The 56291-nt window shown below is 28.9% G+C and carries 65 protein-coding genes and 1 pseudogene (2 of these 66 only partly in view); 41 read left to right on the forward strand and 25 right to left on the reverse strand.

Annotation, left to right across the window (positions count from 1 at the left end; genetic code table 11):
* From CVOLT_RS00675 to moaC, 7 genes and pseudogenes are all read right to left on the reverse strand, one after another.
* A protein-coding gene (locus CVOLT_RS00675) for an aspartate ammonia-lyase (RefSeq protein WP_039664986.1) crosses the window boundary here: on the reverse strand, positions 1-233 show its 5' end (the start). 1162 nt of this gene lie to the left of the window's left edge; 233 of the gene's 1395 nt are visible here — the first part of the coding sequence; the start codon lies at positions 231-233; its stop codon lies beyond the left edge, outside the window.
* Between the two features lie 666 nt (positions 234-899).
* The gene (locus CVOLT_RS00680; RefSeq protein ID WP_132038064.1) at positions 900-2876 is read right to left on the reverse strand and encodes a methyl-accepting chemotaxis protein; all 1977 of its coding nucleotides are present in this window, start codon (positions 2874-2876) and stop codon (positions 900-902) included.
* Between the two features lie 113 nt (positions 2877-2989).
* Complete coding sequence (locus CVOLT_RS08185; protein WP_417903407.1) at positions 2990-4186, reverse strand: methyl-accepting chemotaxis protein; 1197 nt, start codon at positions 4184-4186, stop codon at positions 2990-2992.
* A gap of 195 nt (positions 4187-4381) precedes the next feature.
* Positions 4382-4960: pseudogene (locus CVOLT_RS08190) on the reverse strand (cache domain-containing protein); the annotation flags it as partial.
* A 50-nt stretch (positions 4961-5010) separates the two neighbouring features.
* Entirely contained in the window at positions 5011-6132 is a 1122-nt protein-coding gene (locus CVOLT_RS00690) for a hypothetical protein (RefSeq protein WP_039664988.1), read from the reverse strand.
* Between the two features lie 8 nt (positions 6133-6140).
* A complete protein-coding gene (locus CVOLT_RS00695; RefSeq protein ID WP_039664989.1) occupies positions 6141-6404 on the reverse strand; it encodes an HP0495 family protein in 264 nt (87 codons plus the stop codon).
* The gene (gene moaC / locus CVOLT_RS00700) at positions 6379-6855 is read right to left on the reverse strand and encodes a cyclic pyranopterin monophosphate synthase MoaC (protein ID WP_039664990.1); all 477 of its coding nucleotides are present in this window, start codon (positions 6853-6855) and stop codon (positions 6379-6381) included. The genes CVOLT_RS00695 and moaC overlap by 26 nt, the downstream gene beginning before the upstream one ends.
* A 94-nt stretch (positions 6856-6949) precedes the next feature.
* On the opposite strand from moaC, the gene CVOLT_RS00705 reads away from it, so the two are divergent.
* Positions 6950-7108, forward strand: coding sequence for a highly acidic protein (locus CVOLT_RS00705; RefSeq protein ID WP_039664991.1), 159 nt, complete (start codon positions 6950-6952; stop codon positions 7106-7108).
* Positions 7109-7111: 3 nt separating this feature from the next.
* Here CVOLT_RS00705 and cheQ read toward each other — a convergent pair whose 3' ends face one another.
* Positions 7112-7588, reverse strand: a complete 477-nt coding sequence (gene cheQ, locus CVOLT_RS00710; RefSeq protein WP_039664992.1) for a cheVAW transcriptional regulator CheQ — start codon at positions 7586-7588, stop codon at positions 7112-7114.
* A gap of 105 nt (positions 7589-7693) precedes the next feature.
* Between cheQ and CVOLT_RS00715 the strand changes: the two genes are divergently transcribed.
* Complete coding sequence (locus CVOLT_RS00715; protein WP_039664993.1) at positions 7694-8077, forward strand: group III truncated hemoglobin; 384 nt, start codon at positions 7694-7696, stop codon at positions 8075-8077.
* 8 nt (positions 8078-8085) lie between these two features.
* Here the strand turns inward: CVOLT_RS00715 and CVOLT_RS00720 are convergent, their stop codons facing one another.
* The 4 genes from CVOLT_RS00720 to recA form a co-directional block, all read right to left on the reverse strand.
* Positions 8086-8763, reverse strand: coding sequence for an AMIN domain-containing protein (locus CVOLT_RS00720; RefSeq protein ID WP_229238122.1), 678 nt, complete (start codon positions 8761-8763; stop codon positions 8086-8088).
* Positions 8750-8953, reverse strand: a complete 204-nt coding sequence (locus tag CVOLT_RS00725) for a hypothetical protein (RefSeq protein ID WP_052243140.1) — start codon at positions 8951-8953, stop codon at positions 8750-8752. The genes CVOLT_RS00720 and CVOLT_RS00725 overlap by 14 nt, the downstream gene beginning before the upstream one ends.
* A gap of 71 nt (positions 8954-9024) precedes the next feature.
* Positions 9025-10269, reverse strand: a complete 1245-nt coding sequence (gene eno, locus CVOLT_RS00730; RefSeq protein WP_039664995.1) for a phosphopyruvate hydratase — start codon at positions 10267-10269, stop codon at positions 9025-9027.
* A complete protein-coding gene (recA, locus tag CVOLT_RS00735; protein WP_039664996.1) occupies positions 10269-11303 on the reverse strand; it encodes a recombinase RecA in 1035 nt (344 codons plus the stop codon). The genes eno and recA overlap by 1 nt, the downstream gene beginning before the upstream one ends.
* A gap of 111 nt (positions 11304-11414) precedes the next feature.
* Here recA and CVOLT_RS00740 point away from each other — a divergent pair, with 111 nt between their 5' ends.
* The 3 genes from CVOLT_RS00740 to CVOLT_RS00750 are packed head-to-tail and all read left to right on the forward strand — an operon-like array spanning position 11415 to position 13357.
* Positions 11415-12275, forward strand: coding sequence for a menaquinone biosynthesis family protein (locus CVOLT_RS00740; protein WP_039664997.1), 861 nt, complete (start codon positions 11415-11417; stop codon positions 12273-12275).
* 39 nt (positions 12276-12314) lie between these two features.
* Entirely contained in the window at positions 12315-12584 is a 270-nt protein-coding gene (gene fliQ, locus CVOLT_RS00745) for a flagellar biosynthesis protein FliQ (RefSeq protein ID WP_132038062.1), read from the forward strand.
* Positions 12581-13357 carry a UDP-N-acetylmuramate dehydrogenase gene (locus CVOLT_RS00750; RefSeq protein ID WP_039664999.1) on the forward strand — a complete coding sequence of 259 codons (777 nt, stop codon included), beginning with the start codon at positions 12581-12583 and terminating at the stop codon, positions 13355-13357. The genes fliQ and CVOLT_RS00750 overlap by 4 nt, the downstream gene beginning before the upstream one ends.
* Here the strand turns inward: CVOLT_RS00750 and CVOLT_RS00755 are convergent.
* The 5 genes from CVOLT_RS00755 to topA are packed head-to-tail and all read right to left on the reverse strand — an operon-like array spanning position 13350 to position 18865.
* Positions 13350-14000, reverse strand: coding sequence for a hypothetical protein (locus CVOLT_RS00755; RefSeq protein ID WP_039665000.1), 651 nt, complete (start codon positions 13998-14000; stop codon positions 13350-13352). The two genes, CVOLT_RS00750 and CVOLT_RS00755, sit on opposite strands and share 8 nt — an antisense overlap.
* A complete protein-coding gene (locus CVOLT_RS00760) occupies positions 14000-14758 on the reverse strand; it encodes a 3'(2'),5'-bisphosphate nucleotidase CysQ family protein (RefSeq protein WP_039666218.1) in 759 nt (252 codons plus the stop codon). The genes CVOLT_RS00755 and CVOLT_RS00760 overlap by 1 nt, the downstream gene beginning before the upstream one ends.
* 33 nt (positions 14759-14791) lie before the next feature.
* On the reverse strand, positions 14792-15970 hold the full coding sequence (locus CVOLT_RS00765; protein ID WP_052243141.1) for a sodium/hydrogen exchanger family protein: 1179 nt from the start codon (positions 15968-15970) through the stop codon (positions 14792-14794).
* Positions 15951-16787, reverse strand: a complete 837-nt coding sequence (locus CVOLT_RS00770; protein ID WP_039665001.1) for a biotin synthase — start codon at positions 16785-16787, stop codon at positions 15951-15953. The genes CVOLT_RS00765 and CVOLT_RS00770 overlap by 20 nt, the downstream gene beginning before the upstream one ends.
* Entirely contained in the window at positions 16778-18865 is a 2088-nt protein-coding gene (gene topA, locus CVOLT_RS00775) for a type I DNA topoisomerase (protein WP_039665002.1), read from the reverse strand. Before topA ends, CVOLT_RS00770 begins: the two co-directional genes overlap by 10 nt.
* 134 nt (positions 18866-18999) lie before the next feature.
* Between topA and CVOLT_RS08100 the strand changes: the two genes are divergently transcribed.
* From CVOLT_RS08100 to CVOLT_RS00790, 4 genes are all read left to right on the forward strand, one after another.
* Complete coding sequence (locus CVOLT_RS08100) at positions 19000-19131, forward strand: hypothetical protein (protein ID WP_256375842.1); 132 nt, start codon at positions 19000-19002, stop codon at positions 19129-19131.
* Between the two features lie 174 nt (positions 19132-19305).
* Positions 19306-19560, forward strand: coding sequence for a hypothetical protein (locus tag CVOLT_RS00780; protein ID WP_039665003.1), 255 nt, complete (start codon positions 19306-19308; stop codon positions 19558-19560).
* Positions 19561-19635: 75 nt separating this feature from the next.
* Entirely contained in the window at positions 19636-21339 is a 1704-nt protein-coding gene (locus CVOLT_RS00785) for a flagellin A (protein WP_039665004.1), read from the forward strand.
* Positions 21340-21450: 111 nt separating this feature from the next.
* A complete protein-coding gene (locus CVOLT_RS00790; RefSeq protein ID WP_039665005.1) occupies positions 21451-23154 on the forward strand; it encodes a flagellin A in 1704 nt (567 codons plus the stop codon).
* A 24-nt stretch (positions 23155-23178) separates the two neighbouring features.
* Here the strand turns inward: CVOLT_RS00790 and CVOLT_RS00795 are convergent, their stop codons facing one another.
* The 3 genes from CVOLT_RS00795 to pseI form a co-directional block, all read right to left on the reverse strand.
* Entirely contained in the window at positions 23179-25059 is a 1881-nt protein-coding gene (locus CVOLT_RS00795; RefSeq protein ID WP_039665006.1) for a motility associated factor glycosyltransferase family protein, read from the reverse strand.
* A gap of 57 nt (positions 25060-25116) precedes the next feature.
* Entirely contained in the window at positions 25117-26853 is a 1737-nt protein-coding gene (locus tag CVOLT_RS00800; protein ID WP_039665007.1) for a motility associated factor glycosyltransferase family protein, read from the reverse strand.
* Between the two features lie 66 nt (positions 26854-26919).
* Positions 26920-27951 (reverse strand): pseudaminic acid synthase, encoded by a 1032-nt coding sequence (gene pseI, locus CVOLT_RS00805; protein WP_039665008.1) that lies wholly within the window; start codon positions 27949-27951, stop codon positions 26920-26922.
* Positions 27952-28068: 117 nt separating this feature from the next.
* Between pseI and CVOLT_RS00810 the strand changes: the two genes are divergently transcribed.
* Genes CVOLT_RS00810 through CVOLT_RS00820 form a run of 3 tightly spaced genes read left to right on the forward strand, consistent with a single transcriptional unit; the run spans position 28069 to position 29548 of the window.
* Positions 28069-28491: a chemotaxis protein CheX gene (locus CVOLT_RS00810; protein WP_039665009.1), complete on the forward strand. Its 423-nt coding sequence runs from the start codon at positions 28069-28071 to the stop codon at positions 28489-28491.
* On the forward strand, positions 28488-28784 hold the full coding sequence (gene fliN, locus CVOLT_RS00815) for a flagellar motor switch protein FliN (protein WP_039665010.1): 297 nt from the start codon (positions 28488-28490) through the stop codon (positions 28782-28784). The genes CVOLT_RS00810 and fliN overlap by 4 nt, the downstream gene beginning before the upstream one ends.
* A complete protein-coding gene (locus tag CVOLT_RS00820) occupies positions 28781-29548 on the forward strand; it encodes a hypothetical protein (RefSeq protein WP_039665011.1) in 768 nt (255 codons plus the stop codon). The genes fliN and CVOLT_RS00820 overlap by 4 nt, the downstream gene beginning before the upstream one ends.
* Here the strand turns inward: CVOLT_RS00820 and CVOLT_RS00825 are convergent, their stop codons facing one another.
* From CVOLT_RS00825 to plsY, 5 genes are all read right to left on the reverse strand, one after another.
* The gene (locus CVOLT_RS00825; protein WP_039665012.1) at positions 29549-31048 is read right to left on the reverse strand and encodes a Ppx/GppA phosphatase family protein; all 1500 of its coding nucleotides are present in this window, start codon (positions 31046-31048) and stop codon (positions 29549-29551) included. It lies immediately after the preceding gene.
* A complete protein-coding gene (locus CVOLT_RS00830) occupies positions 31048-31293 on the reverse strand; it encodes a YfhL family 4Fe-4S dicluster ferredoxin (protein ID WP_039665013.1) in 246 nt (81 codons plus the stop codon). The genes CVOLT_RS00825 and CVOLT_RS00830 overlap by 1 nt, the downstream gene beginning before the upstream one ends.
* Positions 31294-31397: 104 nt before the next feature.
* A complete protein-coding gene (gene hsrA / locus CVOLT_RS00835) occupies positions 31398-32072 on the reverse strand; it encodes a homeostatic response regulator transcription factor HsrA (protein ID WP_039665014.1) in 675 nt (224 codons plus the stop codon).
* A 77-nt stretch (positions 32073-32149) separates the two neighbouring features.
* Positions 32150-32467: a dihydroneopterin aldolase gene (locus CVOLT_RS00840; RefSeq protein ID WP_039665015.1), complete on the reverse strand. Its 318-nt coding sequence runs from the start codon at positions 32465-32467 to the stop codon at positions 32150-32152.
* Positions 32452-33063: a glycerol-3-phosphate 1-O-acyltransferase PlsY gene (plsY, locus tag CVOLT_RS00845; protein WP_039665016.1), complete on the reverse strand. Its 612-nt coding sequence runs from the start codon at positions 33061-33063 to the stop codon at positions 32452-32454. The genes CVOLT_RS00840 and plsY overlap by 16 nt, the downstream gene beginning before the upstream one ends.
* Positions 33064-33271: 208 nt before the next feature.
* On the opposite strand from plsY, the gene CVOLT_RS00850 reads away from it, so the two are divergent.
* The 29 genes from CVOLT_RS00850 to fabD all read left to right on the forward strand — a co-directional run.
* Positions 33272-34303, forward strand: coding sequence for a cytochrome c551 peroxidase (locus tag CVOLT_RS00850; protein WP_039665017.1), 1032 nt, complete (start codon positions 33272-33274; stop codon positions 34301-34303).
* 110 nt (positions 34304-34413) lie between these two features.
* Positions 34414-35760: a COG3014 family protein gene (locus CVOLT_RS00855; protein ID WP_039665018.1), complete on the forward strand. Its 1347-nt coding sequence runs from the start codon at positions 34414-34416 to the stop codon at positions 35758-35760.
* Positions 35757-36077, forward strand: coding sequence for a putative periplasmic lipoprotein (locus CVOLT_RS00860; protein ID WP_039665019.1), 321 nt, complete (start codon positions 35757-35759; stop codon positions 36075-36077). Before CVOLT_RS00855 ends, CVOLT_RS00860 begins: the two co-directional genes overlap by 4 nt.
* A gap of 9 nt (positions 36078-36086) precedes the next feature.
* The gene (gene lpoB, locus CVOLT_RS00865) at positions 36087-36716 is read left to right on the forward strand and encodes a penicillin-binding protein activator LpoB (RefSeq protein WP_039665020.1); all 630 of its coding nucleotides are present in this window, start codon (positions 36087-36089) and stop codon (positions 36714-36716) included.
* Positions 36717-36740: 24 nt separating this feature from the next.
* Positions 36741-38078, forward strand: a complete 1338-nt coding sequence (locus CVOLT_RS00870) for a DUF6844 domain-containing protein (protein WP_039665021.1) — start codon at positions 36741-36743, stop codon at positions 38076-38078.
* Positions 38079-38087: 9 nt separating this feature from the next.
* A complete protein-coding gene (locus CVOLT_RS00875; RefSeq protein WP_039665022.1) occupies positions 38088-39245 on the forward strand; it encodes a hypothetical protein in 1158 nt (385 codons plus the stop codon).
* 123 nt (positions 39246-39368) lie between these two features.
* Entirely contained in the window at positions 39369-39677 is a 309-nt protein-coding gene (gene rplU / locus CVOLT_RS00880) for a 50S ribosomal protein L21 (protein ID WP_039665023.1), read from the forward strand.
* 10 nt (positions 39678-39687) lie between these two features.
* Complete coding sequence (gene rpmA, locus CVOLT_RS00885; protein WP_039649045.1) at positions 39688-39942, forward strand: 50S ribosomal protein L27; 255 nt, start codon at positions 39688-39690, stop codon at positions 39940-39942.
* Positions 39943-40032: 90 nt separating this feature from the next.
* Positions 40033-41082 (forward strand): GTPase ObgE, encoded by a 1050-nt coding sequence (gene obgE, locus CVOLT_RS00890; protein ID WP_039665024.1) that lies wholly within the window; start codon positions 40033-40035, stop codon positions 41080-41082.
* Positions 41066-41512: a cold-shock protein gene (locus CVOLT_RS00895; protein ID WP_039665025.1), complete on the forward strand. Its 447-nt coding sequence runs from the start codon at positions 41066-41068 to the stop codon at positions 41510-41512. The genes obgE and CVOLT_RS00895 overlap by 17 nt, the downstream gene beginning before the upstream one ends.
* A gap of 10 nt (positions 41513-41522) precedes the next feature.
* Positions 41523-42434 carry a methionyl-tRNA formyltransferase gene (gene fmt / locus CVOLT_RS00900; protein WP_039665026.1) on the forward strand — a complete coding sequence of 304 codons (912 nt, stop codon included), beginning with the start codon at positions 41523-41525 and terminating at the stop codon, positions 42432-42434.
* Positions 42415-43050 (forward strand): biotin--[acetyl-CoA-carboxylase] ligase, encoded by a 636-nt coding sequence (locus CVOLT_RS00905; RefSeq protein ID WP_039665027.1) that lies wholly within the window; start codon positions 42415-42417, stop codon positions 43048-43050. The genes fmt and CVOLT_RS00905 overlap by 20 nt, the downstream gene beginning before the upstream one ends.
* Positions 43047-43829, forward strand: a complete 783-nt coding sequence (locus CVOLT_RS00910) for a ParA family protein (RefSeq protein ID WP_039665028.1) — start codon at positions 43047-43049, stop codon at positions 43827-43829. The genes CVOLT_RS00905 and CVOLT_RS00910 overlap by 4 nt, the downstream gene beginning before the upstream one ends.
* 3 nt (positions 43830-43832) lie before the next feature.
* Positions 43833-44687 (forward strand): ParB/RepB/Spo0J family partition protein, encoded by an 855-nt coding sequence (locus tag CVOLT_RS00915; protein ID WP_039665029.1) that lies wholly within the window; start codon positions 43833-43835, stop codon positions 44685-44687.
* Positions 44688-44750: 63 nt separating this feature from the next.
* Positions 44751-45176 carry a FoF1 ATP synthase subunit B' gene (locus CVOLT_RS00920; RefSeq protein WP_039665030.1) on the forward strand — a complete coding sequence of 142 codons (426 nt, stop codon included), beginning with the start codon at positions 44751-44753 and terminating at the stop codon, positions 45174-45176.
* Between the two features lie 9 nt (positions 45177-45185).
* Entirely contained in the window at positions 45186-45692 is a 507-nt protein-coding gene (locus CVOLT_RS00925; protein WP_039665031.1) for a F0F1 ATP synthase subunit B, read from the forward strand.
* Positions 45692-46213 (forward strand): F0F1 ATP synthase subunit delta, encoded by a 522-nt coding sequence (locus tag CVOLT_RS00930; RefSeq protein ID WP_039665032.1) that lies wholly within the window; start codon positions 45692-45694, stop codon positions 46211-46213. The genes CVOLT_RS00925 and CVOLT_RS00930 overlap by 1 nt, the downstream gene beginning before the upstream one ends.
* 9 nt (positions 46214-46222) lie before the next feature.
* Positions 46223-47728, forward strand: coding sequence for a F0F1 ATP synthase subunit alpha (atpA, locus tag CVOLT_RS00935; protein WP_039665033.1), 1506 nt, complete (start codon positions 46223-46225; stop codon positions 47726-47728).
* Between the two features lie 9 nt (positions 47729-47737).
* Entirely contained in the window at positions 47738-48622 is an 885-nt protein-coding gene (atpG, locus tag CVOLT_RS00940) for an ATP synthase F1 subunit gamma (RefSeq protein WP_039665034.1), read from the forward strand.
* 14 nt (positions 48623-48636) lie between these two features.
* A complete protein-coding gene (gene atpD, locus CVOLT_RS00945) occupies positions 48637-50091 on the forward strand; it encodes a F0F1 ATP synthase subunit beta (RefSeq protein WP_039665035.1) in 1455 nt (484 codons plus the stop codon).
* Positions 50092-50094: 3 nt separating this feature from the next.
* Positions 50095-50487, forward strand: a complete 393-nt coding sequence (atpC, locus tag CVOLT_RS00950) for an ATP synthase F1 subunit epsilon (protein WP_039665036.1) — start codon at positions 50095-50097, stop codon at positions 50485-50487.
* Positions 50487-51044: a MotA/TolQ/ExbB proton channel family protein gene (locus tag CVOLT_RS00955; RefSeq protein ID WP_039665037.1), complete on the forward strand. Its 558-nt coding sequence runs from the start codon at positions 50487-50489 to the stop codon at positions 51042-51044. Before atpC ends, CVOLT_RS00955 begins: the two co-directional genes overlap by 1 nt.
* Position 51045: 1 nt before the next feature.
* Positions 51046-51435: an ExbD/TolR family protein gene (locus CVOLT_RS00960; protein ID WP_039665038.1), complete on the forward strand. Its 390-nt coding sequence runs from the start codon at positions 51046-51048 to the stop codon at positions 51433-51435.
* 3 nt (positions 51436-51438) lie between these two features.
* Positions 51439-52215, forward strand: a complete 777-nt coding sequence (locus CVOLT_RS00965) for a Tol-Pal system subunit TolA (RefSeq protein WP_039665039.1) — start codon at positions 51439-51441, stop codon at positions 52213-52215.
* Positions 52215-53414 (forward strand): Tol-Pal system protein TolB, encoded by a 1200-nt coding sequence (gene tolB, locus CVOLT_RS00970; RefSeq protein WP_039665040.1) that lies wholly within the window; start codon positions 52215-52217, stop codon positions 53412-53414. The genes CVOLT_RS00965 and tolB overlap by 1 nt, the downstream gene beginning before the upstream one ends.
* Before the next feature lie 62 nt (positions 53415-53476).
* Positions 53477-53962, forward strand: coding sequence for a peptidoglycan-associated lipoprotein Pal (gene pal / locus CVOLT_RS00975; RefSeq protein WP_039665041.1), 486 nt, complete (start codon positions 53477-53479; stop codon positions 53960-53962).
* Positions 53963-53977: 15 nt separating this feature from the next.
* Complete coding sequence (locus tag CVOLT_RS00980; RefSeq protein ID WP_039665042.1) at positions 53978-54976, forward strand: Tol-Pal system protein YbgF; 999 nt, start codon at positions 53978-53980, stop codon at positions 54974-54976.
* Positions 54977-54990: 14 nt separating this feature from the next.
* Positions 54991-55578, forward strand: a complete 588-nt coding sequence (locus CVOLT_RS00985) for an FKBP-type peptidyl-prolyl cis-trans isomerase (RefSeq protein WP_039665043.1) — start codon at positions 54991-54993, stop codon at positions 55576-55578.
* Positions 55578-56291: the 5' portion of an ACP S-malonyltransferase gene (gene fabD / locus CVOLT_RS00990; protein WP_039665044.1), read on the forward strand. It continues 207 nt past the right edge of the window; 714 of the gene's 921 nt are visible here — the first part of the coding sequence; its start codon is at positions 55578-55580; its stop codon lies beyond the right edge, outside the window. The genes CVOLT_RS00985 and fabD overlap by 1 nt, the downstream gene beginning before the upstream one ends.

Consider the following 56291-nt stretch of genomic DNA (forward strand, 5'->3'; position numbering starts at 1 on the left):
CAAGCTTTTACTATATAATCAGCTCTATCAGCTGGAACTGTTCCTAGCTCTTTGTTTGCTAAAGCTGCAGCTTTTTTAACTTGAGCAAAAGCTTTTACAAAAAATGGATATTCTTTTAAAACTCTTCCACTCATTTTGAAATTTTCCAAAGCTCTGAAAGTTTGCACTCCATAATAAACTTCGTCAGAAATTTCTAACTCCCCGATAAAATCGTGTTCTTTTCTTGTTCCCATGACATTCTCCTTGTGGGATTATTTAAGTTTTATTTATAAACTTGGGGGTATTATATAATAAAATGTTATAAAAGTCGCATAAATTTTTATAATTTTTAATAAAAATCTTCTAAAAAATTATGGATAAAAGGACAATATTACTCCATTTTTTATCAATTAATTTTTATCGCTTTAATAAATTTAAAAATTAATAAAAAATAAACAATAATATATCTTCAATATATTGATTTTACTAAGTAATCATTGCGTATAGAAAATATTTGAAAGTTTTATATTTTTCTTTTGTAATTGTAAATACAAATTATTTTTGCACAAACCTAAACCAATACTATAAATTAAAAATAGATGGTGTATGTTTAAAAACATATATAGTTTAAAAGTAGTTAGTAAATTTAACCAAACCCATCTTGAATAATTATTTATTTATAGAGTTAATAAGCTATCAATTTTGATGTTTTAATCATTTAATTTTTTACTTATATTAAAATCAACAACACTACTAATATAATAAACCTATAATATTATAGGTTTTAATTATAGATTTTATAAGTTTTATAAGTTTTAGTTTTAAAAAACCTCTTAAGCTTATATTTTAAGTCTATATATTATCTATATAGACTTAAATTATTGTTTTATTATTTTGTAGTATATCAAAGCTTTATTTTATTAAAACTTCTTTTTCCTAGCATCTTCTAAGATATCATTAGCAATTTGATTAACATTTTCAGATATTGCAGCACTATCTTTAGCTATTTTAAGATTTTCTTGAGTTACATGATCAATTTGAGCTACAGCATCATTAATTTGAGTAATACCTGTAGTTTGTTCTTTAATACTTTCACCCATTTCATTAATAGATTGAACTAAGATATTAGTATTAGCTTCTATTTCACCTAAAGACTTTTGAGTTCTTTCAGCTAGGTTTCTAACTTCATCAGCAACAACAGCAAATCCACGACCATGTTCTCCAGCACGTGCTGCTTCAATTGCAGCATTTAATGCTAATAGATTGATTTGATCAGCAATATCTCCAATAATAGAAGTAACATTTTTAATCTCTTCACTTTGAGCAATTACTTCACTAGTTTTAGAAGAAACATTTTGCATAGAAGAAGTAATCTCTTCTAAAGCAGCAGCTGTTTCTTCTAAAGAAGAAGCTTGAGAAGATGAAGAATCAGTTAAGTCTTTTACTGCACTTTGTAATTTACCACTTTCAGTAGCAAGTAAATTAGCAAATTCAGAAGATTGTCTTAACATTTGTATGATTTCTTGTCCTAATACATTAGTAGTAATTTCTACTTCACCTTTAGCATCTTTTACTTCTGTAGTAAAGTCTAATGCTTTATAGCTATCAAATACACGGTTGATTTCATTCATATTAGAACCAACCTTTTCTTCTAATACACTAAGCATATTATTTAATACGTTTTTTAATTCTACTAATTGAGGACTAGCAGGAATTGCTGTAATTCTTGCTGTTAGATTACCATGTTCTATTTCTTTAGCTGTTTCAACCGATTGTTCTACTGCTTTAGCATCTTGTTCTAAAGCATTTTTAGTTTTAGTGATGTTTTCGTTGATAGCTTTAGCTATAGCTCCAAATTCGTCATTGGTTTTAACATCTATTAGATTAGAATCTTTGGTTTTATGATTGATAAAGTCAAAGAATGAGTTAAGACCTGATTGGATAACAAAAATTGGACCAAGTAGATAAGATGCGAAAATTTTAACTAAGATTAGTGCAGCAATTAATGCAATAGAGCCAATAATAAGTTGAGTTTTAAGTGCTAAATCGCTAGCTTTTGTATAGGTATCATTTTCCACCATAGCGCAAATATTGATATTTGGATTTGGTGTTCTATCGCATAATACAGCTTGTACAACACCATTATCATCTTTTGCATAAAATAAAGTGTCGATATTTTCAGGATCTAAAAGACCAGGATCATCAGTAATAGCTTTGGCTATGTTTTGCCCTAAAACTGTTTTGGTTAGTATAAGTTTTGGATCTTGATGAAACATAGTTGTTCCATCTTGAGAATATACTGCAACAAATGAATTTTCTGTTTTGCCTACTTCTAAAGCATCTGCTGAATATTGTTCCAAACCATAAATACCAGCAACAACTCCTTTAAATTTTCCATCTATAATTAATGGTGTTGAGTATGCTATACCTTCTACGCCTAAAGTGGTTGATTTATAAGGTCCGCTAGTAAATAAGTCCATATTTTTCTTTGCACCTATATACCATGATCTACTTCTACCATCAAAACCACTGCTTAAAGTTCTTTTAACTCCTCTACTATCATATGTAACGCCATCTTCTGTTACTAGAAATACTATTTCAAAACCAACAAATTCTTGAGTTAGTTTTAATGCACTAAAAATTTCTTTTTCATCATCTAAAATGTGATTTTCTATTGCAAAATTAGCCAAATATTTTATAGCTGATTGATTGTCTGCTTCATAAGTGTTAAAGATATAACCAACATCAAATAAGACTTTATTGTGATTTTCTCTTAAATATTCAAAACTACTTTGTTTTGATTGAAAATATGCTACAGTGCTTATAATAATGATTGTGATAAAAAATAAAATTCCAACTAATATATTTACTTTTGAAACAATACTTTTTATTTTCATATTTTAACATCCTTTTAAAAATGAAATTTAGTATTTTTATTTGTTTGTATAATTAATCAGTAAAACATCAGTAAAGAACAGATGTTTTACTATAATCAAAGCTTTAGCTTACACTAAAACTTCTTCTTCCTAGCATCTTCTAAGATATCATTAGCAATTTGATTAACATTTTCAGATATTGCAGCACTATCTTTAGCTATTTTAAGATTTTCTTGAGTTACATGATCAATTTGAGCTACAGCATCATTAATTTGAGTAATACCTGTAGTTTGTTCTTTAATACTTTCACCCATTTCATTAATAGATTGAACTAAGATATTAGTATTAGCTTCTATTTCACCTAAAGACTTTTGAGTTCTTTCAGCTAGGTTTCTAACTTCATCAGCAACAACAGCAAATCCACGACCATGTTCTCCAGCACGTGCTGCTTCAATTGCAGCATTTAATGCTAATAGATTGATTTGATCAGCAATATCTCCAATAATAGAAGTAACATTTTTAATCTCTTCACTTTGAGCAATTACTTCACTAGTTTTAGAAGAAACATTTTGCATAGAAGAAGTAATCTCTTCTAAAGCAGCAGCTGTTTCTTCTAAAGAAGAAGCTTGAGAAGATGAAGAATCAGTTAAGTCTTTTACTGCACTTTGTAATTTACCACTTTCAGTAGCAAGTAAATTAGCAAATTCAGAAGATTGTCTTAACATTTGTATGATTTCTTGTCCTAATACATTAGTAGTAATTTCTACTTCACCTTTAGCATCTTTTACTTCTGTAGTAAAGTCTAATGCTTTATAGCTATCAAATACACGGTTGATTTCATTCATATTAGAACCAACCTTTTCTTCTAATACACTAAGCATATTATTTAATACGTTTTTTAATTCTACTAATTGAGGACTAGCAGGAATTGCTGTAATTCTTGCTGTTAGATTACCATGTTCTATTTCTTTAGCTGTTTCAACCGATTGTTCTACTGCTTTAGCATCTTGTTCTAAAGCATTTTTAGTTTTAGTGATGTTTTCATTGATAGCTTTAGCTATAGCTCCAAATTCGTCATTGGTTTTAACATCTATTAGATTAGAATCTTTGGTTTTATGATTGATAAAGTCAAAGAATGAGTTAAGACCTGATTGGATTTTTTGGAGTGGGGAGAGGTAATAAGATATGATGAAGTAAAGTAAGATGATGCTAATTGTTATTATGACAATAACTGTTATACTTTGTATAGTTGCAATATCATAAACAGCTTCTTCTATTTTATCTAAAGATTCAGAAAGGCATATAGTATAAGCATCTTCTGTGGTACACATAGCAAATCTTTCACCACCTTGAATTCTTGTGTAATGGAAAGGTTGAAAATCTCCAGTACTAGAAAATCCTTTTAATACATTTGGAATATTTGCATTATTTCCTAAAAAAGCTTTATTTGCGGAAGCAAATACATAATTTGATTTATCAAAAACAAAAGATGTCCCTGGTAATCGTTCTATTTTATTTTGAAGATCTGTTACTAAGATGTCAACCCCTAAAACTCCTATAAATTTTTCATCTTTATACAAGGGTGCAGAATAAGTAAAACAAGGAAGATTGGTAGCTACATCAATATAAATATCTGAAATAAAAATCCCCATTTTTTCTTTAGCACCCTTATACCAACCTCTAGTTGTTGCGTCATATTTGTCGGCCTTACCAAATATATAAGCATTAAGCGCCTTTTCATCACTTCTTGGATCACTGGTGATAAGTTCTCCATTTGGAGCACCTATATAAACTGCTAAAAATCCACTTGCATCTCTGAAAGCTTTAAATTCAGCACCTAAACTTTTTACCATATTCGTTTCATTTTCAAGATCAGAATAGGGATGATTTAAAACAATTTTTGATAATTTTTGTATAGAATCTGAGGTATTTTGTCTAAAATCTGCCATTAAATTCTTTGTTGACTTTAAATAATTTGTTTCAGCCTCTGTAATTTCTTCAAGTAGTGCATTTTTGACAAAAAAGAAAGTCGTTACTCCTAAAATTAATAAACAAATTGCTGCAATAAAATTTGCAATTAAAGATATTTTAATTTTGATACCCATTTAAAACTCCAATATATTTTTTTAAGATTAAAATAATAATTAACAATTTCTTATTTTTTTCTTATTTTTTTTGCTTTTTCCCAAAGTCTTTTTCCTAATTCTTTTGCATCAACTCTATCAAGTTTTTTATATTTATTACTAGCTATTTTTTCAAGTTCATTAAGTTCTTTTGCTAAAAGATTTAGCTTACTTTGAGCAAATTTACTAAAGTCGTCAATTTTTGGATTTTGTTTTAATTCGTTTATTTTTATTAAAATTTGTTCTCTATTTTCTTGTATAAGGCGTTTAAATTTAGCAAATAAGGTGTCAAATTTGTTATGAAGTAAATCTTTTAATATATCTTTAACAGGATTATCTATAGATAAAATTATATTCTTTAATAATTGTATAAAATCGCGTTCTATGTCTATAAGCTCTTTTTCTTTTTGTTTTAAATCTTGCTCTAAAACACAATAAGCAAAATTAGCCTTAAATTTATCCACAGCTAAAGAAATTCCCTCTTGTGTTCCATAAATAACTCCTATACATAAATCATAAGCAAAGGCTTTGGACTCATTGGCAAGTTCAAACGCAGCAATCAAAACAACTTTTGAGATATTGAGGATTCTTTTAGTTTCAAAATCACCTTCACATATGGCATTAAATACTAAATTTTTAGCTATTTCGCAGCTTGTAAGCTCTACATCTTCGCCTTTTTCTAGTGTCGTTATAAAAGCATTTTCTGCTGTTTCTTTTAAAAGTCCTAAAATTTCTATATCATAAAGCATTGCATCATTAATGCTAATGTGAAAATGATTTAAATTTAAATTTTCTAAAGCTTTTTCTAAATCAACAAAATTTTCACAAATCTTGCTTTTTATAGAATCTTTTTGTTCTTCTATTTTGATTTTTAATTTCCCAAGTTCATTTAGATAGTTAAAAAATGTCTTTTTATCATCTTCTACTCTTGCTTGAGTGATAGCTTGTATGAGTTTACTTATATTTTCTTCATTAGCAAGATCTAGTTTTTGTAAAATACTGATAAAATTTGCTAGCAATGTTTCATTGCTTATATGCTCTGTGGAAATTTTTTTATAGCTTAGATTAAAAGCTAATTCGCTAATTAGTTCGGGTATATTTTCTTTTTGTGCTGCTAAAATAGAATTTTCAAAAATTAATGATAAATTTTTCATTTTAATCCTTAAAGTACAAATTTAGTTTTATTTTTTAATTGATTAAAAATATTTAAACGATCATCTTTACTATCTACATACACACTTAATAAGTAGCTTTTGTATTTGCCTTCTTTGCTAGTATTTGACATTTTATATTTAAATTCTCTTTCATTGAAAATTTCATTGAAAATTTCTAATATATCTACATTTGCTTCTACTACTACTTTATAATCCCAAAAAGTAGGGTAATTTATAATAGGTTCTTTATTGAGCTCGCAAATATTTGCCACTTTTTCCTCCTTCTTTACTTTCTAATACTATATCTGTAATTTGCATACTTTTATCAATAGCTTTTACCATGTCATAAATAGTTAAAAGTCCTATACTTACTCCTGTTAAGCTTTCCATTTCAACTCCTGTTTTTCCTTCGCATTTTACGGTTACAAAAAGTTTAAAAGAATGCTCATTTGTATTTTCTTCTAAATGAGTTTGAACTTTAGATATCATTAAAGGATGGCACATTGGTATAAGGTTTGAAGTTTGCTTAGCTCCCATAATGGCTGCTATAATTGCAGTTTGTAAAACAGGTCCTTTTTTTGCTTTATTTTCTATAATAGCTTCAAAAGCTTCTTTGCTCATGTAAATTTTTCCACTTGCTGTTGCTTCTCTTGTGGTGATATTTTTTGAGCTAACATCTACCATTTTAGGATGATTTTTTTCATCTAAATGTGTTAAATTCATTTTTTTCCTTGATTGAAATTTAAAAAATTATATCAAAATATGTATTTTTATATTAAAATATAAAAATACTACAAAAAATATTAAAGGATTGTTAATGGCATATGAAGATGAATTTGAAGATTATGAAGATGAAAATTATGATGATTTAGATGATGATACTTATGCTAGTAATCAAAGAACATATAATTATGATGAGGATGATTATGAGTATGAGGATGATTATGGTGATGATGATACTTATGAAATGGATTAAATTTTAATAATACCCCACACATAAAGAAGGAGTGATTTGAATTCTTTTTTCTAATGGTGTGGGGCTAAAGAAATGACATTTTTCTATATATATATTGCAATCATAACTTAAATTTAAAAAATCATAAAATGCTTTTAAATTTACAAATTTTATACCTTGGATTTCTTTTATTTGTAAAATTTTATAAATTTGAGAATTATTTTTTTCAACTAAATGTGAAGGCGCTAAAGTCGTAAAAGAACAAAACGCACTAGCTAATACAAATCCGTTTAAATTGGTGCATTGATCTATGATATGTTGGTATTTATGCAAGATATTTTTTTTGTGCAAAAAAATCACTCTAGCGCCTTGATATTTTGCAGCTTGAGTGTTTTTCCAAAATTTAAAAGCATTTTTGGAAATACCTGCTAAATGATAAAATTCTACATTTAAAATATAATCATCCAAAAACTGATTAGGCGGTAAAATAGTATAAGTCATTAAAGTTTTTCTTTGTTTTTTCAAAATTATACTAAAAATTGACCTATGTTTATATTTTTATTTTTCAAATAGATTAAAATATATAAAAAAGAAAAGGAAAAATGAATGAAATTTGATAGCATTAACCAAGAAGGTATTGATAAATTGATGGATATTTTTTATGCTAAGGTTAGAAAAGATAAAAATTTAGCTCCAATTTTTAATCAAGCCATTGGTAATGATGAAGAAAGTTGGACTAAACATAAACAAAAAATAGCTAGTTTTTGGAAAGGTATGTTTTTGGGTGAAGGTGGATATAATGGATCGCCTTTAAAAGCTCACCATGATTTACCTCCTTTTCCAAGAGAATTTTTTGATATTTGGCTTGGATTGTTTGATGAAAGTTTGGCTGAAATTTTTACAGATGAGCCAAGAAATATGATGTTAGAAAGAGCAAAAATGATTGCTCAAAGATTTCAAATGATTATTTATGATCATAAATTCATCTAAGATAGGTCTTAGATGAGATTAAATACATGAAGATTTTTACCTTTAGAGTATTCATAGTCATATTTTCCATCCAAGTATATTACTAGTCTATAATAACCTTTATGGGATCCAAATACAACTTTTTTTACATTAGCTGTATTAACTTGTAGTGTTTTGGTGTTAAAGTTTTGATTTTTTGCAAAATCAATGATGATTTTTGTAGGATCTCCAATGGATAAATTTCTTAGCATTTTATCTCTTGTTTTAATATTGATTTTATTATTATAAAAACTAAGAGAAATAAAATTATAAATATCTCCTGTAAATAGCGGTGTTTCTATATTTACAGTGGTGTTGTTTTCTTCAACTTTTTTACTAGATTTTTTATCAACTGTTACCGATACATCAAGAATAGGTGTGGCATTAGGTGTTTTGCTTTTTATAAATGCAAAATTATCATGCCAATCTATACTTTTGTTAATATCTAGCGTCATTTGTTGTTCTGAACCATCAAGATTTATATAAGTAATGGTGATATTTTTTAAAATCCTTGCATTAGAATCAAAATTAAAATCTTGTCTTTGAAAAGGACTAAATTGTGCAAATTCAAAATTTTTCTTCTCGATATTGTTATCAAAAGGATTATCTTTTGCATTTAAAAGTGTTGCAAATAATACAAAAAGTATAAAAAATTTAATTTTCAACATTTGCTCCTTTGAGTCTTAAAAGTTGCAAGTATTCTTTTTGTGCTTGAGCATTTTTTGCTTTTAAGACATCAATTTTATTTTCTAAATTTCTTTGCTCTTGTTTTAAGCTTAATAATACATCCAAAGATGATTTGCCAAAAAACATATTGCCAAAATATATAGCAACAATTATTGCTACAAAAGATAGCATAATAGTTTTGATGAGATTTTGACGAGCTTCTTTTTTCTTAGAATGCTCATCATACTCTTTTAATAATTCGCTCAGAGTTTATCTCCTAAATATTCATCATTATCTAGTTCAATTTCTAATAAACGATTGTATTTTGCAGTTCTTTCGCCTCTTGCTAAAGCTCCAGTTTTGATTTGTCCTGTATTTAGTGCTACTGCAAAATCAGCTATAAACGCATCTTCACTTTCACCACTTCTATGACTCATAATGCATTTATAATTATTTCGATGAGCTAATCTAACTGTTCTCATAGTTTGAGTGATGGTGCCTATTTGATTTGGTTTGATTAATACAGCATTGGCCATGTTTTTTAAAATTCCATCTTTTAAAATTTCTTCATTGGTTACAAACAAATCATCTCCAACAAGTTGTATTTTATGACCAAGTTTTTGGGTTAATTTTATCCATCCTTCATAGTCATCTTCGGCTAAGCCATCTTCTATACTATAAATTGGATATTTTGAGCAAAGCTCTTCATAACGCGCTATTAAATCCTCGCTTGAAAAACTTTTTCCTTCTAAGTGGTATTTTCCATCTTTATAAAGTTCGCTACTTGCTACATCTAAAGCTAATTTGATTTTATTTTCATAACCAGCTTTTTTAATACAAGTCATTAAAAGATCAAGCGGTTCAGTGTTGTTTGCTAAATTTGGAGCAAAACCACCTTCGTCTCCTAAAGCTGTAGAATGTCCTAAATTAGCCAGTTCTTTTTTTAATACTGCATAGATTTCACAAACTGATCTTAAGCCTTCTTTAAAAGATGAAAAACCAAAAGGCATAATCATAAATTCTTGAAAATCCACGCTATTATTAGCATGAGCACCGCCATTTATGATATTGCACATTGGTACAGGTAATACACTAGCATTAGCTCCACCTAAGTAACGATATAATGGAATTTTAAGAGCATTGGCTGCTGCACGAGCTGTGGCCATAGAAATTCCTAAAGTCGCATTAGCTCCTAGGTTTGAGTAGTTTTTTGTTCCATCAAGTTCTAATAGAGTAAAATCAAGTTGAGTTTGATTAAAAGCATCAAGTCCTATAATATTTTCAGCTATGGTGCCATTAATATTTTCTATAGCCTTTAAAACTCCTTTACCGCCAAATCTTTCATCATTGTCTCTAAGTTCTAAGGCTTCTTTTTTACCTGTGCTTGCTCCGCTTGGAACTATAGCACTGCCCGCACTTCCATCACTTAGCATGATTTCAGCTTTTATAGTAGGATTACCTCTGCTATCTAAAACTTCAAACGCCCTTACATCTTCAATCACTATCATTATTCTTCTCCTTCTTCGTCGTCTTTAGAACCTAAAATAACATTATCAATACCGATAGAATTTTGTATAGCTTGAGTGATTTCATCGGCTATGGTAGGATTTTCTTTTAAAAATGCTTTTGCATTTTCTCTACCTTGTCCAAGTTTAGAAGCATTATAAGAAAACCAAGCACCGCTTTTATCAATAATATCAAGTTTCACACCATAATCTATCAACTCACCTTCACGGCTTATGCCTTCTCCAAACATCACATCAAATTCAGCTTGTTTAAATGGAGGAGCTACTTTATTTTTAGCTACTTTTACTTTTACACGATTTCCAATAGGCTCATCATTTTGTTTTAAAGTAGCGGTTTTTCTAACATCTAAACGCACTGAAGAGTAAAATTTAAGCGCATTTCCACCTGTTGTAGTTTCTGGGGTTCCATAGCCCATCATGCCTATTTTCATACGAATTTGATTGATGAAAATTACTGTGGTATTCATTTTATGAACTATTCCAGTTAATTTTCTTAATGCTTGAGACATCAATCTAGCTTGAAGACCAACATGCTGATCTCCCATATCGCCTTCTATTTCTGCTTTTGGAGTAAGTGCAGCAACGCTATCTACTATTATTAAATCAATAGCTCCGCTTCTTGCTATGGTTTCAACGATTTCTAAAGCTTGTTCTCCAAAATCAGGCTGTGAAATATATAAATTTTCTGTATCTACGCCTAAATTTTTTGCATATTTTACATCAAGAGCGTGTTCAGCATCTATAAAAGCACAAACTCCGCCTTTTTTTTGGCATTCAGCGATGATATGTAAGGTAAGTGTAGTTTTACCTGAACTTTCAGGTCCATAAATTTCTATAATCCTTCCTTTTGGAACCCCGCCTATCCCTAAAGCCAGATCAAGTCCAACTGAACCTGTAGGAATAGAATCAATTTTTTCAACTTCTTTATCTCCAAGTCTTAAAATAGTGCCTTTTCCAAAAGTTTTATCTAAGCTTTTTAAAGCCGCATCTAAAGATTTTCTTTTATTATCATCCATAATTATTTTCCTTGCTAAACTGAGTTTAAAATTGTATCAAAAAGAAATTTAATGTAAGTTTTATTCTTTAAATTTGTTAAAATATTCTTTATTAATTGATCAAGGAATAATATGAAAAAAGTTAGTGTTGCTCACTCTCCTGATGCTGATGATATTTTTATGTATATGGCTATAAAATTTGGTTGGGTTGGAAATGCTTATAAGTATGAAAATACGGCTTTAGATATACAAACTTTAAATGAATTTGCCTTAGAAAATATTTATGATGTTAGTGCTATTTCTTTTGCGTTATATCCTTTGATAGCAAATGAATATGCTTTGTTAAAAACAGCTGTGAGTTTTGGGCAAGGTTATGGTCCAAAGCTTATCAAAAAAAAGAATAAAACTTTAAAAACAAATTTTAAAGTAGCTTTAAGCGGAGCACATACTAGCAATGCTTTGATTTTTCGCATTAAATATCCACAAGCTAAAATCGTATATAAAAATTTTTTAGAGATTGAAAAAGCAGTATTAAACGATGAAGTGGATGCAGGAGTGTTGATACATGAGAGCATTTTAGAATTTGATAATAATTTATGTGTAGAAGCTGAACTTTGGGATATATGGCAAGAATTAGCAAAAGATGATTTGCCTTTGCCACTAGGTGGGATGGCTCTTAGAAGATCTTTACCTTTAAATGATGCTATTGCTATTGAAAAAGATTTAATCAAGGCTGTGCAAGTAGCTGATGATAATAGAAAAATTTTAGCACCGATGCTAATGGAGAGAAATTTAATACGCGTTGATGCACAAAAATTAGACACATATTTAAATTTATATGCAAATAAAAATTCAATCAATATGAACGAAAGACAATTTGATGCTATAGATAAACTTTTTGAGTTAGGATATGATCATAAATTTTATGATGTATTAATTAAAAGTAGGGCTTATCTTATACCTAGTGAGTATGAAGAATTTAGAAATTCTTAAAAATTTTTGGTAGAATTTAGTTTTAAATAAAGGAGAAAAGTGATGGAAAATACTTTGGTATCTTTAGGTGTGCAAACTTTTAAAATCACCCTTATGCTTTCTTTACCTATGTTGTTAGCTGGACTTGTTGCGGGTTTGATTATAAGTATTTTTCAAGCTGTTACTCAAATTAACGAAGCTACTCTTTCTTTTGTGCCAAAAATTTTACTTGTTGTTGTCGTGATAGTGTTTTTAATGCCTTGGATGATAAGTTCTATGATGGATTTTACTATTAATATGATCAATCACATTCCAAGTTTTATACGATGATTATTGATTTTTCAAAATATTCTTCTGTGCGAATAGGGCAAAGTTTTGAAGTTCAAGTTTTAGAAGAACTTTGCCAATTTGATGGAATTTTAATAGGCGGAGCCAACAATCTTTTAGTATCTTCTAAGCCAAAAAATATTGCGGTTTTGGGAAAAAAATTTGATTATATTGAAATTTTAGATCAAAACGAAAAAGGTTATTTTTTAGAAATAGGATGTGCAAGCAAAGCGATTAATATATACAATTTTGCTAAAAAAAATAACCTTAAAGGTTTTGAATTTTTACGAAATATCCCAGGAACTTTGGGCGGAATTTTGAAAATGAATGCGGGTTTAAAAGATGAAAATATCAGCAAAAATTTGCTTAGTATTAGAATTTTTGATAAAGAAATTTTAAAACAAGACATAGCTTTTGATTATAGATTTAATCCTATTGTGCAAATAATGTTTAGCGCTAAATTTTTTTTAGAATATGGCTTTGATACAAACAAAGATGAGCTTTTAAAAAATGCTAGAAAAAATCAACCAAAAGGAGCAAGTTTTGGTTCAGTATTTAAAAATCCGCCTCAAGATCACGCAGGAAGACTTATAGAAGCAGTAGGTTTAAAGGGTTTTAGTAAAAACGATGCTATGTTTAGTGATGAACATGCAAATTTTTTAATCAATAAAAAACATGCAAGTTTTGATGATGCAATGTATTTAATTAACCTAGCTAAAACAAGAGTGTTTGAACAATTTGGTATAAATTTAGAAGAAGAAGTGGTAATTATATAGAATTTTGCAAGTCATTGTAAATTTCATTAGCTATGTTTTGTACTAATTCTTGATAAGATGTTTGTTTATTACTTGAGCTAAATTGACTTTGAATTTGTAGTATTTTATGATCTTTTAGTTTGTTTGATTTGGCATTATATATTTTATATTCTATATCAACTAAAACATCAAAATTTGAAAAGAATAAAAAATTTCTTTGAGTGGCTTTTATATTTTTTAAATCAATTAAAACAATAAAATCAGCTTTTTTAAAACGATTAAATTCTAAAAAATCACTAGCATCGATGAAATTTTTTTGTGGATGTATGATGTTTTGAGAGTCAATATAGCTTTGATTTTCTTTTTGACTTAGCAAGATAAAATTATTTTTTTCATTGATGGCGTGGTTTAAGGCTATTAAGGTATCTTTAGCCATTTTATAAGCATTGATTTTTAAATTTGAAAAATAAAAATTGTATTCTTTTTCATAGCTTGGAACTAAAGCTATAGTAGTGATATTAGAAAGTTTTTCATAATTAATATTTTGATTTAAATCAATGATGTTAAATTCATCTTTAGTATCTAATTTTATGATTTTTTTATTTTCAAATGAACTAGCAAAAATAGCACTAACTAAACATAAAAATACAACAAAAAATTTCACTAAAAACCTTTGAGTTTATATTCTTTTTTAGCAAAGCCTATAAAGCTTGGTAAAGAAAGATCTTTGGTGTTATAATCTAATAATTTTTGATCAAAATCTTGCATTATTCCACCATTTTGAATGATTAAAAAATCACCCGCAGCTATATCCCAAGCTTTTGGCCCACCAAAACGAGGATAAATTCCAGCCTTAGCTTCAAGTAAATATACAAATTTTAAAGCAGAAGATACTTTTATACCTTCTAGTTTATTTTGGATAAAAAATTCTTCGTTGTTATCATGATTTTTAGAATATAAAGCAATGTTTTGCACTTTTTTATAAGCTTCATCACTAATATTAAGTAAATTATCATTTTTATATACTTTAGTATGAGTATGAGCATAATAATATGCGTCATTTTCTACATCTACTATCAGTGAAAGAATGGGACGATTTTTATGGATTAGAGCTATTAAAACACAATATTCTTTGTCGTTTTTAGCATAAGATTTAGTTCCATCTAAAGGATCTATTAGCCAAAAATATTCTAAATTTTGTCTAGTTTCATAAGAGAGTATGTTTTCTTCTGAACATATGGCTATATCGCTTGAAGCTAAAATTTCACTAATGGCTTCGTTAGATTTTATATCTGCTAAGCCAACAGGAGAATTGTCATCTTTAACCCAAATTTCGTTTTTGTTTTTATATTCTAATAAAATTTTTGCAGCTTCTTTACCTGCTTTTAAGCTTAATTGTAAAAGTGTGTCTAAATTTTTCATGATCAAAGTATAACATATAAAACTAATGCAAAATCACAATCTTTTAAAATTATTAATAAATTTAATCAAGCTTATAGCTAAAATTGCTTCAAGTAATGCAGTAAGAACCAATCCTGAATAAATTTCTTCAGATATGATTTTAGCACCAAGTGATAAAGTGGCTATAGCAATGAGTAAAGTTAGTGGCATGGAGTGACTAAGTCCAAACAAAAAAGTATTTTTTAAGCCTAAATTTTTTAAAAAAACCATAGCAGATGCAATTCTTACAAATATCATAAAAGCAGTTAGTGAAAAGGCTATAATCAAAACTTCAGGATTTAAAAGTTTTTCGAGTTTAAAACTTGATCCTATATAAATAAAAAATATAGGAATTAAAAAACCATACCCAAAACTTGAAAGTTTGTGCTCTAAATCTTTTTTATGATCAAAAAATGTTGCTATAAATGAACCTGCTATAAAAGCTCCTAATGCTACTTCAAGTTTAAAATAAATCATAATTGCCACAATAGCTATAAAAATTGCCATACAAAATCTTATATCTTTTTCATTATGATCTTGCCAAGGCATAAGTATAGTTTTTAACTGCGGATACCACCAAAAAAGCACCTCTAAAAATTTAAAACCAAATATACAAAGAGCTAAAAATCCCACTAAATACAATAAATTTTGAGTTAGAGAAAAAAGATCTGTTCCTTGTCCTAAAAAAGCTGCTGTAATGGTTAGTAAAACTATACTTACAACTTCTGCTAAGGTTGCAACTATCATGGAAATATTTAGCCAATTGCAGTTTTTTCCAAAATCTCTATACAAAGTAGAAAGCAAGCCTACGCTCATTATAGGTATAATAATGACAAAAATATAAGAAATATTCATACTCTCAACAGCAAGAATGCTAAATAAATACAAACTTGCTATATAGATGAATGCTTTATTTAGCAAAGTTTTTTCAGTATTTAAAAAGGTTTTAAGATTAATTTCCATACCAGCGATAAACATTAAATAATAAAATCCAGCATTAGCCAAGAGTTTGAAATTTTCACTTTCTCCTATAAATCCTAAAAATCCTATAAGCGAACCAAGTATGATCTCAGTTGCTGATAAAGGTAGTTTTAAAAATTTAGCTATATAAGGAGAAGTTAGCAAACAGCCTGCTACAACAAGTAAAATTTGTAAATCTGTTGCAGCTTGAGCGTCAATGACATTGTGTAGCAAAGCTAAATCCCATTTGTCTTAATTTTTGTATATCTTTGCTAGGTTCTTCGCCTTTTGTGGTTAAATAATCCCCTACAACAATGGCCCTAGCACCTGCATCAAAAATTTCATATTGTCTTTCTTTTAGCACTACTTCTCTGCCACCTGCTACCATGATAACAGTTTGTGGTAAAGCTTTAACACTATCTTTTATAATTTGCAAAGCTTCATCAGCACTTAATAAAGACTGTTTTAAATTTAAATTTTCATTAGGAATGAAAAAATTAATAGGAGAAGAAAAAGGTTGAAGTTCTTGTAAGCTTTTTCTAAGACTTATTCTATCATCACAACTTTCACCAAGTCCATAAATTCCACCACAGCAAAGCATTAATCCCGCTTCTTTAGCATAAAGATTAGTTTGAAATCTTTCTTCCCAAGTGTGAGTAGAGCAAATTTGTGGAAAAAATTCTTTTGAGCTTTCAAGATTATGATTGTATGAAAAAATTCCAACTTTTTTTAATTCTTTTAATTGCTCTAAATTTGCTTGTCCATTGCATGCTATTAACAATAAATCAGGCTCTTCTTTTTTTACCGCATGAGCCACTTTGCAAACATATTCTAATTTTTCATCATCTAAGCCAAGTCCAGCAGTAACCAAACAAAATCCTAAAGCTTCATTTTTTTTAGCTAATTTTGCTTCTTTTATGATTTGATCAATATCCTTTTTTTTGTATTTTGGGATATTTGTTTTTATATGAGCACTTTGTGTGCAGTATTTACAATCTTCACTACATCCACCACTAGCTATATTTGATATAGCACAAAGCATTATTTGCATTCAATTTCCTTTTTAATTTTACATTTTAAACACTCTAAAAATGTGCCTTTTTTTAATTCTTTAATTACCATATTTTCATTACATTCTTTGCATTTTTCTTCGCTTGGTTTGTATTTGCTAATAAAATTACATTTTGGATAAGCGCTACATCCATAAAATTTACCACGCTTTGAAAAACGCTCTACAATCATACCTTCCTTACAAGAAGGGCATTTAATACCTATAGAGCTCAAAGGTGCTTTTTCTTGTTTTTGATTTTCTTGTTTTAAATTTCTTGAGTATTTGCATTTTGGAAAATTTAAACAAGCTACAAATTCTCCATATCTTCCTTTGCGTATAGCAAGTTCGCCACCACATTGTGGGCAGTTTTCATCAAGTTTGGTAAAAGTTTTTAAGCTTTTTATATTTTTTTTACCTGCTTCGATTTTTCTCATAAATGGAAAATAAAATTCTTTTAATAATTCTTGCCAATCTAGCTTTCCTTCTGCTATAGCATCTAATTCTTCTTCCATTTTAGAAGTAAAATCACTATCGACAATATCGCTAAAATTTTGCTCTAAAATTTCTATTACACTAAAGGCTATTTCATTAGGAATGAGTTGTTTTTTATCAATGCTTACATAGGTTCTAGCACTTAAAAGCGATATGGTTGGAGCATAGGTTGAAGGACGCCCTATGCCTAAATTTTCTAATTTTTTAACAAGCCCAGCTTCAGAATACCTAGAAGGTGGTTCTGTAAAATGAGAATTTAGCTCTATATTTTGGATATTTAAAGCATCGTTGATGTTTAAATTTGGCAAGATTTTATCTTTGTCCATATCTCCATAGACTTTATAGTACCCATCAAATAAAATTTTTCTACCGCTGATTTTAAAGCTAGCATCTTTAGAATTTACAAAGACATTTTGAGTTTGAGAGATGGCAGCTTGCATTTGACTAGCTACGAAGCGATTGTAAATTAATGTATAAAGTTTTGCTTCATCTTTTTCTAAAAATTCATTTGCAAGTTTAGGAGTAAAGCTTAAATTTGTAGGTCTTATAGCCTCATGTGCTTCTTGGGCACCTTTGGTTTTAGTCGTATAAATATTTGCTTTGCTTGGTAAATATTCCTTACCAAATTCATCTTTTATGAGCTTTCTTACTTGTTCTAATGCTTCTTTGGCTATATTTAAACTATCTGTTCTCATATAAGTAATCACCCCCATAATGCCCTCATGAGTTTTTACGCCTTCATAAAGTTTTTGTGCTATTATCATGGTTTTTTTGGGGTTAAATCCTAAGCGGTTGCTAGCGCTTTGTTGTAAAGTAGAAGTCATAAAAGGCGGTGGTGGGGTGATTTTTCTATCTTTACTTTCTATGTTGCTTACTTTGAATTTAGCATTTTTGCAATTTTCAAAGATTAGTTTTGCTCTATCTTCGTTGGTTATGGTGAGTTTTTCTATTTTTGTATTTTGAAATTCGATTAACTCAGCTTCTAAGTCTTTATCAAAAATCATATCTATACTAAAATATTTTAAAGGAACAAAAGCTTTGATTTCTCTTTCTCTATCTACTATGATTTTTAATGCCGCACTTTGAACCCTACCTGCACTAAGACCTTTTTGAATTTTTTGATTTAATAAAGGACTTAGTTTATAGCCTACAATACGATCAAGCAAACGCCTAGCTTGTTGGGCATTAACGCTGTTTATGTCTAAAAGTCTTGGGTTGTCTAAAGCATGTTCTATGGCTGTTTTTGTAATCTCATGAAAAACTATTCTAGGTAAAGAATTTTCATCTTTATTAATAGCTTTTGCTATATGATAGGCTATGGCTTCGCCTTCTCTATCTTCATCGGTTGCAAGATAGACTTGTTTTGCATTTTTAGCTTTTTCTTTTAATTCTTTAACTAAAGCAGAATGATCGCTTGAAATTCTATATTCTGGTTTAAAATTTTCATCTTCTATTTTTATGCCAAAGCTTGTTTTAGGTAAATCTCTAATATGACCTTTAGAAGCTATAACTTCATAGTTTTTTCCTAAGAAATTTCCTATGGTTTTTGCTTTAGCGGGTGATTCTACGATGATTAAATTTTTCATTTATTGCCTTAAAAAATATAAATTGCCAAAAGTTTATAAAAAAAATATAAATTTTTTGCTTATAAGTATAGATTGTAAATTTAAAAAATAAATAATGATATAATTTAATTTATTTTAAAAAATATGAGGAAAAAATGATTTTACAAAATAATCTCAATGCTTTAGAATTTACCAATAAACCCTTAAAAGAAAAAATTTTAAGTTTAAAAAAAGAAGAATTTATCGATATTTTTCCTAGTCAAACTATTAAAATAAAATATAATTAAATATTGATCGAGATTAAGTTATACTATAAATTTATCTAAAGTATTAACGAACAAAAATATCTAGCAAAGATTTTCAAACTTTTACTAGAATATTTTTTAGAGTTACAAAATTTAAATGTTGATGCTACAAAACTTTTAAGTGTTTTACAAAATTGCAAAGAAACTAATGTTGATTTGGTATTTGAAACTATCTTAGACTTGATTTTAAAATTTAACACTCTTTTAGATGAGGCTAAAATTTTACAAAGTTTTATGTATAAGCCTTTATTTTATCATAGAGGTTTTTTTAATGCTAGTTTATATCAAGATCCACAAAATGCTTTAGATAAATACATAGACTTTTTAAAAATTTTTATAGAATTTAGTAGTTTAAGTCTTGATGCTATGATGCAAGCTGAACAAAAATACAAAAATTTCTTAAAAATATAAATTTTTTTTGTGCTTTTACGATATGGTTTTTGTAAATCGCATGGAAGCGATTAAAATTATTTAAAAGGATTTAAAATGGGATTTCGTATAAACACTAATGTGGCATCTTTGAATGCTCAAGCAAACGCAAATTTAAACTCAAGAGCTTTGGATAATTCTCTAAGCAGACTTAGCTCAGGTTTAAGAATCAACTCAGCAGCAGATGATGCTTCAGGTATGGCTATTGCTGATAGTTTAAGATCGCAAGCTAGCACTTTAGGTCAAGCTATAAACAATGGTAATGATGCTTTAGGTATCTTACAAACTGCTGATAAGGCTATGGATGAGCAACTTAAAATTCTAGATACTATCAAAGTAAAAGCTACCCAAGCAGCTCAAGATGGGCAAAGCACTAAAACAAGAAACATGCTTCAAGCTGATATCAATCGTTTGATGGAGCAACTTGATAATATCGCAAATACTACTTCATTCAATGGTAAACAGCTTTTAAGTGGTGGTTTTATCAACCAAGAATTCCAAGTAGGTGCTCAATCAAATCAATCAATTAAAGCTAGTATTGGTGCAACTCAAAGTTCACAAATTGGTGTTACTAGATTTGAAACAGGATCTCAAGCTAAAAGTAGTGGTGTAGCTCAAATTACTATTAAAAATTATAATGGTATAGATGATTTTAAATTCCAACCTGTTGTGATTTCAACTTCAGTTGGTACTGGTCTTGGAGCTTTAGCTGAAGAGATAAACAAATCTTCTGATATAACTGGAGTTAGAGCTAGCTTTTTAGTACAAACTACAGGTGCTGGAAATATTAAAGCTGGTAAAACTGATGCAAATTTTGCCATTAATGGGGTAAAAATTGGCGAGGTTGAATACCAAGATGGAGATAAAAACGGTGCTTTAGTTTCAGCTATAAACTCAGTAAAAGATACTACAGGTATTGAAGCAGCTAAAGATGAAAATGGAAGACTCGTTTTAACATCAAGAGATGGTAGGGGTATTAAAATAGAAGGAAGTATTGGTGGTGGATCTGGTATAGCTAAAAATAGTTATGAAAATTATGGTCGTTTATCTTTAATCAAAAATGATGGTAAGGATATTTTAATTTCTGGATCTAATCTTAGTGCTATAGGTATGGGTGCAAGAGATATGATTTCTCAAGCTTCAATGTCTTTAAGAGAATCAAAAGGAAATATTGACACCAATGTAGCTGATGCTATGGGCTTTAATGCTTATAAAGGTGGCGGTAAGATGATAGTTACCAATGCAAATGTTGCTTCATTTATGGAGCAAAATGGTATGAGCGGGGGTTCAGGATTTTCTGTAAATAGTGGTAAAGGTTATTCAGCAATTTATGAAAATAATCTTGCCTTTGTAACAGCTTTTTCAATTGCTTTTGGAATAAGTGCTCCTAGTGATGGATCTTCTCAATTTGTAAATATTGCTACTAGCGCAGGCATGGATATAGCAGCTAAAGATCAACAAGCTGGAGTTACCACGCTTAAAGGTGCTATGGCTGTGATGGATATAGCTGAAACAGCTATTACTAATCTTGATAAAATCAGAGCTGACATCGGTTCAGTGCAAAATCAAATTACTGCTACACTTAATAACATCAGTGTAACTCAAGTAAATATCAAATCAGCTGAATCAAACATTAGAGATGTTGACTTTGCTGCTGAGAGTGCAAACTTTGCTAAATACAATATCTTAGCTCAAAGTGGATCTTATGCTATGAGTCAAGCTAATGCTGTGCAGCAAAATGTTATGAGATTGTTACAATAGTTTAAACTTCCCAAAATGCCCTAAATATTTGGGGCATTTTTCTTCTTTTATTTTTTTTGGAATACTTTTTGCTTTAAATCTTTTCAAGCAATATTATTGAAAGGATTTAAAATGGGTTTTAGGATAAACACCAATATAGGTGCAATGAATGCACACGCAAATTCAACTATCACAGCAAGAGAATTAGATAAGTCTCTAAGTAGACTTAGTTCAGGTTTGAGAATCAACTCAGCGGCAGATGATGCTTCGGGTATGGCTATTGCTGATAGTTTAAGATCGCAAGCTGCTACTTTAGGCCAAGCTATAAATAATGGTAACGATGCTATAGGTATCTTACAAACTGCTGATAAGGCTATGGATGAGCAACTTAAAATTCTAGATACTATCAAAGTAAAAGCTACCCAAGCAGCTCAAGATGGGCAAAGCACTAAAACAAGAAACATGCTTCAAGCTGATATCAATCGTTTGATGGAAGAGCTTGATAATATCGCAAATACTACAGCATTTAACGGTAAGCAACTTTTAAGTGGGAATTTCATCAATCAAGAATTTCAAATTGGTGCTCAATCAAATCAAACTGTAAAAGCCACTATAGGGCCAACTCAAAGTTCTAAAATTGGTGTTACTAGATTTGAAACAGGATCACAAGCTAAAAGTAGTGGTGTAGCTCAAATTACCATTAAAAATTATAACGGAGTAGATGATTTTAAATTCCAACCTGTTGTTATTTCAACTTCAGTTGGTACAGGAATTGGAGCTTTAGCTGAAGAGATAAATAGAGTTGCAGATATCACTGGAGTTAGAGCTAGCTTTTTAGTGCAAACTACTGGTGCTGGTCCTATAAAAGCTGGTGCCACAAGTGATGATTTTAAAATAAATGGTGTAACCATAGGTAAGATAGAGTATCAAGATTCTGATCAAAATGGAGCTTTGGTAGCTGCAATTAACTCAGTTAAAGATACTACAGGTGTTGAAGCAGCTAGAGATGAAAATGGAAGACTCGTTTTAACATCAAGAGATGGTAGGGGTATTAAAATAGAAGGAAGTATTGGTGGTGGATCTGGTATAGCTAAAAATAGTTATGAAAATTATGGTCGTTTATCTTTAGTGAAAAATGATGGTAAGGATATTTTAATTTCTGGATCTAATCTTAGTGCTATAGGTATGGGTGCAGGAGATATGATTTCTCAAGCTTCAGTTTCTTTAAGAGAATCTAAAGGTAGGATTGACACCAATGTAGCTGATGCTATGGGCTTTAATGCTTATAAAGGTGGCGGTAAGATGATAGTTACCAATGCAAATGTTGCTTCATTTATGGAGCAAAATGGTATGAGCGGGGGTTCAGGATTTTCTGTAAATAGTGGTAAAGGTTATTCAGCAATTTATGAAAATAATCTTGCCTTTGTAACAGCTTTTTCAATTGCTTTTGGAATAAGTGCTCCTAGTGATGGATCTTCTCAATTTGTAAATATTGCTACTAGCGCAGGCATGGATATAGCAGCTAAAGATCAAACTCCTGGAGTTACCACGCTTAAAGGTGCTATGGCTGTGATGGATATAGTTGAAACTGCTACAGCAAACCTAGATGCTATTAGAGCTGACATCGGTTCAGTGCAAAATCAAATTACTGCTACACTTAATAACATCAGTGTAACTCAAGTAAATATCAAATCAGCTGAATCAAACATTAGAGATGTTGACTTTGCTGCTGAGAGTGCAAACTTTTCTAAATACAATATCTTAGCTCAAAGTGGATCTTATGCTATGAGTCAAGCTAATGCTGTGCAGCAAAATGTTTTAAAACTTTTACAATAATTTTTAAGTGGGTTTTTTACCCACTTAGATTAAATTTCTTTTTTCGAGTATATCTTGTAAGGGCATGATAGCTATTTTTAGAGCTTTTTCTTGTACTAAAACTAACTCACTTATTTCCTCTACCCAAGTTTTATGAGCTTCAATCCAAGCTACAAGCTTGTTTTGCTTGTCATTTTCATTTTGTATGTTATGTACATAAATATTTGAAAAAGTACTTTCTAAATGAAATAAAGAAGGGCCTGTAACTTCTCTTAAAAAAGTGTATTTTTTACTTTCTAATCTTTCTTTTAATTTATCTATTTTTAAATTCAACTCATATAATGTATAACGAATTTTGTTTTTATGATTTAGTTCTTTGTATAGTTTTTTGCATATTTTTAAAAAACTTTGACTTGCTTTAATGTGAATTTTGATTTGTTTATAAGCTTGAAGCATTAAAGCTTCGCTTTCTTTTTGTTTTAAATTGTATAATTTTGCAAAAGGCTTTTTAAGATCTTTTATTAATAAATCTTCGCACAATTTTTTAAAAGGTTTTTCTATGCTTCCTTCTATCCTAGCTCCGCCTTCTGTGGCATTATAAATTTTTATGTTTTTATGTTTTTGTATTAAATTTTCAAATATTTGTTTAAATAAAACCCAAATTTCAGAACTTTGCACCAAGCCTTTTCCACCATATGCTTTGATTTGGTATTTATCTTTATCCCTTTTAAAATCTCCTTTGTGATAATCTTCATGTAAAAATCCTTCACTATGAGTTTTACCATCATCGCTATATGCGAGATCTTGTCCTATTAAAATGATATTTTCATGTCCTAGTGTAATTGCTATTTCACAATTTAAATGAGCTACACTCATACCACCTTGAACATAGCCAAAATCATGCAAACCCAAAGAATATGCAAAAGGTAAAGATCTTGAAACTAAGATATATTTTCTTTTATTTTTTTCTAAAAAATTAATGCTATCTTTATGAACTAAAGAAGCTAATATAAAAGTGATGTCTTTATCAAATTCTTTAAAATCATTATCAAAGCACGATGAAACAAAATTATCTCTTTCTAGCATACAAACATAATCAGGCTTTATACCTTCTTTAGCTAAAATAGCATATGCACTATCAACACAAAATATAGTAGCTTTATTAGCATATTGTTTAAGCAAGGGAAGTTGTTTTTTTAAAGATGGACCAGTAGCTACTAAAATAGCGTTTTTGCTTTTATTACTTCTTTTTTCTTTTAATTCTTTAAAACTTGGATGAGTTAGCATTTTTGGTATATTTAATACAAATTGCTCTATACCTTGCATAGCATCGATTGGATCATTACCTTTTTTTAAAGCTATGCTTTTTATAGCTTGGGAATTTAAATCATTAATGAAGCGTATTTCTTCTTTTTGCTCTTCGTAAAATTCACAATGAATATGTAAATTATAAGTTTTTAAAAATAAATTTAAAAAAGAACAAAGTGTGTCAGCTTTAGTATAGGTCATTTCTTTAGTGTGTATGAGTATAAATCTACCTTGGGCAAATTCTTTAGAAAAATCAATCATGCTTAAAACTAAAAACATTAATTCTAAATCTCTTTCAAAAACTATAATTCTTTCATGTTTTTTATTTACAAGCAAACTTTTGTATAAAATGCCATTTCCTAATCCATAAAAAAATAATACAGGATATCTTGCATATTCTTTATTAAAAAATGCCAATTTTTCTTCTAATTCATTTAAAGGATTTTTATTATAAAGAAGTTTAGAATTTTGAAAAATGATATTACAATGTAAAGGATCTTTGCCAAATTCATAAGCATAATCTTTGCTTTCTTTGATTTTGCTTAGTTTTTGTTTTAAGTTTTTATATTCCTCTCCTTTTAGGGATTTTAAATTTTTTTTAAAAATTTCTGTTTTCATTTTAAATTTCATCCTTGTTTAATTTAAAAATACAATATCGTCAATTTCAGATACAATCTATACCTTTAAATTTTCTTTTATGGTTTGATTATATTTTTCTAAATAAAGAATAATTTCTTCAAAAAAAGCTAGTTGAGAATTTAAAAAATATTCTTTATCTAAATCTTTGCTAACTTTATATCTTAAAACTTCACATTCATTTTGAAAACATCTAGCTTGTAAAATATCGGAGAAAAATTCACTTTTTGGTAGTTTGATTCTTAATTTTTCAAGTTTTTCTAAATTTTGTTCTTTTAAGGCTTTTTGACATTCTTTGACAAAAAGCTCACTTTGTTTGATTTGTTTTTGTAATTTTTCTTTACATTGTTTTAGTTTTTTGTTGGGATTTTTTGGTTTTGATAAAATAAAACTTTTGTTAATTTTATCTTTTAATAAAGTCTCGCACAATTTTTGAAAAGATTCTTCTATGGTTCCTTCTATCCTAGCTCCACCTTCTGTGGCGTTATAAGTGGTGATTTTTAAAACATCTCTTGTTAAGGCAATATCTTTTTCAAAACTTTTTAAAAATAAATACCAAGTTAGTTGAGTTTTAACTTCACCCAATCCACCATAAGCAGGAATTTTTTTATAAACTATCTCTTCATCTCCTTGATCGCCATATAAATGCTCTTTAGGGTGAGATTTGCCATCATCGCTATATGCTAGATCTTGTCCTATTAAAATGATATTTTCAAATCTTAGCGCACCTGCTAACTCATAAGCCATATTTGCAACACTTAATCCATTGCCTAAAAAGCCATATTCTTTTAATCCAAGCTTGCTTTCAAAAAATAAAGGCCTTAAAACAAGCATATATTCTCTACCATTTTTTTCTAAATACTCTATGGTTTTAGGATGGGTTAAAGAAGATATGATAAATAAAACATTTTCATCAAAATCTTTAAAATCGTTATTAAAAAATTCACTTGTTAAATCTTCTCTTTCTAAAGAAAATACATAATCAGGTTTTATTCCTACTTGAGCTAAGATATGATAAGAACTATCAGCACAAAAAATCACAACATTTTCTTGATATTGTTTGAGTAAAGGTAATTGTTTCATTAAAGAAGGTCCAGTTGAAACTATAATGGCATTTTTAGCTTTAGCTTTCCTTTCTTTTAAAAAATTTTGAAAAGGAGGGCTGAAAATAATTTTTTCAAGATTGATAACATTATGTTTAATCCCAATTAATGCATCTTTTGGATCATTTCCTCTACTTAGCATCAGTGTTTTAATAATGTTTAATAAAATTTGCATTAAATCATGGGCATTTTGTGCATAAAAATTGGCATAAAAGTCATTATAAAAATGAAAATTAAAAATTTTTAGTGTATGTTTGATATGAGGGTAATTAAATAAAACTTTAAGTTGGGCTGTATTGATATTTGGCGGGTAAAATAAAATAAGTTTTTCTTTTCTAATAAAATGAGTAAAATCAAACAAATGAAAAGCAAGGTATAAAATTTCTAATTCTTGTTCAAAAACTATAATGTGTTTTAAATGAAGATTTTGTAAAAGAATTTTAAAAAAGCTACCATCTGCAAAACCATAAAAAAATAATACCGGATAAAGTTCGTATCTATCGGTATCAAAGTTGCGGGGTTTGTCTAAAAAAATTTGATTTTGCTCATCAAAAATTTGATTGTTTATAAGTTTAAAACGCAAAGTTTGGGTGATTTTCCTAAGCTCATATGCTAAAATTTGATCTACTTCAAAAAGAGCTTGAGTGTTTTTTAAAAATAATTCTTTATTCATGAAAGTCCTTACCTAAGGTTAAAGAGTATTATAACAAAGTATAAGGATATTTAATAAATCTTTGTATCATTCAAAATCATCTTCTTTTAAAGCTTGTGCAAATTCTATATTAGAAGTTGCTTTTTTCCCTAAAATTATAGGTAAAAATTTAGGATGTAATCCTAAATTTGGTCTAATGCAAGCTACATTTTCTTCGCTAAATATTTCACCTTTTTTTATATTTTTGCTAGCATATAAGCTTCTTGCAAAATGGCGATTTTTTAAAGTCTTTTCATCCATTCTAAATTTTTTACTTCCCAAAGCTTGCTCACTTTGTCGCACCATAAAACACATTTGTTTAAATTCATCAAAATCAAGGCTAAATTTAGCATCAGCACTTTGTAAATTTTTATCTAGTATAAAGTGTTTTTCTATCACTCTTGCGCCTAGTGCTACAGCTAAAACAGGAGCTAAAAAGCCTTCACTATGATCACTTAGACCTATTGTAGTGTGGAATTTATCTTTTAAAGTTTTTATCATGTTTAAATTTAAATCTTGTATTGGGGATGGATATGCTGAAGTACATTTTAGTAAAATTAGATTAGAATTTGATTCTTGATTAAAAATTTTTACAATTTCTTCTAATTCTTCTTCATAAGCTATGCCTGTAGAAACTAAAGTAGGTTTTTTTTCCTTTGCAACAAGCCTTATAAATTCATAATCATTTGCTTCAAAAGAAGCGATTTTATAGGCTGGTGGATTAAATTGTTTTAAAAATTCTAAATCTTTTTTGGAAAATGGACTAGAAAAACATATAAGTCCTTCATTTTTAGCACATTCAAAAAGTTTTTCGTGCCATTCATATGGTGTTTTAGCTTCTTCATAGAGCTCATAAAGTTTTCTTTTTTCCCATAAACCATCTTTGATTATAAAGTCATCTTTATCTGAATTTAGTGTCAAACTATCAGGGGTGTAAGTTTGTAATTTTATGGCATCAGCACCTGCTAATTTAGCTGCTTTTATGGTTTGTAATGCTGTTTCTAAGCTATTTGCATGATTGGCTGAAAGTTCAGCGATGATAAAAACTTTTTTATTAAGATCAAAATTATCTATAAACACAATAATATCCCTAAGTAATGATTATTTTTGAGTATTTTATAATTTTAATATTAATTATGATTAAAGGTTTATTTAGTAAAATATTTATTTTATGTTAAGTTATTTAAGGATTTAGTTATGAATAAAACTTTAGAGTATTCCATTCATCATTTTTGCGTGCAAGTGTTAAAGCTTAAAATCGAACCAACAAGCACGATTAAAGGGGAGCTTTATGGCGCTTCGATTCCTATTTATTTTAAAGATGAAGAATATAGTTTTTATTTATTTTTTCAAAAAAAAGCCTTAAATGAAATCGCTTTGGTTTTATTGCATGAAGAACTAAAAGAAGATGGTTTGGCTGATTTGGTAAAAGAAATTGCAAATCAAATAGTAGGTTATACTAAAAAATTACTCAATGATACTAATGGTAAAGATGAATTTAAATTAGGTGTACCAGAATATCTTGGACATGTAGAAAAACTTTCTTCTATTAAACTCAAAGAAAAATTTACTTATACTTTAAAAGATTCATGTTTTAGAATAGGGTATAAAAAATTATGATTGAAGATCATTTAGGATTATTACAATCTTATGAAGAAATTTTAGATATTAATGTAGATTTTGTTAGTGAGCTTGGCACTACAAATATGAGCGTAAAAGAATTGTTAAAGCTTGAAGTAGGTTCGGTTATAGATCTTGAAAAGCCTGCTGGAGAGAGTGTTGAGCTTTATTTAAATAAAAGAATTTTTGGAAAAGGCGAGGTTATGGTGTATGAGAAAAATCTCGCCATTAGGATAAATGAAATTTTAGATTCTAAATCAGTATTGCAGTATTTTAAAAAAGAATTGCAATGAAATTTTTATTATTATTTTGCATGGCTTTGCCGCTTTTTGGGGCAAAAATACTTGATTATAATATCTACCCAAGAGATGATAGAGTAGATCTTACCTTTTCTTTTGATACTCCATATGATGGAGGTATAAATCAAAGTAAAAAAGATAATATCTTGATTATAACTTTAGACGCTAAGACTTCTAAAGAAGAAGATCAAACTATAGATTCAAATATCATTAAAAAAGTAAAAATATTCTCTCAAGGAGAAAAAACTTTAATTGCTTTAAATCTTGGAGAAAAAGTAGAGATAAAAGCTGATAGTATAGGTGATAAATTTGGCCTTAGATTGCGTGCGCAAAAAGAAGGTGCGGTGTCTTTATCTTCTATAAAGCAAACATCCATGCTACCTGAAGAAAATCTCCAAACAAACAAACAAGAAGATAATTACGATTTTACTAATTATATTTTAGTTATGAGTGCATTATTACTTTTGCTTATAGGGCTTTGGGTTTTAAAAATTTATTTAAGATCAAAATACCCTTTAGATAGAAATTTTAATTTGATTTTTCAAAGACCGCTTGATAGGCATAATCAACTTATAGTATTTGAGTATGGAACAAAGCGTTATACTATGGTCATAGGCAACTCTAATCTTGTTTTAGAAACTAGTGAAGCTATAGCAGAGGAAAAATCTGTAAAAATAAATTCTAAAGAAAAAGATTTTAATTCTTATTTTGAAGAAAATAAACAAAGATTACAAAATTTGCTACTCAAGCAAAAATAATCATTGTGCTTTTTGATTAAAGGCTAAAACTATAAGTTTTGGTTTTGCTATTTTTTTGATTTCTTCTTTTGAAAAATAAATATTTTTTTTATCACAATAAATATATAAAGTATGGTTTTTTAGCTCAAATTCAAGGTTTTCATTTGTATCTTTAGCAAGTCTTTTGGCTAATGCAAGTATGAAATTAAGCCAAGAAATTATATGAGTATGAGGTAATAAATTTTTAAAATGTTCGATACTGTAAGGATTAAATTTTTTACCGCCAAGCTTAAGCAAAGTAGAAATTAAAGCTAAGTCTTTGTGTGAGTAGCCAAAGTTTAATCCATTAAGTGCCATATAAGAGCTATGTTCATTTGAAAAATAAAAATTTAATCTTTCCCCTATGAGTGAAATTTTTGCAGCATCAAGTAAATTAGCTTTGTATAAATTTTCTATTTTATGTAAAGGCTTTAAGCTTTCAAAAATTTTATTTGCAAAATACGCACATTTGCTAGGATAGTTTGTGTTAAAACGATCTTGTAAAGATTTTAAACTTGGATTGAAATTAGGAGGAAATTTAGCATTAAATTTAGTAAAATCGCTTGTATCTTCCTTGATTTTTTCGTGTTTGTTGAAAATATTGGATAAAAATACGCCTTCTCTTACCCCAACCGTAGAAGTAATAACTTGTTTTGCTTTTAAATTTTTTAACAAAGCAAGAAAGATAGCACAACCTTCTTTTATAGTATCAAAACGATCTTTTTTAATACTAAAGTCTATTAAATTTTTAGCATTTAAAATTTTTTCTATATGATTTTTTTCTTTTTCGACTTCATAGCAAAAATTATGCAGCATTTTCAAAGGATAGGAATTTTTTTTCATGATAGAATTAGAGATAGCACGCAAGCTTCCGCCTATAGCTATGATATTATCATTTTGAAATTTTTTAGGCACTTGTAAAAGAATTTCTTGTATAAAATTATTTAAAGCACTAAATTTTTTCTGATCATAAAATAATTCTTTAAGTCTTACCGTGCCAATATCTAAAGAAAGACAATCAACGATTTTTCCATCTTTAATTAGACATAATTCTGTAGAGCCACCTCCTATATCAATAGTGGTAGCATTTTGGATGTTTGATAGCAAATTTAAAGCAGCAAGACCACCTAAAAAAGACTCTGTTTTGCCATTTATACATCTTATATTTAAAGCTATGTTTTGAGATATTCTTTTAATAAATTCTTTAGAATTGGGAGCATCTCTTAAAGCTGAAGTTCCAACAGCAATAATTTTTGCACATTTTTCTTTTAAAACCTTTTCTTTGAAAAAAGCTAAGGTTTGCTCGGCTTTATACATAGCTTCATTTTGGAGAATTTTATTGTTATTGTAAGCGTTTTCTCCAAGTCTTACTTTTTTTTTATACTCGCTACAAATATAAAAACCATACCTTGAGGTTCTCTCAAAAATAACCATACGAATGGAATTTGAGCCAAGGTCTATTACTGCTGTTTTTTTAGCCATTAATTAGCTTTATTTTTATGCTTTAAACGAAGCTCTTCAATGCTTTCAACATTATCAGGATCAGGAATGATACAATCAACAGGACAAGCTACTATACAGGCAGGCTCAGAAAATTCATTAACGCATTCAGTACAAAGATCAGGATCTATAACATAGATTGGATCATTATCATAAATTGCTTCATCTGGACATTCTTCTCTACAAGCATCACACGATATACAGTCTCTAGTGATTAAAAGTGACATTTTTTTCCTTTTGTAAGTAATGAAAAATTTATACTATATAAAAACTTAATATGCAATTTAAACCAATAAAGTTAAGATGTCTTTAGGATTTTCATCCTAAAGGCTTAGTTTGATTTTTTAGGAAAGCAAAAACGATATCCCCTACGACGCACTGTTTCTATGGTAGAAATATTTAAAGGTTTATCCATTTTTTGTCTGATTTGATTGATAGCTACTTCTATAACATTTGGAGTTACAAGTTCAGGTTCTTCCCAAATAGCGTCTAAAAGTTGTTCTTTTGATACAATTTGATCAGAATGTCTAGCTAGGTGAGTTAAGACTTCAAAAGGTTTTCCTTTTAATTCTATATCTTTTCCTTGATAAGTGATTTTTTCCTCATCTGGATCTATGGTTAAATCGTCTATTTTGATTACATTTGTTCCGCCAAATCTAAGTCTAGCTTCTATTCTAGCCATTAAAATATCATAGTCTAAAGGTTTTTTTATAAAATCATCTGCACCTGCTTTTAAAGCTTTGATTTCATTTTCTTTATCTGTTTTAGAGCAAAGTGTTATGATAGCTGTTCTTGGTGATTTTTGTTTGATTGCATTGATTAAATCGCTAGCATCGTTATTGCCAATTAACCAATTAGTCAATACTAAATCATAATGTCTAATGCCTATAAAATATTCAGCATCTTTGAAATTTTCTGAAGTATCTGTTTGATAACCAAATTCGTTTAAAGTATTTGAAACCGTTTTATTTAAAGCTATTTCATCTTCTACAACTAAAATACGCATTCTTTTCCTTTAAGGAGAATTTTAGGAAAGAAGTATAACACAAATTAAGCAAATATTCAAAGTTCTTTAAAAATATTTTAATATTTTTTTGTTAGAGTAGCTCCAACCTTGGCGTTTTTGATGATATCGGGTTTATAGCAAGTTATAGTTATAAATGTAAGTTTTTTATGGTGTTTTTTTATATTTTTGCATACATATTTTAAAGATTTTTCTATAGTTTTAAATTTTTTCTTTTTATAAATTTTTTCTATACGAGCGCAAAGTTTGGCATAGTCAAGAAATTTTTTACTTTTAGCTTCTAATTCTATTAAAATAGTTTGTTCTTGAATTCTTTCAAAATCTAAAAGTCCTATAATGCATTTAAGTTCTAAATTAATTTTTATATGACTTTGCACTCTTTTTTTCCTATAAGTCTTAAAATATTTGGAATGTGCTTATACACCACTATAAAAGCTATGATGAAAATTGGTGCATGAGTGTTAATGACAGGCATATCATAATGGAAAATAAAAGAAGAAAAAATTAAAACTATTAAAGCTACTAAAGAAGCCACACTAGAAATTTTAAAGACTTTTCCTACAATAAACCAAGCGATAAAAGCACTAAGGATTTCTAATGGTAAAAATATACTTAAAACCCCAGCTCCAGTGGCAACTCCTTTGCCTCCTTCAAATTTTAAATATGGAGAAAAACAATGTCCAAATACAGCTAAAACAGCCATAGTCCATAAAATATTATCATCATATCCTAAAAATTTAGCTATTAACATAGGCACTATACCTTTTAAAGCATCTAAAATTACAGTGGCGATAGCGAGTTTTTTAGCTAATTTTGGATTGTGTTCTTTTAATACTCTTAAAACATTAGTAGCACCTATACTTTTACTACCTGCATTTTTGATATCAACCTTAGCAAAAACACGACTTAGTATTAAACCACAAGGAATAGCACCTATAAGATAAGTTAGAAGATAGATGATTAAATTTTCCATGACTGATAAAATCCTAATTAAAATGTAAAATAATTCTTATAATAATATTGCATAAATGCTGAAATTATTATTTAGGATGTTAAATATCCTAAATAATAATTTTTATTTTTTAATTATATTTTTTATATTATTTAAAGAAAGTTTGAGATATATTTTTATAAAGTTTATTTAAATGAGCTTTATTTTATCTTATTTTAGGAGTACTATTATGAAAAAAATTTCATTGTTAATTGCTTCGTCTTTATTGGTATTTTCTTCAGCATTTGCTGATAGAACTTTACTTGATGAGGCAAAAGCAGCAGGTTTAATGCCTTTGCCAAAAGATCAAGCAGGAGTTGAAAAGCTTTTAGAGCAAATGGGAGTGAAGGCAAGTAAATTTTCCAAAGAAAAAGTTAATCTTGGAAAAAAATTATATTTTGAGCCAAGACTTTCTAAAAGTGGCTTGATTTCTTGTAATACCTGTCATAATTTAGGCATGGGAGGTGCTGATGGTATAGCAGCAGCAGTTGGTCATAAATGGACAGTTAATCCTCATCATTTAAATTCTCCTACTGTATATAATTCTGTTTTAAATTCAACACAATTTTGGGATGGAAGAGCAAAAACTTTAGCTGATCAAGCAAAAGGACCTATCGAATCAGAAGCTGAGATGGCAACTCCAGCAAATTTAGCTGTTGAAAAAATTGCTTCTATGCCTGAATATGTAAAAGAATTTAAAAAGATTTATGGTAGTGATGGAGTAACTTTTGATAATATTGCAGATGCTATAGCTACTTTTGAAAGAACGCTTTTAACCCCATCTAAATTTGATAAATTCTTAGAAGGTGATACAAGAGCTTTAAATAAAAAAGAACAAGAGGGTTTAAAAACTTTCATTGATAAAGGATGTACAGCTTGTCATACGGGTGTAAATTTAGGTGGAAGTATGCAAGCTTTCCAAGTAGCAGCTAAATATAAATTTGCAGATATTGGAGACTTTAAAGGCGATGCAAATGGTTTAGTAAAAACTCCTACTTTAAGAAATATTGCTGAAACTGCGCCGTATTTTCATAATGGTGCTATATGGTCATTAAAAGATGCTATTAAAGAGATGGGTAGTGTTCAACTTGGTATAGAAATTTCTGATAAAGAAGCAGCTTCTATAGAAAGATTTTTACATACTTTAACAGGTAAAAAACCAAGTATTACTTATCCACAACTTCCAAAAGCTACTGAGAAAACTCCAAAACCAGAGCTTTAGTGTAATTCCCAAAGAAATTCTTTTATCTTTGGGATAATTTTTTATTGATTTTTATTGTTTTTTCTTGTATATTTTATTTTAATTTTATTTAATTTTTAAGGATTGAATGTATGAGAAAAACTGTCTTTTATGGTTTTGTATTAATTGTTGGATTATTATTTAGCGCTTGTGCTAATCATGGGCAAATAAATAATGATTTTGAACAAAAATTAACCCAAAAACTTTGTTCTGGTGAATTTTTTACTCAAGAAATGAATAAAGTTAATAAAAAAGAAGATCCAGTTTATATAGGCTTAAATGCAGGTTTGATTGCTAAAAATTGTGGAGATTTTAACATTAGCAGTGAATTTTTTGATAAGGTTGAAGAGTCTTATCAAGTAGATGTTGATTTAAGAAGCGGTGCTCAAAAAATTACCAAAACCACAACGGCTGTTTTGGTAAATGATTCTATATTAGATTATGATGGTTCTTTATATGAAAGAATTATGGTGAATGTTTATAAGGGCTTAAATTTTATGAGCCAAGATGATTTTAACAATGCAAGAGTTGAATTTAAAAGAGCTTTACTTCGTCAAGATAGAGCAAAGGATTATTTTAAAGCCCAAATAGCTAAAAATAAAAAAGAGCTAGAAAAAGCTAAAAAAGAAGATCCAAATTTTGATAAAAATTTCAATGATTCTAGAAAACAAATCAATGCTCAATATGATGAGTTATTTGAAGAATTTTCAACTAGTAAAAATTTCACAAATCCTTATGCTACTTATTTAGCTTCTGTGTTTTATTTTATGAGTAAAGATTATACTTTAGCTAAAGGTTTATTTAGAGAGATTAAAATCTTAAATCCTAAAAATAAAGAAATAGCCAAAGAATATAAAATTATTAATGGAGCTAAAAAGAATGCAAAATATGTTTTTGTCGTTTATGAAAATGGTTTTGGCGTGATAAAAGATGAATTTAAAATGACTTTACCATTTATTTTAAGCGATAATGTCACTACCGCTTCTATTGCACTGCCAACTTTGAAAAAAAGAAGCAAGTCTTTTGATTATATCAGTGTAAATGATACCAATACTACTACTTTAGTGAATTTAGATGATGTGGTTGCAAGTGAGTTTAAATTTGAATTACCAACTATAATTACAAAGGCTATTACTTCTACTATATTAAAAACTACTATGAATGCAGCAGTTGCTAATAATGATTCTACAGGTGGATTTTTAAGTATAGCTAGTGGTATAATGAATGCAGCCACAACTAAAGCAGATGTTAGATCTTGGAGAGGATTACCTCAAAGTATTGAAGTAGTAGCAGTTAAAAATACAGGTAAGGTTGTGATTAAAACTCCTAATGGAGAAGAATTGTTTAAAAAACAAGTTAATCCAAAGAAAAATGTGTTAATTATCGTGCGTTCTTTTGCGCCATATATTACACCAAGTATTAATGTGATAGAAAAATGAAAAAAATAATTATTTTATTACTAAGTTTTATGTGTTTATTTTCTCAAGATGTGAGTCAATTTAAACACTCAAATGTTAAAAGTGTCAAAGAAAGAATCAATGATGTAGGATTATTAGAAGTTCAAATAACTTTTTATAGCTTGGTAAATAAAAAAATTTCTTATAAAATTGAATGGTTTGATAAAGATGGTTTTGCTGTAAAAAATACCATAGATGAAAACTATCAAAATATAAGATTATTGAGCGGGCAAGATTATATTGTTCAAAAAGTTGCTACAAATGAAAGAATTAAAAAATATAAAATATATATCAAATAAGGAGTGAAAATGAAAAAAATAAAAATATTAACAAGTATTGTAGCTATTGGTGTTTTATTTAGTGCTTGTGTGCAACAACCTAGTTATGTAGATGGCACTGCTGCAAAGGTAAAAAAAGGTGATTCTTTAAGCATGGGTTTAACTGGAGAAGATTTTGATAATACTGCAAGGGAAATGCTAAATAGCTTATTTAATTCAGCTTATGTTGTCAAAAAAATAGGAAATTCAGGTAAAGCTGTAGTGGCAGTTTATGATGTGGTAAATAATACAGCTTTAAGAATAGACACTAGAAATTTAACAGATTTAATGGTGGAAGAACTTATAAATTCAGGTAAATTTGCAGCTTCAGCTACTCAAGGCAATGACATTGCTACTCAGGATAATATGGATGATTTAATAAGCGATAAAGATGATGATAGATACGATAGATCAACAGTTTTTAAAAATCGTACTCAAATTAGTGCTTCTTTGACTTTACAAGGAAGAATTGATCAAAAAAATATAAAATTAAACGATGGTAAAACTCAAGTAGAATACTTTTTTGTGATGAAATTAGCCGAAAAAGTTAGTGGTTTGGTGGTATGGCAAAAAACTACTAGAATCAACAAACTAGGTTCTAGTAAAACTGTTAGCTGGTAAGAATAAAATTTAAAAGGATATGTAATGAAAAAAATGTTTATTATTGGTTCTTTGGCTTTAGCGAGTTTTCTTTATGCACAAGCAACACCACAAGTAGAAATCACTCAAGAAGATATTAAAACTCAAAATGAAATGTCAGATGCTAGTACTAAAGATATTGCTCCAAAATCTTTAGATGATTTTTTTGAAGAATTTGCAGATAATTTTGATATAGAATATGGTATTACAAAAGATGGAAAAACTTTTTATGTCGGAAAAAGTGTAGTTGCTCTAAACGATAGTGATCCACAATTTGCTCAAGCTTTGCAAAATGCTTATCAAAAAGCTATGTTAAATTTGCAAACTGAATTTATTAAAGATGCTTTTGGAAGAATAGCGGTAAATAAAATTCAAAATTATGAAGCTGATAATTCTACTAATGCAAAAGAATTTGAAGAACTTCCAAAAGGAAGTATTATGAGTCAAATTTTTGACAAACTTGCTCAATTAAGCGGAGCAAAATTAGACAAAGCTTTAAAAGATTTAGGTATTAATGTAGAAGGTTTAACAGAGGAAAGAAAAAAGACTTTATTAAAAGAAGAATTTCTTAATAAAACCATCACAAGTGCAGTTGGTTCAATGAGTGGGTTAATTCCTGTACAAACCATAGTTACACAAAGAAGAGGTCAATATGATATAGGAGTTATTGCAGTTGTTTCTAAAAAAACACGCCAACTTGCTAAAGATATGTCATTAGAGCGCAAAAGCAATATCACAGGTAAAGGTAAAAACATTAGTGAGTATTTACCAAAAGAAGAAAAAGGCTTTCTTAATGAGTATGGTATTCGTTTAGTTTATGATGAAAAAGGCTCACCTGTTGTTTTAAGCTATGGAAATTGGGGTTATATAGCTGATGCTAATAATGCTAAAAAAACTAATATATTAGAAGATAGGGCAAAAGATACAGCTGCAACTATGGCTGATGCTGCTATTGTGGAATTTATCAATACAAATTTAAGTTTAAAAGATGAAAAAACTACAGGTGAAAGTTATGAAGAAATCATCAAGCAAAGCTTAAATATTAACGATAACACTACCCAAGAACAAATTCAAGATTTTACAAATATCATAGAAAAAATCAATACAAAAGTAAAAGCAAATTCTAGTGGAAAAATTAAAGGCATAAGAACGCTTAAAAAATGGAGCTATAAAAGTGAAAATGGCATAGAACATGTGGGCGTTGTAAGATTTTATTCTTATGATAATATAGCTAATATTAATGAAGCTTTAAAATCAAATTCAAACACTCCAAAAGCTGAGCCTAAAAAGTCTTCTAATATACAAAGAAGTTCTAATATTGTTAATGATATAGATGATTTTTAGGAAAATTTTATGAAGATTTTGTGTATTTTTATTTTAACTTTACTTTTGCATTTTACTTTAAGTGCAAAAGTAGTTACTTCAAGCACTACAAAATCAAGTAGCGGAGAAGGTGTAGGTGTTACTAGAGAAGAAGCGATTAACAATGCCATTATAGAAGCTGTTGGAAAATTAAATGGTGTTAATATTGATTCGGTTAAACAATCTTTTGTTGGCATTAATTCAGATGATAAAAAAACCAATATTAAAGATATCTATGAAGAGCAAATCATAAAAGCTACAAAAGGTAAGGTTGATACTTACGAGATTGATAATATAGTGCAAGATAAAGACAAATATATAGCAAATGTAACCGTTTTTAAAACTAATGTTAGTAAAAAATACCAAGCACCAGGGTTAAATGCAGATAGTAGAAGAAGTATCACGGTTTTTAGCACTTCTTCTAATCATCAAGAGCTTGGTAGTATTTTACAGCAAAAAATTATCACAGATTTGATTCAAAGTAGGAAATTTAATGTCTTAGATAGAGATTCTAAGGGCTATTATGAGATGGAAAAAGCTTTGATAAATTCATCCAATGCCCATGAAGATGAAATTTATAAGCTTAAAAATGTAATGGCTACAGATTATATTTTATTATTTAATGTAAATGGGGTTGATCTTAAAACAAAAGGTTCTAAAAATAAAGCAGATATTGTGATTGATTATAGAGTATTATTATTTGCTACAAGACAAATTAAATTTTCAAATACTTTAAGCATGTCAGTTTCTTTTAAAGGTGATTCTTTAGTTGCTAGCGAAAAAGTTAGTGAAAAAATAGCAAAGAAAATTTCTGATGATATTTTAAATGCCATTTATCCTTTAAAAATATCACAAATTCATCAAAATGAAGTAGTATTTTCACAGACTTTAACCATTGATGATACTTATGAGTGTTATTCTTTAGGTGAGGTGATAAAAGATGCATATACCAAAGAAAACACAGGAAGAATTGAAACTAAAACAGGTGTTGTAAAAATCATTCGTTCTACTCCAAAACTTTCTTATGCAAACATTATAGAAGGAAGTGTTAAAAAAGGAGATATTTGCAGGCCTTTGGGCGATGATGGTGAAGGTATGGAAAAACAGCACAGTGTCAATCCAAATGGCACGGTAAATTTGGGTTGGTAATTAACCTAAATTTAAAATTATTTGAGTATAATCTCAAGTTTTAACCATTAGAGCTTTTTAAATTTATGTTTATACATAATGCTTTGTGGTGCTACCAAAATATATTTTAGAAAGGATAGCTGTATGTATGCTATTATAAAACACAGCGGGAAACAATACAGAGTAAGCCAAGGTGATGAGCTTAAACTAGATTGTTTTGAAGCTGAAGTAAAATCAAGCATTGAAGTAAGTGAAGTTCTTGCTGTATGCGATAAAGAATTAAAGGTAGGTGCGCCTTTTGTTGCGGGTGCAAAAGTTGTTTTGGAAGTGATAGTTCATGGAAAAGACAAAAAAGTTGTGATTTATAAAAAAAGACGCAGAAAAGATTCTAAATTAAAACGCGGTTTTAGAAGACAATTTACTCGTGTTAGAGTAGTAGATATTAAAGCTTAAGGAGTAAAGAATGGCACACAAGAAAGGTCAAGGTTCAACTCAGAATAATCGTGATTCTATAGGTCGTCGTTTAGGTGTTAAAAAATTTGGTGGTGAATTTGTTCGTGCTGGAAATATAATTATCCGTCAAAGAGGAACAGCAACTCATGCTGGAAATAATGTAGGTATAGGAAAAGATCATACAATTTTTGCTTTAATTGATGGTTTTGTAAAATTTGAAAGAAAAGATAAAAATAGAAAAAAAGTTTCTGTTTATCCTGCGTAATTTTAAGGCTACTTTGTAGCCTTTCTTCTTAAATCTCATATATTAAAAAAAATATAATATCATTTTTAAAAAATTAAATTCGGTGAAAATATGTTTATAGATAATGTTAAATTGGTTTTAAGTTCAGGAAATGGTGGCAAAGGTGCTGTTAGTTTTCGTCGTGAAAAACATGTCCCGCTCGGTGGCCCTGATGGCGGAGATGGCGGAGATGGCGGAAGTGTTTACTTTATATGTGATAATAATACCCATACCTTAGCGCACTTTAAAGGTAAAAAAGAATTAAAAGCTCAAAATGGCTACCCAGGACTTGGACGCAATAAAAATGGCAAACGCGGGGAAAATTTAGAACTTATAGTTCCACAAGGCACTCAAGTTATTGATGCTCAAAGTGGGGAAGTTTTGCTTGATATGCTTGTAGAAGGACAAAAAGAATTATTTTTAAAAGGTGGTAAAGGCGGTCTTGGTAATACCCATTTTAAAAATTCAACCAATCAACGCCCAGACTATGCTCAGCCAGGTGTAGCAGGTAAAACTATCAATGTGCGTTTGGAATTAAAACTCATAGCTGATGTTGGTTTGGTTGGTTTTCCAAATGTAGGAAAATCCACGCTCATAAGCGTAGTATCTAACGCTCGTCCTGAAATAGCTAATTATGAATTTACTACTTTAACTCCAAAACTTGGTATGGTCGAAGTTGATGATTATAATTCTTTTGTGATGGCTGATATTCCAGGTATTATAGAAGGAGCAAGCGGTGGAAAAGGTTTGGGACTTGAGTTTTTAAGACATATAGAAAGAACTTCTTTTTTGCTTTTTGTGCTTGATCCTTTAAGAGATATGAGTTTAAAAGAGCAATTTTGCATTTTAAGAAAGGAATTAGAAAAATTTTCAAACAAACTTTATGCAAGAAATTTTGGAATAATGCTTTCAAAAAGTGATAGTATAAATTTAGGCGAAGAATTTGCAAAAAAAATTGAAGATGAATTTAATGAACTTACTTCGTATTTAAATGAACTTAATAATCCTCAAAGTTTTTTCATTAAGGTTTCAAGTTTAGAAAAAACAGGTCTAAAAGAGCTTAAATTTATGCTTTTAGAGAGCATTAAAGATTTAAGGATGAATAATGAAAGGAACTGTTAAATTTTACCAAGAGCAAAAAGGTTATGGTTTTATTTTTTCTAGTGAAATTAATGAAGATGTATATTTTAATATTAAAGAATGGAAAAATGAAAGTATTCCAAATGGCAATGATGAGGTGGAATTTCAACTAGATGAAAATAAAAAAGGCAAATTTGCACTGAATATAAATTTGTTAAAATCAGCTTTAGAAAAAAAAGAAGAGCAAAGTACCAAAAAAGATGATCGTATAATTTGTTTTAATTGTAATAAAAAAATAGTTCCTAGGATTATGTATTTAAACGCGGCTCCATATTCTAGCCATTGTCCATATTGTGGAGAAACCATAAAAAAATTTCAACATAATGTGATATTTATTATCTTTACTGTTACGATAATTATTTTTATTGTGATGTTTGTTTTTATAGCATCTACAATATTAAAGATTTTTTAGTGGGTATGTTATGAAAAATATAATATTTATGGGAACACCTTCTTATGCAACTTGTATTTTAAAAGAGTTGATAAAAGAAGGTTTTAATATACAAGCTTTATTTACTCAAAGTGATAAACCTGTTGGTAGAAAACAAATTTTAACGCCAAGTGATACTAAAAAATTTATTTTAGAAAATAATCTTAATATAAAAATTTATACTCCAAAAAGCTTAAAAGATGAAAATATCATAAAAGATATTAAAGATTTAAAACCAGATTTTATAGTAGTTGCAGCTTATGGTAAAATTTTACCAAAAGAAATTTTAGATATTGCTCCTTGTATAAATTTACATGCTTCTTTGCTTCCTAAATATCGCGGTGCTTCTCCTATACAAAGTGCTATTTTAAATGCAGATAAAATTAGCGGGGTTTGTTCCATGCTTATGGAAGAAGGGCTTGATAGCGGAGCTGTTTTAGAAAGTGTGGAATTTAATATAGAAGGTAAAAAATCAAATGAAATTTTTGATATTTTTTCAAATTTAGCAGCAAAACTTTGCGTTAGTACTTTAAATAATTTTTATAAAATAACTCCTAAAATTCAAGATGAAAGCAAAGTCAGTTTTTGCAAAAAAATAAAAAAAGAAGATGGTCTTATAGAGCTTAATGAAGCAAGTGTTATTTATCAAAAATTTTTAGCTTTTTATCCTTGGCCAGGAATTTTTTTACAAAATGGATTGAAATTTTTAGATATTGAACTTTTTGATAAAGATAGCTTACAAGAAAGTGGAAAAATTTTAAATATAGAAAATAATGGATTTTTATTGGCTTGTAAAAAAGGTGTTTTAAAGATAAAAATTTTGCAAGAAAGTGGTAAAAAAGCACTAGATGGTAAAACTTATTTAAATGGTAAAAGGTTAAAAATTGGAGATAATTTATTTTGAAGAATTAGAATCTACTCAAAAATATTTATGCGAAAAAATAAAAAATAATGAAATAAATATAAATACGGCAATAATAGCAAATAAACAAACAAATGGTATAGGGAGTAGAGAAAATTCTTGGCAAAGTAAAGAAGGAAATTTACACTTTTCTTTTTGTTTAAAAATGGATGATTTGTCAAAAGACTTGCCTTTAGCATCTTGTAGTATTTATTTTGCTTTTTTAATGAAAGAAATTTTAAGCGAATATGGCTCTAAAATTTGGCTTAAATGGCCAAATGATTTTTATATAGATGATAAAAAAATCGGTGGATTGATGAGTTCTAAGATAAATGATTTTTTAGTGGTAGGATTAGGGCTTAATTTAGTTTATGCACCTTGTAAAGCACAAGTATTGGATATCAATATAGATACTACAGAGCTTTTAAAAGAATATTTTGTATCTATACAAAAGAAGCAATCATGGAAGAATATTTTTAGCAAGTATATGTTAGAATTTGAAAAATCAAGAAAATTTTTTATACATTATGATGGCAAGCTTTTATCTTTAGATAATGCTTTATTGTATAAAGATGGTTCGATATTATTAGATAATAAAAGGATATATAGTTTAAGATGAGCGAGATAATAACTATAGCAAATCAAAAAGGTGGAGTTGGCAAAACAACAACGGCTATAAATTTAGCAGCTTCATTAGCCGTGGCTGAAAAAAAAGTACTTTTAATAGACATAGATCCACAAGCTAATGCCACTACAGGACTTGGTTTTAATAGAAGCAATTATGAATATAATATTTATCATGTTTTTATAGGCAGAAAAAAACTTTCAGAAATCATTTTAAAAACAGAATTATCTCAGCTTTTTTTAGCTCCTTCAAATATTTCTTTAGTTGGGATAGAGCAAGAAGTTGTAAAAGAAAATGGAGAATATAGAACCATTTTAAGAGAAAAATTAAAAGAGGTTTCTAGTGAATATGATTTTATCATTATAGATTCTCCTCCAGCCCTTGGAAGTATTACCGTAAATGCTTTTGCTGCTAGTGATAGTGTAATAATTCCTATACAATGTGAATTTTATGCATTAGAAGGTGTTGCTATGGTTTTAAATACCATTAAATTTGTAAAAAAAACCATTAATCCTAAGCTAAAAATCAAAGGTTTTCTACCTACAATGTATAGCTCTCAAAACAATCTTTCAAAAGACACTGTTGAAGATTTAAAGCAAAATTTTAAACAAAAACTATTTAAAATTGGTGAAAAAGAAGATGATTTTATCATTATCCCAAGAAATGTTAAATTAGCTGAAAGTCCAAGCTATGGTAAGCCTATCATACTTTATGATATAAAATCTCCAGGTTCTTTGGCTTATCAAAATTTAGCTCAATCAATATTAGGATAATTTATGGCAAAAAAAAGTGCTTTAGGTAGAGGTTTAAGTAGTATTTTAGCAGATATTGATGAGGTTTATGAAAAAGAACTTGGTTCAAGTGATAATAAAATAGAAGAAATAGATATAGATCTTATTACTCCAAATCCATACCAGCCAAGAAAAAAATTTGACAATCAAGCCTTAGAAGAACTTGCAAATTCCATCAAAGAATATGGCTTAATACAGCCTGTTGTAGTGCTAAAAAAAGATGAATTTTCTTATGTGTTAATTGCTGGTGAGAGAAGATATAGAGCTTGTAAGCTGTTAAATAAAGGAGAGATTAAAGCAATTATTCTTAATGTTGATGATATTAAATTAAGAGAATTAGCTTTAATAGAAAACATACAAAGAGAAAATTTAAATCCTATTGAACTAGCTCATTCTTATAAAGAACTTTTAGATATTCATAATATTACCCAAGAAAAACTTTCAGATATTATCCACAAATCAAGATCACAAATCGCCAACACTTTAAGATTATTAAATTTAAATGATAATACGCAAAATCTTATCATAGAAGGTAAGCTTTCTCAAGGTCATGCAAAGGTTTTAGTAGGACTTGATAAAGAAGATGAAAAAACGATTGTAGATACCATCATTGGTCAAAAATTAAATGTAAGAGATACTGAGAAATTAATTAAAAATTTTAAAAATTCTAATTCTAGCGACAAATCTGAAAATAATTTATCTCAAACAAATCCTATGCTTGAAAATTTGCAAATTAAACTCTCATCTCTTGGTTTTAAATCTTGTATTAAAAATTCAAAAATTATCATTAGTTTTGACGATGAAGCAAAGATTAAAAAGTTATTACAGATATTAGATTAAATATGTTTTTAGGATTTATTTGTTATAATTAAAACCTTTATTTAGAGAATTTTAGGAGTATTAATGTTTGATGATGTCCATTTTTCCATTATGATTGCCACAGGAGTAATTTTTTTACTTATGATAGCAATTTTAAATTCAATACTTTATAAACCTTTAATTGCTTTTATGGATTCTAGGGATTTGGCAATTAAAAATAATGAAGAAAAAATGAAAAAAAATTCTGATGATGTATCTAATGTGGAACTTGAACTTGAAAAAATTCATATTCAAACTAGAGATGAAATTAATCAAATCAAACAAAAAGCTACAGAAGAAGCAAAACTAAAACAAGAAAAAGAAATTGCAAATAAAAAGAAAGAATTGGAAGAGCAAATGAGTGTTTTTCTTAAAAGTTTAAAAGAAAAAGAAAAAGAATTAAAAGAAGAAATGTATTTAAAAATACCAGAATTTAAACAAAGCTTCCAAAATAGCTTGAGTAAAATTTAAAGGATTTTAATGACAAAAATTTTATTGCTTATTCTTCCTTTGTATGTTTTTGGTGCTGGAAATGGAAGTGGAGATTATGATATTTTACCAAGAACGATAAATTTTATTTTATTTGCGGCTATATTGTATTATTTTATTGCTACTCCTTTGAAAAATTTCTATAATGATAGAATTCATAAAATTTCTTCTAAAATGAATGAAATTCAAGAAAAGCTTATTGCAAGTAAAAATTTAAAATTAGAAATGATGAAAAAATTAGATTTAGCTAAACAAGAATCTGCTAATGCGCTTACATTAGCGAAAAAAGAAGCAGAGATATTGGTTGGAAAAATTGAAGCAGAAACGAAAGCAGAAATTGAAGTTTTGGAAAAATTATTTCAAGAGCATAAAGAATATGAAATGAGAAAAATGGAAAAAAGTGTTGTGAGTTCAGTTTTGGATGAAATTTTCAAGGATGAAAAATTACACTTACAACAAAAAGAAATTCTTAACATTATGATGAAAAAGGTATCTTAATGGATAATACTATAGCAAAAACCTATGCTAAAGCTATTTTAGATAGAGGTAATTTTGAAGATTTTTATTCTAATTTATTAGATCTTGCCTCTGCTTTTGGGGTGTCAAAATTTGTTGATATTTTAAATTCTTATGATATAAAACAAGAACAAAAATTAGAATTTTTACTTTCTTTGTTGGATAATCCTAGCCAAGAATTTAAAAATTTTATCACATTAATTGTGATCAATTCTAGAGAAAATTTAATTCCTAGTATAGTAAAAGAATTAAGCGAACAAAAGGCTTTGAAAGAAAATACATTTTTAGGTTATATTTATTCTAAAGAAATTTTGGCTGAAGATGAGATTAAAAATTTAGAAGATAAATTAAGCCAAAGATTTAATGCAAAGATTAGATTAGAAAGTAAAATAGGGATTAATGATGGTGTAAAGATTAGCTTAGAAAGCTTGGGTTATGAGATTTCATTCTCAATGCAAAATTTAAAAGCTAAAATGAACGAATATATATTAAAAGCAATTTAAGGAGACTTGATGAAATTTAAAGCAGATGAAATTAGTTCTATTATCAAAGAAAGAATAGAAAAATTTGACTTTAATTTAGAGATAGAAGAAACTGGTAAAATTATTTCGGTAGCAGATGGCGTTGCTAAGGTTTATGGTCTTAAAAATGCTATGGCTGGAGAAATGGTTGAATTTGAAAACGGCGAAAAAGGTATGGTTTTAAATCTTGAAGAATCAAGCGTGGATATTGTTATCTTAGGAAAAGGTTTAGGACTTAAAGAAGGTAGTTCAGTTAAAAGACTTAAAAAGCTTTTAAAAGTACCTGTTGGTGATGCTTTAATTGGTCGTGTTGTAAATGCTTTAGGTGAGCCAATTGATGCAAAAGGTGTTATTGAGGCTAGTGAATATCGTTTTGTAGAAGAAAAAGCAAAAGGTATTATGGCTAGAAAAAGTGTTCACGAGCCGTTGCAAACTGGTATTAAAGCCATTGATGCTTTGGTGCCAATTGGAAGAGGTCAAAGAGAGTTAATCATAGGCGATAGACAAACTGGTAAAACAACAGTTGCTATTGATACAATCATTAGTCAAAAAGGTAAAGATGTTATTTGTATTTATGTGGCAATAGGTCAAAAACAAAGCACTGTTGCTCAAGTTGTTAAAAAACTTGAAGAATATGGTGCTATGGAATATAGTATAGTAGTAAATGCTGGTGCATCTGATCCTGCGCCGTTGCAATATCTTGCTCCATATACTGGTGTAACTATGGGGGAATATTTTAGAGATAATTCAAGACATGCATTAATTGTTTATGATGATTTGAGCAAACATGCTGTAGCATATCGTGAAATGTCTTTAATTTTACGCCGTCCTCCAGGTCGTGAAGCATATCCAGGTGATGTTTTTTATCTTCACTCAAGATTATTAGAAAGAGCTAGTAAATTAAGTGATGAATTGGGTGCAGGAAGCTTAACAGCACTACCTATTATAGAAACTCAAGCAGGAGATGTTTCAGCTTACATTCCTACAAATGTTATCTCCATTACTGATGGTCAAATTTTCTTAGAAACTGATTTGTTTAATTCAGGTATTCGTCCAGCTATTAATGTGGGCTTATCTGTATCTCGTGTTGGAGGTGCAGCTCAAATTAAAGCTATCAAGCAAGTTTCTGGTACATTAAGACTTGATTTGGCTCAATATAGAGAATTGCAAGCTTTTGCACAGTTTGCAAGTGATTTAGATGAAGCAAGTAGAAAACAACTTGAGCGTGGCCAAAGAATGGTTGAAGTTTTAAAACAACCACCATATTCACCACTTTCTGCAGAAAATCAAGTAGTGATAATTTATGCTGGTACTAAAGGTTATTTAGATGATGTAGCAGTTTCAAAGATTGGAGAATTTGAAGCAGCATTGTATCCGTTTATTGAAGCTAAATATCCAGAAATATTTGAGCAAATTAGAACTAAAAAAGCTTTAGATAAAGATTTAGAAGAAAAATTGGCTAAAGCATTGAGCGAGTTTAAAGCAAATCATATATAAGGTCTTTTGATGTCTAATTTAAAAGAAATAAAAAGAAAAATCAAGAGCGTTCATAACACTCAAAAAACTACCAATGCGATGAAGCTTGTTTCTACTGCCAAGCTTAGAAAGGCAGAAGAAGCAGCTAAAAAGTCAAAGGTATTTGCTCAAAAAATTGATGAAGTTTTATCTGAAATAGCTTTTAAAATGAATCAATATCAAGGTCTTGATGATAAACTTCCATTTTTTAGAAAAAAAGATAATATAGAAAAAATGGATATTATATTTGTAACTGCTGATAAAGGTCTTTGTGGTGGATTTAATATAAAAACCATTAAAGCAGTTAATGAGATGCTTGAAGAATGTAAGATTAAAAAAATAAAAGTAAGACTAAGAGCTATTGGAAAAACAGGTATAGAATATTTTAATTTTCAAAATATAGAAATTTTAGAAAAATATTTAGATACAAGTTCTAGTCCAGATTATGATAAAGCATGTGCTATTATTCATAGTGCTGTTGAAGATTTTATACAAGGTTTGAGCGATAAGGTGGTGATTATCCACAATGGCTATAAAAATATGATTTCTCAAGAACTTCGAGTAAATGAATTATTACCAGTTGCGGCTATTGCAACTAAAGAAGAAGAAAAATCAGATTCATTGCTTGATTTAGAGCCAGAAGATGGTGAGATTTTAAATGATTTATTAAAAACATATTTTGAATATAATATGTATTTTGCTTTAGTAGATTCTTTAGCTGCTGAACATAGTGCAAGAATGCAAGCAATGGACAATGCTACTAATAATGCAAAAGCTAGGGTAAAACAGCTTAATTTAGCTTATAATAAAGCTAGACAAGAATCTATTACCACTGAACTGATAGAAATTATCAGCGGTGTTGAGTCAATGAAATAAATTTAGGAGTGATAATGCAAGGTTTTATTTCTCAGGTTTTAGGACCAGTTGTTGATGTAGAATTTAAAGACTATTTGCCTCAAATTAACGAGGCTATCGTTGTAAATTATGAGTTAGAAGGAAAAGAGTGCAAGTTAATTCTTGAAGTAGCTGCACATTTAGGTGATAACAAAGTAAGAACTATTGCTATGGATATGACAGATGGCTTGGTAAGAGGATTATCAGCACAAGCTACAGGAAGTCCAATCAGTGTTCCAGTTGGAGAAAAAGTTTTAGGTAGAATTTTTAATGTTACAGGTGATTTAATAGATGAGGGCGAAGCTGTAAATTTTGACAAACATTGGTCAATTCATAGAGATCCTCCTCCATTTGAAGAGCAAAGCACAAAAAGTGAAATTTTTGAAACAGGTATTAAGGTTGTGGATTTATTAGCACCTTATGCTAAGGGTGGTAAAGTAGGTTTGTTTGGTGGTGCAGGTGTTGGTAAAACTGTTATCATAATGGAATTAATACACAATGTTGCTTTTAAACATAGTGGATATTCTGTATTTGCAGGAGTTGGTGAAAGAACTCGTGAAGGAAATGACCTTTATAATGAAATGAAAGAAAGTAATGTTTTAGATAAAGTTGCTTTATGTTATGGACAAATGAATGAACCACCAGGGGCTAGAAATCGTATAGCTTTAACAGGTTTGACTATGGCTGAATATTTTAGAGATGAGATGGGTCTTGATGTATTGATGTTTATAGACAATATATTTAGATTTTCTCAATCAGGTTCAGAAATGTCAGCGCTTTTAGGTAGAATTCCTTCAGCTGTTGGTTATCAACCAACTTTAGCTAGTGAAATGGGTAAATTCCAAGAAAGAATTACTTCTACAAAAAAAGGTTCTATAACTTCAGTTCAAGCAGTTTATGTTCCAGCAGATGACTTAACAGATCCTGCTCCTGCTACTGTTTTTGCGCATTTAGATGCTACAACTGTTTTAAATAGATCTATAGCTGAAAAAGGTATTTATCCTGCTGTTGATCCACTTGATTCTACTTCAAGAATGCTTGATCCTCAAATCATAGGAGAAGAACATTACAAAGTAGCACGCGGTGTTCAATCAGTGCTTCAAAAATATAAAGATTTACAAGATATTATAGCTATTTTAGGTATGGATGAACTAAGCGAAGAAGATAAATTAATAGTTGAAAGAGCTAGAAAAATAGAAAAATTCTTATCTCAACCATTCTTTGTTGCTGAAGTATTTACGGGAAGTCCAGGTAAATATATCACTTTAGAAGATACAATAGCAGGATTTAAAGGTATTTTGGAAGGTAAATATGATGATTTACCAGAAAATGCATTCTATATGGTTGGAAATATAGATGAAGTTATAGCAAAGGCTGAAACTTTAAAAGAAGTTAGCAGAAAAGATGTTTGCTTGGATAATTGCAAAGTAGATAAGGCTAAAAAAGGTTAATTTATGAAAGATTTAATATCTTTAGAAATAGTTACTCCTGTTGGAGTAATTTATAAAGATGAAGTAAAGCTCGTTGTTTTGCCAGGAAGTGAAGGAGAATTTGGAGTATTAAAAGGACATGCTTCTTTGATATCATCTTTAAAAGCAGGTGTTATAGATGTTGAAACGGCAAATTCTACCCATGAATTAATCGCGATTGATTCAGGACATGTTAAAGTTTCTGAAACAAAAGTAAGTGTTCTTGCTAAAGGTGCTGTTTGGGTTGGTGGAAACAGCGATAGCGAAATAGCAAAAAAACTTAATGAAGCAAAAGAGCTCATTAAATCAATGAGTAGTGATAATGCAGCTTTAGCTTCTACTTTTGCTAAAATGGACAATAATGTAAGGCAAAAATAGTGGATTTTCAAGCAATTTTTCATTTTTTTGGAAACACAAGCTTAATTACTTATATAGTATTAGCTTGGCTTTCTGTGTATTTTATACTTAGTTTTACCATTTTGTTTTCAAGATTAATGACTATAAATAATTGGATGCAAAATGAATCTCAAGCACTTGAAGCTTTGATGAGAGGCGAAAAAGATTTAAGTCAAAGCGCTTCTATTTTGAAAAAATGCATTGAAATAGATGAAGCTAAGATGAATATTTATAAAAATTCTTTAGAAAAAAAAGCTACTATAGGTCTAACATGGCTTAGTATCATAGCTTCTACATCTCCTTTTATAGGTCTTTTTGGAACAGTCATTTCTATACTTGAGACTTTTGGAGGATTAGAAGTTCAAAATTCTTTAAGTGTTATTGCGCCAAAAATTAGTGAAGCTTTAGTGGCAACTGGGTGTGGAATTTTAGTGGCTATTCCTGCTTATAGTTTTCATTTGATAATTAAGCGTAAAGCCTATGAGTTGATAAATATATTAGATAGTGAGATTAAGTTATTAGTTAGCACAAAGGCTTAAGGTGAAATTTTTAGAAGAAAAACCTGAATTAAATATCACTCCTTTGGTGGATATTATGCTTGTTTTGCTTGCTATACTTATGGTTACTGCGCCAAGTATGACTTATGAGGAAAAAGTTCAACTTCCTCAAGGTTCTCAAAAAAATTCTAGTGCTCCAAATTTAAAAAGTTTAATTATCACCATAAATGCTAAAAAAGAAATTTTTGTCGGTAAAAATAAATTTGATTTTTTGAGTTTTGCTGATAATATGAATGCTTTAAAAGTTCAGTATAACACTAATGAAACAGTATTTATAAGAGCAGATAAGAATTTAAAATATGATGATGTTATGAGTGTTTTAAGAACTATGAAACATATAGGTTTTCATAAAGTTGCACTACAAACTGAGTAAAATATGCAAGAGCATTCTGAATACACTGCTAGATCTTTAATTTATGCTATTTTGATTTATTTTAGTGTTATTTTTTTGGTATTTTTTAAAGTAGTACAATACAAACCACAAGCTTTAGAATATACTGATGATCCAAATAGTTTTATCAATATAGAATTAGGAGATAATGTTAATACAAATCCCTTATCAACGCCACAAGAAGCACAAAAAGAATCTTTACAAGATCTTTTTGAAAAAAATATAGTTCAAAAATATACTACTAATAAAAATGTTAAAACTCAAGATGTAGAACAACAAGCAAGTAAATTTAATGAATTATTTGGAGATTTAGAAGATTATCAAGAAGAAAAAACAACTAAAGTTCAATCTTCAATGCCTTCTAAGCAACCTATATTTTCTCAAAGAGAGCAAATTTCAGATTTTTCTAAACAACTTAATGAAAGCTTGCAAACTAATCAAGAATTAGGTCAATCTTTAATAGAACAAAAAGTTGGAATTTATGATCAGTTTTTAGGAGCTGTTAGAAAATATCTTGAAGAAAGATGGAGGGTGTATAATCCAAGTGGGAATTTAAGCATAGATGTTGAATTTATTATCGATAATAATGGATATTTTCATTTAGTTAATTCCTCTAAATCATTTAGCGAAAATTTTGACACAAAAGCACAAGAATTTTTAAAAAATTTAGAAGGAAAATACATAACTTTACCTCCAAATGGTAAAATACGACAAATTAAAATGAAACTTAGTGATGTAATTGAATTTAATACGGAGAAATAATGAAAAAGATATTAGTTTTTTTATTTTTTTGCAGCATTTTATTTGGAGAAGATGCAACCATATCTGTTATAAATAAAGGTATGCAATTACCAAAAATTTATATTAAAGATCAGTCTAATTTAACAGATTTAGATCTTAAAAAAAGTTTTTACAATATGCTTGTAAATGATATTAAGGTGAGTGCAAATTTTGAATTAGTCGAAGAAGAAGCTAAGGGAGATTATGTATTTTCCTACACTTTAAATAAAAATGGAAAGCTTTTAGATATTGATGTTGAAGTTTTAGCTGGAAAAGAAAGTAAAGCAAGATTTTATGAGCAAATTTTATCAATAGAAGAATATCCATTCTTAGCACATAAGAGTATTACTCAAATGAATAAAAAATTAGGTTTTTCTCCTGTTGATTGGATGGATCATAAAATTTTAATAGCAAGAACTCAAGGTAGCAAACAAAGCGATATTTTACTTGCAGATTATACATTGACTTATCAAAAGGTTTTGATCTCTAAAGGCTTAAATTTATTTCCTAAATGGGCAAATAAAGAGCAAGATGCATTTTATTTTACTGCATATGATGATGAAATTCCAACTTTGTATAAATATAATATGAAAAATAAAAGCACTACAAAAATCATAGCAAGTAAAGGTATGATGGTGGCTTCTGATGTAAGCGATGATGGTAAAAAACTTCTTCTTACTATGGCTCCAAAAGATCAACCCGATGTATATTTATATGACACAAATACAAAAAATTATCAGCAAATTACAAATTATTCTGGCATAGATGTGAATGGAAATTTTGTTGATGGAGATCAAAAAATAGTATTTGTATCTGATCGTTTGGGCTATCCAAATATCTTTATGCAAGATTTAGGGACAAATATTACAGAGCAAGTTGTATTTCATGGGAAAAATAATTCTTCAGTTTCTACTTATAAAAATTATATAGTTTATTCTAGTAGAGAAGTAAATCAAAGTGGAGTTTTTAATCTTTATTTAATGTCAACTCAAAGTGATTACATACGCCAACTCACAGCAAATGGAAAAAATTTATTTCCTAGATTTTCAAGTGATGGTGAAAGTATAGTTTTTATAAAGTATTTGGGTTCTCAAAGTGCTTTAGGTGTGATAAGAATTAAAGCTAATAAAGCTTTTCATTATGGATTAAAAGTTGGCAAAATTCAATCAATTGATTGGTAAAATATCAAAATAATATTTTTTTTGTTATAATTAGCAAGATTTTTATTAAATAAGGAGAGGTAATGAAAAAAATCATTTTTGCTTCAATCACTGCTTTTGCTGTAATTGTAAGTGGATGTGCTACAAAAAATACAACTGTAAGCAGTTCTAGTAGTGTAGATGGTTCTAAGGGAAGCGGCGGATCGGATAGATTTGAAAATTTAGAGTCTTTAAATTCTGTTTCTAGTGTTTATTTTGATTTTGACAAATTTAATGTTAGAAGTGATATGCAAAAAGTTGTAGCAAATAATGCTAAAATTTTTAATGGTGAGGCTGCAAATTCTGCTATCGTTGTTGAAGGAAACTGCGATGAGTGGGGTACTGATGAGTATAATCAAGCTCTTGGATTAAAAAGAGCAAAAGCTGTAAAAGAATCTTTAGTAGCTCAAGGTGTTAATGCTGATAGAATTAGTGTTAAAAGCTACGGAGAAACTAATCCTGTATGCACTGAAAGAACAAAAGCTTGCGATGCTCAAAATCGTCGTGCTGAATTTAAAATAGCAAAATAATTTTTTAATCAAAATATGAAATTTAAATTATTTTCAGTAGCTCTTTTAGGAGCTACTTTTTTACATGCTGAAATTTCAGCTTTTGATGCAGGAAAAGTAGATAGCAAAACACCTTATGGCTTAACTCAAAATGAAAAACTTCAATATGAAAACCAAGAACGCTTAAGAGCATTAAATGAGTATTATACAAATTTAACCAACAAACTTAACACAGCAGTGGAAAATATAGAAGGCTTGCAAAGTGTTACCGAAGGCTTAAATGCTCAGTATTCTAAAGCAAATACTAGATTGCTTTCTTTAGAAGAAAGTCATCAAAATTTAGATTCTAATGTCACTCAAGAGATACAAAATTTAAGAGCTTATATAGAAGAAAGCAGAAAAATTCAAGAAAAAAATTATCAAGAAATTCAAAAAATTTTAAGCGAAATGACTGCAGTGGTAAATAAAATCAATGCAGATTATGTTTCTCAAAGTGATATGAATCAAAGTATAATGTTTTTTCAGTCTGAAATTTCAAAAGTCCAACAAGACAATAAAACATCTTTAAAACCATTGATTATCAATGATAACAACAAAACTCAGATAAATCAAGAATTAAACACTACTGATGATAATGCAACCCAAGAAGTAGTTAAAATCAAAGATGATAGTTGGAAAAAATTACAATCAAATGAAATTTTAAAGAAAGCAATTGATGAAGTAAATAAAAATCAATTTGATGATGCAAAAGAAAAATTTGAACACTTAATAAGCATCCATTATAAACCTGCTAGATCTACTTTTTGGTTAGGTGAAATTCAATACAAACAGCAAGATTATGCAGGTGCATTAGGGTTTTATAAAAAGAGTTCAGCTATAAGCACTAAAGGTGATTATGTACCAAAATTGCTTTATCATACGGCAATTAGTTTGGATAAAGTTGGAGATACAAAATCAGCAAATAAATTTTACAAAGCTTTAAAAACAGCTTATCCAGATAGTCCTGAAGCAAAAGCTTCGCCAGATAGAAAATAAACAAAGGAGTAAAAATGGCGATAGAAAAAAATAGTGTAGTTTCTATGTTTTATGAGTTAAAAGATGCAAATACAAATGAGATTTTAGAGTCAAATATTCATGCAGAGCCTATATCTTTTATTTTAGGTAAAGGTCAAATTTTAGAAGGTCTTGAAGAAGAAATTCAAAAATTAGATGCTCCTTGTAATAAAGACATTGTTGTTAAAAAAGAACAAGCTTTAGGTGAATATGATGCAAATGCTTTACAAACTTTACCAAAAGAACAATTTGCAGGAATTGATTTGCAAGTTGGTATGGAGCTTTTTGGAGAAGGTGAAGATGGTGCAACCGTAAGAGTGATAGTAAGAGAAATTACTGATAATGAAGTAACTATTGATTATAACCATGCTTACGCAGGTAAAGATTTGTTATTTTCTTTAAATATAGTTGATGTAAGACCTGCTACTGAAGATGAAATTTTAACAGGTATTGTTGCAGGTAGTAGAAGTTGTGGATGTGCTAGTGGAGGACATCATGATCATCACCATGGCGGCGGTGGATGCTGCGGTGGTGGCCATGGCCATGGTGGCGGCGGTGGATGTTGTGGGGGACATCATCACTAATGAATAGCGCATTTATATTTCCTGGTCAAGGCTCTCAAAGCTTTGGCATGGGGCTTAGTTTTTATGAAAATTCTAAAAAAGCTAAAGAATTATTAGATAATGCTAGTGATTTTTGTAAAATTGATTTTAAAAATTTACTTTTTAAAGAAAATGATGATTTAAACAAAAGCGAATTTACTCAAATGGCTATAGTTTTAAATTCTTTAATGGCATATGAGGCTTTAAATGAAAATATTTCATTAAGGACTAATTATGCTTTAGGGCATTCTTTGGGTGAATTTAGTGCTTTAGCAGTGCAAGGTGCATTTGATTTTTTAGAAGTGATTTCTTTGGTTAATAAACGCGGAATTTTTATGCAAGAAGATTGTTCTAAAATAGAAGCTGGTATGATGGTGGTTTTAGGCTTAAAAGATGAAGTAGTAGAAGAAATTTGTTATAAAGCTCAGCAAAATGGTAAGAAAATATACGCAGCTAATTATAATTGCCAAGGGCAAATTGTAGTTGCAGGATTAAAGCCTGATTTGATTTTAGCTGAGGCAGAATTTAAAGAAGCTGGAGCTAAACGAGCTATGCTTTTAAATATGAGTGTAGCAAGCCATTGCCCGCTTTTAAAAGAAGCTTCATTAAAATTAACACAAGAATTAAAAAGTATTTTAAAATCTGATTTTAATCAAGTTGTTTCCAATGTAAATGCAACAATTTATACTAACAAA

Origin of the sequence: Campylobacter volucris (genome assembly GCF_008245045.1) — a bacterium.
Lineage (GTDB): Bacteria > Campylobacterota > Campylobacteria > Campylobacterales > Campylobacteraceae > Campylobacter_D > Campylobacter_D volucris.

What these genes read in the sequence shown, in the direction of transcription:
- CVOLT_RS00740 (WP_039664997.1), top strand. Translation starts at nt 11,415, where the DNA reads ATGAAAAAAGTTAGTGTTGCTCACTCTCCTGATGCTGATGATATTTTT.
- CVOLT_RS00800 (WP_039665007.1), bottom strand. Translation starts at nt 26,853, where the DNA reads ATGAATAAAGAATTATTTTTAAAAAACACTCAAGCTCTTTTTGAAGTA.
- CVOLT_RS00830 (WP_039665013.1), bottom strand. Translation starts at nt 31,293, where the DNA reads ATGTCACTTTTAATCACTAGAGACTGTATATCGTGTGATGCTTGTAGA.
- CVOLT_RS00795 (WP_039665006.1), bottom strand. Translation starts at nt 25,059, where the DNA reads ATGAAAACAGAAATTTTTAAAAAAAATTTAAAATCCCTAAAAGGAGAG.
- CVOLT_RS00770 (WP_039665001.1), bottom strand. Translation starts at nt 16,787, where the DNA reads ATGCAAATAATGCTTTGTGCTATATCAAATATAGCTAGTGGTGGATGT.
- lpoB (WP_039665020.1), top strand. Translation starts at nt 36,087, where the DNA reads ATGAAAAAAATAAAAATATTAACAAGTATTGTAGCTATTGGTGTTTTA.
- CVOLT_RS00870 (WP_039665021.1), top strand. Translation starts at nt 36,741, where the DNA reads ATGAAAAAAATGTTTATTATTGGTTCTTTGGCTTTAGCGAGTTTTCTT.
- CVOLT_RS00930 (WP_039665032.1), top strand. Translation starts at nt 45,692, where the DNA reads ATGGATAATACTATAGCAAAAACCTATGCTAAAGCTATTTTAGATAGA.
- CVOLT_RS00985 (WP_039665043.1), top strand. Translation starts at nt 54,991, where the DNA reads ATGGCGATAGAAAAAAATAGTGTAGTTTCTATGTTTTATGAGTTAAAA.
- CVOLT_RS00760 (WP_039666218.1), bottom strand. Translation starts at nt 14,758, where the DNA reads ATGAAAAATTTAGACACACTTTTACAATTAAGCTTAAAAGCAGGTAAA.
- plsY (WP_039665016.1), bottom strand. Translation starts at nt 33,063, where the DNA reads ATGGAAAATTTAATCATCTATCTTCTAACTTATCTTATAGGTGCTATT.
- hsrA (WP_039665014.1), bottom strand. Translation starts at nt 32,072, where the DNA reads ATGCGTATTTTAGTTGTAGAAGATGAAATAGCTTTAAATAAAACGGTT.
- CVOLT_RS00750 (WP_039664999.1), top strand. Translation starts at nt 12,581, where the DNA reads ATGATTATTGATTTTTCAAAATATTCTTCTGTGCGAATAGGGCAAAGT.
- fliN (WP_039665010.1), top strand. Translation starts at nt 28,488, where the DNA reads ATGATTGAAGATCATTTAGGATTATTACAATCTTATGAAGAAATTTTA.
- fmt (WP_039665026.1), top strand. Translation starts at nt 41,523, where the DNA reads ATGAAAAATATAATATTTATGGGAACACCTTCTTATGCAACTTGTATT.
- CVOLT_RS00680 (WP_132038064.1), bottom strand. Translation starts at nt 2,876, where the DNA reads ATGAAAATAAAAAGTATTGTTTCAAAAGTAAATATATTAGTTGGAATT.
- CVOLT_RS08185 (WP_417903407.1), bottom strand. Translation starts at nt 4,186, where the DNA reads ATGTGTACCACAGAAGATGCTTATACTATATGCCTTTCTGAATCTTTA.
- atpA (WP_039665033.1), top strand. Translation starts at nt 46,223, where the DNA reads ATGAAATTTAAAGCAGATGAAATTAGTTCTATTATCAAAGAAAGAATA.
- atpD (WP_039665035.1), top strand. Translation starts at nt 48,637, where the DNA reads ATGCAAGGTTTTATTTCTCAGGTTTTAGGACCAGTTGTTGATGTAGAA.
- recA (WP_039664996.1), bottom strand. Translation starts at nt 11,303, where the DNA reads ATGGATGATAATAAAAGAAAATCTTTAGATGCGGCTTTAAAAAGCTTA.
- CVOLT_RS00875 (WP_039665022.1), top strand. Translation starts at nt 38,088, where the DNA reads ATGAAGATTTTGTGTATTTTTATTTTAACTTTACTTTTGCATTTTACT.
- tolB (WP_039665040.1), top strand. Translation starts at nt 52,215, where the DNA reads ATGAAAAAGATATTAGTTTTTTTATTTTTTTGCAGCATTTTATTTGGA.
- CVOLT_RS00915 (WP_039665029.1), top strand. Translation starts at nt 43,833, where the DNA reads ATGGCAAAAAAAAGTGCTTTAGGTAGAGGTTTAAGTAGTATTTTAGCA.
- obgE (WP_039665024.1), top strand. Translation starts at nt 40,033, where the DNA reads ATGTTTATAGATAATGTTAAATTGGTTTTAAGTTCAGGAAATGGTGGC.
- CVOLT_RS00925 (WP_039665031.1), top strand. Translation starts at nt 45,186, where the DNA reads ATGACAAAAATTTTATTGCTTATTCTTCCTTTGTATGTTTTTGGTGCT.
- moaC (WP_039664990.1), bottom strand. Translation starts at nt 6,855, where the DNA reads ATGAATTTAACACATTTAGATGAAAAAAATCATCCTAAAATGGTAGAT.
- CVOLT_RS00820 (WP_039665011.1), top strand. Translation starts at nt 28,781, where the DNA reads ATGAAATTTTTATTATTATTTTGCATGGCTTTGCCGCTTTTTGGGGCA.
- CVOLT_RS00810 (WP_039665009.1), top strand. Translation starts at nt 28,069, where the DNA reads ATGAATAAAACTTTAGAGTATTCCATTCATCATTTTTGCGTGCAAGTG.
- CVOLT_RS00855 (WP_039665018.1), top strand. Translation starts at nt 34,414, where the DNA reads ATGAGAAAAACTGTCTTTTATGGTTTTGTATTAATTGTTGGATTATTA.
- CVOLT_RS00720 (WP_229238122.1), bottom strand. Translation starts at nt 8,763, where the DNA reads ATGTTGAAAATTAAATTTTTTATACTTTTTGTATTATTTGCAACACTT.
- CVOLT_RS00785 (WP_039665004.1), top strand. Translation starts at nt 19,636, where the DNA reads ATGGGATTTCGTATAAACACTAATGTGGCATCTTTGAATGCTCAAGCA.
- topA (WP_039665002.1), bottom strand. Translation starts at nt 18,865, where the DNA reads ATGAAAAATTTAATCATCGTAGAATCACCCGCTAAAGCAAAAACCATA.
- CVOLT_RS00980 (WP_039665042.1), top strand. Translation starts at nt 53,978, where the DNA reads ATGAAATTTAAATTATTTTCAGTAGCTCTTTTAGGAGCTACTTTTTTA.
- eno (WP_039664995.1), bottom strand. Translation starts at nt 10,269, where the DNA reads ATGATAGTGATTGAAGATGTAAGGGCGTTTGAAGTTTTAGATAGCAGA.
- CVOLT_RS00920 (WP_039665030.1), top strand. Translation starts at nt 44,751, where the DNA reads ATGTTTGATGATGTCCATTTTTCCATTATGATTGCCACAGGAGTAATT.
- pal (WP_039665041.1), top strand. Translation starts at nt 53,477, where the DNA reads ATGAAAAAAATCATTTTTGCTTCAATCACTGCTTTTGCTGTAATTGTA.
- CVOLT_RS00895 (WP_039665025.1), top strand. Translation starts at nt 41,066, where the DNA reads ATGAAAGGAACTGTTAAATTTTACCAAGAGCAAAAAGGTTATGGTTTT.
- CVOLT_RS00910 (WP_039665028.1), top strand. Translation starts at nt 43,047, where the DNA reads ATGAGCGAGATAATAACTATAGCAAATCAAAAAGGTGGAGTTGGCAAA.
- CVOLT_RS00725 (WP_052243140.1), bottom strand. Translation starts at nt 8,953, where the DNA reads ATGCTATCTTTTGTAGCAATAATTGTTGCTATATATTTTGGCAATATG.
- atpC (WP_039665036.1), top strand. Translation starts at nt 50,095, where the DNA reads ATGAAAGATTTAATATCTTTAGAAATAGTTACTCCTGTTGGAGTAATT.
- CVOLT_RS00705 (WP_039664991.1), top strand. Translation starts at nt 6,950, where the DNA reads ATGGCATATGAAGATGAATTTGAAGATTATGAAGATGAAAATTATGAT.
- CVOLT_RS00965 (WP_039665039.1), top strand. Translation starts at nt 51,439, where the DNA reads ATGCAAGAGCATTCTGAATACACTGCTAGATCTTTAATTTATGCTATT.
- atpG (WP_039665034.1), top strand. Translation starts at nt 47,738, where the DNA reads ATGTCTAATTTAAAAGAAATAAAAAGAAAAATCAAGAGCGTTCATAAC.
- CVOLT_RS00715 (WP_039664993.1), top strand. Translation starts at nt 7,694, where the DNA reads ATGAAATTTGATAGCATTAACCAAGAAGGTATTGATAAATTGATGGAT.
- rplU (WP_039665023.1), top strand. Translation starts at nt 39,369, where the DNA reads ATGTATGCTATTATAAAACACAGCGGGAAACAATACAGAGTAAGCCAA.
- CVOLT_RS08100 (WP_256375842.1), top strand. Translation starts at nt 19,000, where the DNA reads ATGATTTTACAAAATAATCTCAATGCTTTAGAATTTACCAATAAACCC.
- rpmA (WP_039649045.1), top strand. Translation starts at nt 39,688, where the DNA reads ATGGCACACAAGAAAGGTCAAGGTTCAACTCAGAATAATCGTGATTCT.
- cheQ (WP_039664992.1), bottom strand. Translation starts at nt 7,588, where the DNA reads ATGACTTATACTATTTTACCGCCTAATCAGTTTTTGGATGATTATATT.
- CVOLT_RS00690 (WP_039664988.1), bottom strand. Translation starts at nt 6,132, where the DNA reads ATGAAAAATTTATCATTAATTTTTGAAAATTCTATTTTAGCAGCACAA.
- CVOLT_RS00790 (WP_039665005.1), top strand. Translation starts at nt 21,451, where the DNA reads ATGGGTTTTAGGATAAACACCAATATAGGTGCAATGAATGCACACGCA.
- CVOLT_RS00825 (WP_039665012.1), bottom strand. Translation starts at nt 31,048, where the DNA reads ATGGCTAAAAAAACAGCAGTAATAGACCTTGGCTCAAATTCCATTCGT.
- CVOLT_RS00850 (WP_039665017.1), top strand. Translation starts at nt 33,272, where the DNA reads ATGAAAAAAATTTCATTGTTAATTGCTTCGTCTTTATTGGTATTTTCT.
- CVOLT_RS00860 (WP_039665019.1), top strand. Translation starts at nt 35,757, where the DNA reads ATGAAAAAAATAATTATTTTATTACTAAGTTTTATGTGTTTATTTTCT.